55 protein-coding genes and 1 tRNA gene (1 of these 56 running past the window's edge) are annotated in these 56171 nt (G+C 71.0%); 22 read left to right on the top strand and 34 right to left on the bottom strand.

Annotation, left to right across the window (positions count from 1 at the left end; genetic code table 11):
- The 4 genes from IM770_RS10705 to IM770_RS10690 all read right to left on the bottom strand — a co-directional run.
- Nucleotides 1–448: the beginning of an error-prone DNA polymerase gene (locus IM770_RS10705; protein WP_203581131.1), read on the bottom strand. Its footprint begins 3017 nt before the window's first position; the window shows 448 of its 3465 coding nt (coding positions 1–448); it begins with the start codon at nucleotides 446–448; its stop codon lies beyond the left edge, outside the window.
- A gap of 123 nt (nucleotides 449–571) precedes the next feature.
- On the bottom strand, nucleotides 572–2476 hold the full coding sequence (locus tag IM770_RS10700; RefSeq protein WP_239066077.1) for a Y-family DNA polymerase: 1905 nt from the start codon (nucleotides 2474–2476) through the stop codon (nucleotides 572–574).
- A gap of 4 nt (nucleotides 2477–2480) precedes the next feature.
- Complete coding sequence (imuA', locus tag IM770_RS10695; RefSeq protein WP_239066076.1) at nucleotides 2481–3353, bottom strand: DnaE2-dependent mutagenesis accessory factor ImuA'; 873 nt, start codon at nucleotides 3351–3353, stop codon at nucleotides 2481–2483.
- 70 nt (nucleotides 3354–3423) lie between these two features.
- A complete protein-coding gene (locus tag IM770_RS10690; protein ID WP_239066075.1) occupies nucleotides 3424–4329 on the bottom strand; it encodes a DMT family transporter in 906 nt (301 codons plus the stop codon).
- Between the two features lie 40 nt (nucleotides 4330–4369).
- Here IM770_RS10690 and IM770_RS10685 point away from each other — a divergent pair, with 40 nt between their 5' ends.
- Both IM770_RS10685 and IM770_RS10680 read left to right on the top strand, forming a co-directional pair.
- On the top strand, nucleotides 4370–4888 hold the full coding sequence (locus tag IM770_RS10685) for a MarR family winged helix-turn-helix transcriptional regulator (RefSeq protein WP_203581130.1): 519 nt from the start codon (nucleotides 4370–4372) through the stop codon (nucleotides 4886–4888).
- Nucleotides 4889–4985: 97 nt separating this feature from the next.
- Entirely contained in the window at nucleotides 4986–5387 is a 402-nt protein-coding gene (locus IM770_RS10680) for a hypothetical protein (RefSeq protein ID WP_203581129.1), read from the top strand.
- A gap of 141 nt (nucleotides 5388–5528) precedes the next feature.
- Here the strand turns inward: IM770_RS10680 and IM770_RS10675 are convergent, their stop codons facing one another.
- From IM770_RS10675 to IM770_RS10660, 4 genes are all read right to left on the bottom strand, one after another.
- A complete protein-coding gene (locus tag IM770_RS10675) occupies nucleotides 5529–6026 on the bottom strand; it encodes an HNH endonuclease (RefSeq protein WP_203581128.1) in 498 nt (165 codons plus the stop codon).
- A gap of 368 nt (nucleotides 6027–6394) precedes the next feature.
- Complete coding sequence (locus IM770_RS10670; RefSeq protein ID WP_307785435.1) at nucleotides 6395–7240, bottom strand: M23 family metallopeptidase; 846 nt, start codon at nucleotides 7238–7240, stop codon at nucleotides 6395–6397.
- A gap of 338 nt (nucleotides 7241–7578) precedes the next feature.
- Nucleotides 7579–8280 (bottom strand): iron-dependent transcriptional repressor DtxR, encoded by a 702-nt coding sequence (locus IM770_RS10665; RefSeq protein WP_203581126.1) that lies wholly within the window; start codon nucleotides 8278–8280, stop codon nucleotides 7579–7581.
- A gap of 277 nt (nucleotides 8281–8557) precedes the next feature.
- Nucleotides 8558–9223, bottom strand: a complete 666-nt coding sequence (locus IM770_RS10660) for an endonuclease domain-containing protein (protein ID WP_307785434.1) — start codon at nucleotides 9221–9223, stop codon at nucleotides 8558–8560.
- 846 nt (nucleotides 9224–10069) lie between these two features.
- On the opposite strand from IM770_RS10660, the gene serC reads away from it, so the two are divergent.
- Nucleotides 10070–11185, top strand: a complete 1116-nt coding sequence (serC, locus tag IM770_RS10655; RefSeq protein ID WP_203581124.1) for a phosphoserine transaminase — start codon at nucleotides 10070–10072, stop codon at nucleotides 11183–11185.
- Between the two features lie 48 nt (nucleotides 11186–11233).
- Here serC and IM770_RS10650 read toward each other — a convergent pair whose 3' ends face one another.
- On the bottom strand, nucleotides 11234–11890 hold the full coding sequence (locus IM770_RS10650) for a TetR/AcrR family transcriptional regulator (protein ID WP_203581123.1): 657 nt from the start codon (nucleotides 11888–11890) through the stop codon (nucleotides 11234–11236).
- 194 nt (nucleotides 11891–12084) lie between these two features.
- Here IM770_RS10650 and IM770_RS10645 point away from each other — a divergent pair, with 194 nt between their 5' ends.
- From IM770_RS10645 to IM770_RS10620, 6 genes are all read left to right on the top strand, one after another.
- Nucleotides 12085–13737, top strand: coding sequence for an ABC transporter substrate-binding protein (locus tag IM770_RS10645; RefSeq protein ID WP_203581122.1), 1653 nt, complete (start codon nucleotides 12085–12087; stop codon nucleotides 13735–13737).
- 80 nt (nucleotides 13738–13817) lie between these two features.
- On the top strand, nucleotides 13818–14642 hold the full coding sequence (locus IM770_RS10640) for an ABC transporter ATP-binding protein (protein ID WP_203581121.1): 825 nt from the start codon (nucleotides 13818–13820) through the stop codon (nucleotides 14640–14642).
- A complete protein-coding gene (locus IM770_RS10635; protein WP_203581120.1) occupies nucleotides 14639–15448 on the top strand; it encodes an ABC transporter ATP-binding protein in 810 nt (269 codons plus the stop codon). Before IM770_RS10640 ends, IM770_RS10635 begins: the two co-directional genes overlap by 4 nt.
- Nucleotides 15445–16524 carry an ABC transporter permease gene (locus IM770_RS10630; RefSeq protein ID WP_203581119.1) on the top strand — a complete coding sequence of 360 codons (1080 nt, stop codon included), beginning with the start codon at nucleotides 15445–15447 and terminating at the stop codon, nucleotides 16522–16524. The genes IM770_RS10635 and IM770_RS10630 overlap by 4 nt, the downstream gene beginning before the upstream one ends.
- A 2-nt stretch (nucleotides 16525–16526) precedes the next feature.
- Nucleotides 16527–17585: an ABC transporter permease gene (locus IM770_RS10625; RefSeq protein ID WP_239066074.1), complete on the top strand. Its 1059-nt coding sequence runs from the start codon at nucleotides 16527–16529 to the stop codon at nucleotides 17583–17585.
- Complete coding sequence (locus IM770_RS10620; protein WP_307785433.1) at nucleotides 17582–19924, top strand: exo-beta-d-1,3/1,6-glucosidase; 2343 nt, start codon at nucleotides 17582–17584, stop codon at nucleotides 19922–19924. The genes IM770_RS10625 and IM770_RS10620 overlap by 4 nt, the downstream gene beginning before the upstream one ends.
- An 82-nt stretch (nucleotides 19925–20006) precedes the next feature.
- On the opposite strand, the gene IM770_RS10615 is transcribed toward IM770_RS10620, so the two are convergent.
- A complete protein-coding gene (locus IM770_RS10615) occupies nucleotides 20007–21104 on the bottom strand; it encodes a DUF3027 domain-containing protein (RefSeq protein WP_203581118.1) in 1098 nt (365 codons plus the stop codon).
- Entirely contained in the window at nucleotides 21088–21471 is a 384-nt protein-coding gene (locus tag IM770_RS10610) for a cold-shock protein (protein ID WP_203581117.1), read from the bottom strand. The genes IM770_RS10615 and IM770_RS10610 overlap by 17 nt, the downstream gene beginning before the upstream one ends.
- A 166-nt stretch (nucleotides 21472–21637) precedes the next feature.
- On the opposite strand from IM770_RS10610, the gene IM770_RS10605 reads away from it, so the two are divergent.
- The 3 genes from IM770_RS10605 to IM770_RS10595 all read left to right on the top strand — a co-directional run bounded on the left by IM770_RS10605 (nucleotide 21638) and on the right by IM770_RS10595 (nucleotide 25349).
- Complete coding sequence (locus tag IM770_RS10605) at nucleotides 21638–21901, top strand: multidrug ABC transporter ATPase (RefSeq protein ID WP_203581116.1); 264 nt, start codon at nucleotides 21638–21640, stop codon at nucleotides 21899–21901.
- A gap of 5 nt (nucleotides 21902–21906) precedes the next feature.
- A complete protein-coding gene (locus IM770_RS18180; protein ID WP_203581115.1) occupies nucleotides 21907–23628 on the top strand; it encodes a helicase-associated domain-containing protein in 1722 nt (573 codons plus the stop codon).
- A gap of 62 nt (nucleotides 23629–23690) precedes the next feature.
- Nucleotides 23691–25349 (top strand): DNA repair helicase XPB, encoded by a 1659-nt coding sequence (locus tag IM770_RS10595; protein ID WP_203581114.1) that lies wholly within the window; start codon nucleotides 23691–23693, stop codon nucleotides 25347–25349.
- Between the two features lie 57 nt (nucleotides 25350–25406).
- Here the strand turns inward: IM770_RS10595 and IM770_RS10590 are convergent, their stop codons facing one another.
- A complete protein-coding gene (locus IM770_RS10590; RefSeq protein WP_307785432.1) occupies nucleotides 25407–27215 on the bottom strand; it encodes a bifunctional metallophosphatase/5'-nucleotidase in 1809 nt (602 codons plus the stop codon).
- A 198-nt stretch (nucleotides 27216–27413) separates the two neighbouring features.
- Nucleotides 27414–28634 (bottom strand): NAD(P)/FAD-dependent oxidoreductase, encoded by a 1221-nt coding sequence (locus IM770_RS10585; protein ID WP_203581112.1) that lies wholly within the window; start codon nucleotides 28632–28634, stop codon nucleotides 27414–27416.
- Nucleotides 28635–28768: 134 nt separating this feature from the next.
- On the opposite strand from IM770_RS10585, the gene IM770_RS10580 reads away from it, so the two are divergent.
- From IM770_RS10580 to IM770_RS10570, 3 genes are all read left to right on the top strand, one after another.
- Entirely contained in the window at nucleotides 28769–29461 is a 693-nt protein-coding gene (locus tag IM770_RS10580; RefSeq protein WP_109210196.1) for a response regulator transcription factor, read from the top strand.
- A gap of 103 nt (nucleotides 29462–29564) precedes the next feature.
- A complete protein-coding gene (locus IM770_RS10575) occupies nucleotides 29565–31235 on the top strand; it encodes a sensor histidine kinase (protein ID WP_307785431.1) in 1671 nt (556 codons plus the stop codon).
- Between the two features lie 141 nt (nucleotides 31236–31376).
- Nucleotides 31377–31664 carry a WXG100 family type VII secretion target gene (locus tag IM770_RS10570; protein WP_203581111.1) on the top strand — a complete coding sequence of 96 codons (288 nt, stop codon included), beginning with the start codon at nucleotides 31377–31379 and terminating at the stop codon, nucleotides 31662–31664.
- 79 nt (nucleotides 31665–31743) lie between these two features.
- Here the strand turns inward: IM770_RS10570 and groL are convergent, their stop codons facing one another.
- From groL to IM770_RS10545, 5 genes are all read right to left on the bottom strand, one after another.
- Nucleotides 31744–33363 carry a chaperonin GroEL gene (groL, locus tag IM770_RS10565; RefSeq protein ID WP_203581110.1) on the bottom strand — a complete coding sequence of 540 codons (1620 nt, stop codon included), beginning with the start codon at nucleotides 33361–33363 and terminating at the stop codon, nucleotides 31744–31746.
- 190 nt (nucleotides 33364–33553) lie between these two features.
- Nucleotides 33554–33754 carry a cold-shock protein gene (locus IM770_RS10560; RefSeq protein WP_109210192.1) on the bottom strand — a complete coding sequence of 67 codons (201 nt, stop codon included), beginning with the start codon at nucleotides 33752–33754 and terminating at the stop codon, nucleotides 33554–33556.
- Between the two features lie 130 nt (nucleotides 33755–33884).
- Entirely contained in the window at nucleotides 33885–34454 is a 570-nt protein-coding gene (locus IM770_RS10555) for a LytR C-terminal domain-containing protein (RefSeq protein ID WP_203581109.1), read from the bottom strand.
- 67 nt (nucleotides 34455–34521) lie between these two features.
- A complete protein-coding gene (locus tag IM770_RS10550) occupies nucleotides 34522–34770 on the bottom strand; it encodes a DUF3263 domain-containing protein (RefSeq protein ID WP_203581108.1) in 249 nt (82 codons plus the stop codon).
- A 9-nt stretch (nucleotides 34771–34779) separates the two neighbouring features.
- Nucleotides 34780–35799, bottom strand: coding sequence for a DUF2332 domain-containing protein (locus IM770_RS10545; protein ID WP_203581107.1), 1020 nt, complete (start codon nucleotides 35797–35799; stop codon nucleotides 34780–34782).
- Between the two features lie 107 nt (nucleotides 35800–35906).
- Here IM770_RS10545 and msrB point away from each other — a divergent pair, with 107 nt between their 5' ends.
- Nucleotides 35907–36323 carry a peptide-methionine (R)-S-oxide reductase MsrB gene (gene msrB / locus IM770_RS10540; RefSeq protein WP_203581106.1) on the top strand — a complete coding sequence of 139 codons (417 nt, stop codon included), beginning with the start codon at nucleotides 35907–35909 and terminating at the stop codon, nucleotides 36321–36323.
- Nucleotides 36323–36859 carry a nitroreductase family protein gene (locus IM770_RS10535; protein WP_203581105.1) on the top strand — a complete coding sequence of 179 codons (537 nt, stop codon included), beginning with the start codon at nucleotides 36323–36325 and terminating at the stop codon, nucleotides 36857–36859. Before msrB ends, IM770_RS10535 begins: the two co-directional genes overlap by 1 nt.
- A gap of 104 nt (nucleotides 36860–36963) precedes the next feature.
- Here IM770_RS10535 and pucL read toward each other — a convergent pair whose 3' ends face one another.
- The 10 genes from pucL to IM770_RS10485 form a co-directional block, all read right to left on the bottom strand.
- Entirely contained in the window at nucleotides 36964–37869 is a 906-nt protein-coding gene (gene pucL, locus IM770_RS10530; RefSeq protein WP_203581372.1) for a factor-independent urate hydroxylase, read from the bottom strand.
- Nucleotides 37866–38192, bottom strand: coding sequence for a hydroxyisourate hydrolase (gene uraH, locus IM770_RS10525; RefSeq protein ID WP_203581104.1), 327 nt, complete (start codon nucleotides 38190–38192; stop codon nucleotides 37866–37868). The genes pucL and uraH overlap by 4 nt, the downstream gene beginning before the upstream one ends.
- Nucleotides 38189–38692 (bottom strand): 2-oxo-4-hydroxy-4-carboxy-5-ureidoimidazoline decarboxylase, encoded by a 504-nt coding sequence (gene uraD / locus IM770_RS10520; protein WP_203581103.1) that lies wholly within the window; start codon nucleotides 38690–38692, stop codon nucleotides 38189–38191. Before uraD ends, uraH begins: the two co-directional genes overlap by 4 nt.
- Before the next feature lie 23 nt (nucleotides 38693–38715).
- Nucleotides 38716–39207: a peroxiredoxin gene (locus tag IM770_RS10515; RefSeq protein WP_203581102.1), complete on the bottom strand. Its 492-nt coding sequence runs from the start codon at nucleotides 39205–39207 to the stop codon at nucleotides 38716–38718.
- Nucleotides 39208–39389: 182 nt separating this feature from the next.
- Entirely contained in the window at nucleotides 39390–40742 is a 1353-nt protein-coding gene (gene allB, locus IM770_RS10510) for an allantoinase AllB (RefSeq protein WP_203581101.1), read from the bottom strand.
- Between the two features lie 19 nt (nucleotides 40743–40761).
- The gene (locus IM770_RS10505) at nucleotides 40762–41574 is read right to left on the bottom strand and encodes a bifunctional allantoicase/(S)-ureidoglycine aminohydrolase (protein ID WP_203581100.1); all 813 of its coding nucleotides are present in this window, start codon (nucleotides 41572–41574) and stop codon (nucleotides 40762–40764) included.
- The gene (locus tag IM770_RS10500; RefSeq protein WP_203581371.1) at nucleotides 41571–42836 is read right to left on the bottom strand and encodes a DUF6986 family protein; all 1266 of its coding nucleotides are present in this window, start codon (nucleotides 42834–42836) and stop codon (nucleotides 41571–41573) included. The genes IM770_RS10505 and IM770_RS10500 overlap by 4 nt, the downstream gene beginning before the upstream one ends.
- A gap of 130 nt (nucleotides 42837–42966) precedes the next feature.
- Nucleotides 42967–43914: a DMT family transporter gene (locus tag IM770_RS10495; RefSeq protein ID WP_203581099.1), complete on the bottom strand. Its 948-nt coding sequence runs from the start codon at nucleotides 43912–43914 to the stop codon at nucleotides 42967–42969.
- Between the two features lie 72 nt (nucleotides 43915–43986).
- Nucleotides 43987–44059 (bottom strand) — tRNA-Thr (locus IM770_RS10490).
- 38 nt (nucleotides 44060–44097) lie between these two features.
- Entirely contained in the window at nucleotides 44098–45042 is a 945-nt protein-coding gene (locus tag IM770_RS10485) for a DsbA family protein (protein ID WP_203581098.1), read from the bottom strand.
- Nucleotides 45043–45267: 225 nt separating this feature from the next.
- On the opposite strand from IM770_RS10485, the gene IM770_RS10480 reads away from it, so the two are divergent.
- The gene (locus IM770_RS10480) at nucleotides 45268–46371 is read left to right on the top strand and encodes an ABC transporter ATP-binding protein (RefSeq protein ID WP_203581097.1); all 1104 of its coding nucleotides are present in this window, start codon (nucleotides 45268–45270) and stop codon (nucleotides 46369–46371) included.
- Nucleotides 46372–46444: 73 nt separating this feature from the next.
- The gene (locus tag IM770_RS10475; RefSeq protein ID WP_203581096.1) at nucleotides 46445–47752 is read left to right on the top strand and encodes a DUF4032 domain-containing protein; all 1308 of its coding nucleotides are present in this window, start codon (nucleotides 46445–46447) and stop codon (nucleotides 47750–47752) included.
- 80 nt (nucleotides 47753–47832) lie between these two features.
- Here IM770_RS10475 and IM770_RS10470 read toward each other — a convergent pair whose 3' ends face one another.
- The 3 genes from IM770_RS10470 to cysS all read right to left on the bottom strand — a co-directional run bounded on the left by IM770_RS10470 (nucleotide 47833) and on the right by cysS (nucleotide 51008).
- The gene (locus tag IM770_RS10470) at nucleotides 47833–48474 is read right to left on the bottom strand and encodes an NAD(P)-dependent oxidoreductase (RefSeq protein ID WP_203581095.1); all 642 of its coding nucleotides are present in this window, start codon (nucleotides 48472–48474) and stop codon (nucleotides 47833–47835) included.
- A gap of 112 nt (nucleotides 48475–48586) precedes the next feature.
- Nucleotides 48587–49591 (bottom strand): 23S rRNA (guanosine(2251)-2'-O)-methyltransferase RlmB, encoded by a 1005-nt coding sequence (rlmB, locus tag IM770_RS10465; RefSeq protein WP_203581094.1) that lies wholly within the window; start codon nucleotides 49589–49591, stop codon nucleotides 48587–48589.
- Complete coding sequence (gene cysS, locus IM770_RS10460; protein ID WP_203581093.1) at nucleotides 49584–51008, bottom strand: cysteine--tRNA ligase; 1425 nt, start codon at nucleotides 51006–51008, stop codon at nucleotides 49584–49586. The genes rlmB and cysS overlap by 8 nt, the downstream gene beginning before the upstream one ends.
- 107 nt (nucleotides 51009–51115) lie before the next feature.
- Between cysS and IM770_RS10455 the strand changes: the two genes are divergently transcribed.
- Both IM770_RS10455 and IM770_RS10450 read left to right on the top strand, forming a co-directional pair.
- On the top strand, nucleotides 51116–52069 hold the full coding sequence (locus tag IM770_RS10455; protein WP_203581092.1) for a DMT family transporter: 954 nt from the start codon (nucleotides 51116–51118) through the stop codon (nucleotides 52067–52069).
- Nucleotides 52070–52116: 47 nt separating this feature from the next.
- Nucleotides 52117–52584: a GNAT family N-acetyltransferase gene (locus tag IM770_RS10450; protein WP_203581091.1), complete on the top strand. Its 468-nt coding sequence runs from the start codon at nucleotides 52117–52119 to the stop codon at nucleotides 52582–52584.
- A 42-nt stretch (nucleotides 52585–52626) separates the two neighbouring features.
- On the opposite strand, the gene ispD is transcribed toward IM770_RS10450, so the two are convergent.
- Nucleotides 52627–53829 carry a 2-C-methyl-D-erythritol 4-phosphate cytidylyltransferase gene (gene ispD / locus IM770_RS10445; protein WP_203581090.1) on the bottom strand — a complete coding sequence of 401 codons (1203 nt, stop codon included), beginning with the start codon at nucleotides 53827–53829 and terminating at the stop codon, nucleotides 52627–52629.
- Between the two features lie 94 nt (nucleotides 53830–53923).
- The gene (locus IM770_RS10440; protein ID WP_045298114.1) at nucleotides 53924–54406 is read right to left on the bottom strand and encodes a CarD family transcriptional regulator; all 483 of its coding nucleotides are present in this window, start codon (nucleotides 54404–54406) and stop codon (nucleotides 53924–53926) included.
- 309 nt (nucleotides 54407–54715) lie between these two features.
- On the opposite strand from IM770_RS10440, the gene IM770_RS10435 reads away from it, so the two are divergent.
- Nucleotides 54716–55114: a DNA modification methylase gene (locus tag IM770_RS10435; RefSeq protein WP_239066073.1), complete on the top strand. Its 399-nt coding sequence runs from the start codon at nucleotides 54716–54718 to the stop codon at nucleotides 55112–55114.
- 75 nt (nucleotides 55115–55189) lie between these two features.
- On the opposite strand, the gene IM770_RS10430 is transcribed toward IM770_RS10435, so the two are convergent.
- Nucleotides 55190–55873 carry a response regulator gene (locus IM770_RS10430; protein WP_203581089.1) on the bottom strand — a complete coding sequence of 228 codons (684 nt, stop codon included), beginning with the start codon at nucleotides 55871–55873 and terminating at the stop codon, nucleotides 55190–55192.
- Between the last annotated feature and the right edge of the window lie 298 nt (nucleotides 55874–56171).

Below are 56171 nucleotides of genomic sequence, written 5' to 3'. Positions count from 1 at the left end.
CCTCGCCGCGGGCGAGCACGAGCAGGTGTGCACCGACCGGATCGGCTTCGCCGTTCTGCGGCTTCGGAAGCTCGAGCGACAGCTCGGCGCCGAAGACCGTGCGCAGCTGCAGCGCCTCTGCCGCCTCGGCGAATCGGACGATGCCGTAGAAGCCGTCGTGGTCGGTGATCGCCAGGGCGTGCAGTCCCAGGCGCTCGGCCTCTTCGACGAGCTCCTCCGGGGACGAGGCGCCGTCGAGGAACGAGTACGACGAGTGCGCGTGCAGCTCGGCGTACGGGATCGCCTCGGCGGGGCGAGGAATCGAGGGTGCGACGTACGGCCCACGTTTGCGCGACCACGCCGGGCTGTCGCCGCCGTCGGCGCCGACGGGTGCCGACTCGGGACGGCGCCGGCCGCTCAGCACGCGCTCCATCTCGGACCACGGAACGCCCGGGTTGTTGAACCCCATCAGCGACCGCCCTCGGTTCCGGTCGTTGAGCGAGCTTGCGAGACGAAACGCGACACTCCGACGTCGCTCGTCTGTCCGGGGCGTTTCGTCTCGCTCGTTCCTCGCTCGCTCAACGACCGGTGGTCAGTCATAGGTGGCCTCCGCTGTCCAGACGTCGCCGTCGCACACCAGCAGCCACGCGCCGCCGTCGGCGTCGACCACCTGGAACCGGTGCGCACGACGCGCGCGCACGGCATCCCATCCCCGCTCCACCACCGGCCACGGCCCCGCCCACGCCTCGATCGCCCGCCGGCGCCCGCTCTCGGCGAAGAAGGCGGGCACGGCCGAGACGTTGCCCCGCTCGTCGACGTCGACCAGCTCGCCGCCGAGCGCCCGCACATCGACCGGCACCGGATCGGCGAACACCGTCGCCGGCAGCGGATCGGGAAGGCTTCCCGGCCACGGCCGTGCGCGCTGCGCCGCCAGGCCGCCGGCGCCGTTCGCCGTCCGGTCGCGGGCGTCCTTGTCTCCCCAGGGCACGAGTACCTGGCGCTCGGCCAGCCATCTGCCGCCGCCGATGGCGGGCGTGAGCACGCCGCGATGCCCGAGCATCGCCTGCACGCGCGACAGGGCGTGGTGCACCCGCTCCTCCGGGCCGCCGCCGAAGAGCGCCGGCGCGTGATGGGCTGCCTCGTCCACGGCCTCGGGTGAGATCCGCACCAGGGTCACCCCGCTGCGCAGCCCTCCCCCGGTGGCGTCGCCCGCACCGACCTCTTCGGCGAGCTGCCACCGCACGCGGTCGACGACCGCTGCGGCGTCGAACGAACCGGGGTGCAGCCACACCCGCTCACTGCGCTCGCCGCGGTCGCCCACGAGCTCGACCCGCAGCTCGGTGCACACCAGGTCGACCGCCCCCAGTCCCGCGACGAAGTCGTCGGCCGTGACGCGCATCGCGAATGCGACCTGGTCGGCGATCTCGAGCGGCGGCTCGAAGGCGACCTCGCGCTGCAGCTCGGGCGGGGGCGTGCGCGGCTGCACCGGCCGCGAGTCGCGACCTGCCGCGAGGGCATGCAGCCGTAGGCCCCGGTCGCCGAACCGCTCCCGCACACGATCGGGCTCCATCTGAGCGAACCCGCCGAGGGTCTGCACCCCGAGCCGTGCGAGCAGTCCCACGAGGTCGGTCGCCTCTTTCGCGTCGGCGGCCCCGCCACCCAGGGTCGCCGCGGCCTCGAGCACGGCGACCGACAGCGGCGCGAGGAAGCCGGCGGCGCCCCCGGCGGGCACGACGAACACCGGGTCGTCGGCGCTCGTGCCGCCGCGCGCCGCCTGCTCCGCGGTGAACGGACCGTCGGCGATCCCCGCCCTGACCCCCTCGAGGCCCGCCTCGCGCAGGGCGTCGATCAGCATGCGGGCTGCCTCGGTCTCGCCGCCGTAGTACCGCGCCGGTCCGCGGGCGCGGAGCGCGCACAGCCCCGGCCGCACCAGCTGCACCCCCGGAGCCCGCTCCTCGATGAGCGACACGACCGGAGCGAACGCGCGGTGATCGCGTGCGGCATCCGCGTCGACGATCGTCAGCCCGGGGCATCGCGCCTGCGCGTCGCGCCGGCGCTGCCCCCGCCGCACCCCGTCGGCTCGCGCCGAGGCCGAGCACGCGACGACGAGATTGCGCTCCACGACGGCGATCGGATGCCGCCGCCCCGAGCCGGTGACCGGCGCCGAGCCGGCGGTCGGCACCGAGCGGGAACCCTGCCCGAAGGCCGAGCCGGTGGTCGGCGCTGAGCCGGCGGTCGGCGCTGAGCCGGCGGTCGGCACCGAGCCGGCGGTCGGCACCGAGCGGGAACCCTGCCCGAAGGCGGGTGCGGAAGCGGGCTCCGACCCCGGCCTCTCACTCCCGACCGCAACGCCCGGCCGCTCGCCCCCGACCGCTGCGCCCGGCCGCTCCCCGACCGCAGCGCCCGACCGCTCCGGGGCGGCCGCACCGCGCTCGAGCGCCGTGACCGGCCAGTCGGGGAACCACAGCACGAGGCTCCGGACGGGCGTCCCGGGCATCATGTCACCCCACCCGCCTCATCCGATCGGGCAGCGCGATCCGCTCCGGCACCGAAACCCGGTCCGGAGCACGGTCGGAGTACGAGGCATCGGACCGGAAGGTCTCGCCGGACTGAGGCACCGCCTCGACACGGCGCATGCGCTCGGGGGCGACCGAGATGTGGCCCGCGGCATCCGGCAGCATCACGCGCGTCCGCCGCGACCGCGGCCACCGCCGGCTCGACGCCGTGATCGTCACCTCGCGCCCCGAGAGATATCCGTGCCCGCGGCCTACCCCCTCCCACGCCGGCTCGCCCACCTCGAGCACCGCCTCGGCCTGAGGCCACGGCCCCTGCACCAGGAGCACCGCACCGCGATCGCGCAGGCGTGCCGCCAGACGGGCGATCTCGCCGTCGGCGGCCCGCCCCGCCGGCCGCACCGCGACCACCGGCAGCACCTCGGCGACGGTGGAGGTCACCGCCAGCCAGCGCGCCCCGGGGTCGGGGATCAGCACGAGCCGCGACAGATCGACCCCGAGCCGTTCAGCCGCCTCGGCGCCGAGCCGCGGCATGCCGATCACTCCGCACCATGACCCCGACTGCGAGGGCTGGGCGAGCAGTGCCAGCAGCACCGACGTCGATCGCGGCAGGGAGTATGCCGCGCCGGGGCGGAGTCCGCCGCCGGGCAGCAGCGACGCCAGCGCGGGGTGCACGGGCAACACCGGCGCATCGAGCCGGTGGCCCTGCACGCGTTCGAGCTGGGCACGGAGGCGGGCGACGGTGTGGGTGGTTCCGGCCCCCTCACCGACCGCCGTGATGACGGCAGGCTCGGGACCCGTCGGATCCTGCCCGTCGACCTCATGCACGTGCTGTGCCGTGAGCTGCACGCTCGCCCTCATTCCCACATGCTAGAACAGATGTTCTAGTGATTCAATCGCTGGGAATGAGGGTAACCCGGACTTCCGACAGTTATGTTCGAGAATGCGCGACCGCCACCGCCACCCGTGGCTGCCGTTCGCGCTGCCGCGCCGGGGTCACCGCCCCCAGCACGATCCCCGCGAGCACGAGCCCCACACCCACGACCTGCGGCGCCCCGAACGCCTCGCCCGCCACGGCGACGCCCAGCACCACGCCCGTCACCGGATTCAGCAGGCCGACCACACCGACCACCCCCGGGGCCAGGTGCCGCAGCCCCGAGAACCAGGCCACATACGCCAGCGCGGTGGCGATCAGGGTGAGATAGGCGAACCCCGCGGCCGACGAAACGGTGAGTGCCGGTGGCGGGCCTTCCACGATCACCGCGACGGGGAGCAGCACGACCGAGCCGCCGATGAGCTGCCACGCGGTCATGGGCAGCGCCGGCACGTCTGCACCCCACCGCGATGTGAGCACGAAGCCGAGCGACGAGGCGAGCATCGCCCCGAGCGAGGCCGCGACGCCCCAGGGATCCGCGCCTTCGGCCTCGAAGCCGAGCATGACCCCGACCCCCACAAGCCCGACAGTGGCGCCGACCGCCGAGGCCAGTCGCGGACGACGGCGCAGCAGCAGCCACGCGAAGAGCAGCATCATCGCCGCAGAGGCCGACATGAGCGTCGCCGCGAGGCTCGACGGCAGCCGCTGACCGGCGATGTAGACGAGCACGAAGAAGCCGCCGACATTGAGCGTGCCGAGCACGAGCGACCGCCACCACCACGAGCCGTGCGGCAGCCGACGTGCGAGCAGGAGCACGAGGAGACCCGCCGGCAGCGCCCTCAGCACACCGCCCCACAGCGGCGCGTCCGCCGGGAGGAGGCTCCGCGTGACGACGTAGCCGCTCCCCCAGGCGATCGGCGCGATGGCCGTCACGAGGATCCACATCCAGCGCTTATCTTCCATGGAAGATACTTTATCTTACCGGGAAGATAAGATGGAGCCCATGGCCGACGACCGCTCCCCCCACGAACCGCTCGACCGTGTCGCCGAGATCCAGGAGGAGTGGCGTCGTGAGCGGCCCGATCTCGATCCGTCGCCGCAGGGCGTCATCGGCCGCCTGCACCGCGTGGCCCTCGAGCTGACCGAGCGGCTCGTCGCGGTCTACGGTCGGTTCGGCCTGAGCGAGGGCGAGTTCGACGTGCTGGCGACCCTCCGGCGCGCCGGCGCGCCGTTCGAACGGCCCGCGGGCGAGCTCGCCGATCACACCCTCGTCACCACGGGCGGGCTCACCAAGCGCGTCGACCGTCTCGCCGCCCGGGGTCTCGTCGAGCGCCGGGTCGAGGCATCCGACGCCCGCAAGCGCCTCATCCGGCTCACGCCGGAGGGGCGCGATCTCATCGATCGCGCCATCGCCGCGCACCTCGCGAACGAGCACCGCATCCTGGACGAGCTCGGGAAGACGGATGCAGCGACCCTCGAGCCGATCCTCACTCGCTGGCTGCGCATCCTCGACGAGGCCTGAGAGCCGGGGGCGAGCGCGTCTTCCGCTGGCGGCACCCGAACCGCTAGCGTGAGCCCGACCGTGGGCTCGCTCCACGACGCCTGTGAGGAGCCAGCCGATGGACGGTGCCGTTCACCCGACCCTGCTCGAATCACTCTCGGCCTGGGTGCTGATCGTGGCGTTCGCACTCTCGCTGGTCTACGAATTCTGGCGGGCGACCGCCAGGGCCGGCGTGTCGCGCTACGACTCGATGCGGGCTTTCGTGCAGGGGCTGTGGCTCTACGCGCTCGCTGCCGTCGTCGTGGTGCTGCTCTTACTGGGCGTGCCGTTCGCCGCCTGGGTCGGGCTCGTCTTCGCGGCGCTCGTGATCCTCGTGTCGATCTTCTACTACAACCCGACGATGATGCCCGCGCGCGAACCGGGGCTCTTCGATTGGTTCGAGGATCTCGTCTACACCGGGCTGCTCTTCGTGACCGCGGCACTGCTCGCCCTCGAGGTCGCGGGTCTCACGCTGTCCTGAGCGGGCGCACGCAGGTGGGGCACACCGGACGCGCGCCCACGCGGTAGCCCGCACAGGCGGACCCCGCCCGCGCCACCGCACTCAGGTGGACCGCCCGCACTCCGGCAGTCCGCCCGCACATCCCCGGCAAGCAGCGCGGACTCAGGCGGCGAGCGCCAGATACGGCTCCCACCGCGGGTCGGTGCGCTCGGTGCCGCGCACGGTCCATTGCCCCCCGCGCGGCGGACGAGGCAGGAAGCGCAGCTCCCAGTTCATCTCCTGGGGTGTGCGGTCGCCCTTGACGTTGTTGCAGCGCAGGCAGCACGCGACGAGATTCTCCCACGAGTCGGCCCCGCCGCGCGAACGCGGCAGCACGTGGTCGATCGTCGACGCCGCCTTGCCGCAGTAGGCGCAGCGGTGGTTGTCGCGCCGCAGCACGCCGCGTCGGGTGACGGGCACGTGGCGACCGCCCGGCACGCGCACGTAGCGCGTGAGGATGATCACGGCGGGGCGTTCATACGAGCGTCTGGTGCCCCACACCGGATCGGTCTCGGTGTGTTCCACCACGGTGGCCTTCTCGTTCATCACGAGCACGAGCGCCCGCTTGAACGACACGACAGCGAGCGGCTCGTAGCCCGCATTCAGCACCAGAGTGCGCATTGATCATCCTCTCGAATGGCCGGGACGGCTTCTCGGTATTCGACGTGCGACGATCAAGAGCGCAGGGGCACGAAAAAAGGCGCTGTCTACAGACAGCGCCTTGGCGCCACGGCAATGCCGCGGCAGTCAGTCGTGCAATGCCGAAGGACGAGGCGTCCGAGCGCATCCATGGTGCGGATGCGTGGTGTGCAGCCCATCGGCTCCCCTCCGCTCTCTCAGCGTCGGGATCAGGCTAACGCACCCAGCGGACACCGGGGTCGTGGCGCGGTGAACGACACCGGGCGTGTCGAAGAACGGATGCCGCCGCCCGGCGTGGGCGGCGGCATCCGTTCTCTGGTGCGATTGCAGGGGATCCGTGACGTACAGGCTCAGCCCGCGTTGGCCTGCAGCCAGGCCCACGGGTCGACGACGGAGCCGTTGATGTGGACCTCGAAGTGGAGGTGGCACGCCGTCGAGCTGCCGGTGCTGCCGACGAGGCCGATGAGCTGGCCCGCCTCGACCGACTGGCCGACCGACACCTGGCGGCTGCCGTAGGTCATGTGGCCGTACAGCGTGTTGACGCGCTGACCGCCGATGACGTGGTCGATCGAGACGCCGACGCCGTAGCCGCCGTAGCTCTCCTGCGAGACCTTGACCACGCCGGCCGCGGCCGCGTAGAGCGGCGTGCCGCACGACGACAGCAGATCGACGCCCTGGTGGTAGCCCGAGTCCCAGAGGCCGCGACCCTTGGTGAAGTTGAGGATCGGCCAGCGCACTTCGCCGGTGCCCGGCGACGTGAGCGCGATGTTCGTCGGCACCGAGGAGGATCGCGAGGCCGCGGCGGCGGCAGCAGCCGCCGCGATCTGGCGCGCGCGCTCGGCGGCGGCCGCTTCGGCCTTCTTCTTCTCGATCTCTTCGGGCGTGGTGGCCGCATATCCCTCGCGGGAGAGCTCGGACGCAGTCGCATCGGATGCCGCGACGAACGACTGGGCGTCGTCCACGGCCATCTGCTGCAGCGTGAGGGGCTCCTCGGTGGTGCGCCCGGCACCGGCAGCGAAGGCGGGCAGCGCGACGGTGGCCACGAGGCCGCCGACCATGCTCAGGATGACGAGGCTGCGCAGCGGCTTCGTGACGCGGCCCTTCTTCGACGCCGCGGTCGCCGCCGACTTCGCCGGAGCGGTCGTCGCGCTCGCGGCCGAGGGCTTCGCGGGCACGGCGGCGCGAGCGCGTCGCACCGGGGTCTTCCGATTTCGCACACGACGGGTATGGTCCGTCGCCGCGTGCTCGGGCACGTTCGCGTGCGACTCGATCTCTTCAGCCAAACTGGTCCTCCGGCGCCTCTGCGCCGGGGCGCCTGGCTCGTCAGCACTCGATGTCGGGGCACGATGTGCGGGCTATGCCACGTGTGGACGACGAGCCGGTGAGGCAATCCACGCGGGGTCCGGTCGGCGGGCTTCTCGCCTGGTGGACTGTTCGAGGCTACCCGAAGGTCACGATTCTGTCACGCTCCACGCCTGGCAATCTCCGCACAGTGTGGCGAGGGGAGGCCGAAGGCTCGGCATCCGCTTTCCCGTCAGCGCGCCTCGTCGACCAGGAAGATGTGCGAGGCCACCTCGACCGGGAGCTCGAGACCCTCGTCGCTTCCCTGCATCTGCACGAGCACGTAGCCCTCGTTGTAGCGGTACGCGCCGACGGCGCCCGGCACAACGCCGGCACCCTTGAGCTGCTGGAGCAGCTCGGGGTCGACCTGAGCGGGCTCGGCGAGGCGGCGGACCGTGCCGGTGATGGGCTCGCCGGCGTCGTTGAGGCGGCGCACGAGCCCGACCACGCCCTGCTCGAAGCCGCCCGTGGGCGCGTCGCCGAGCTGGTCGAGTCCCGGGATCGGGTTGCCGTACGGCGACTCGGTGGGGTGGCCCAGCAGTTCGACGAGGCGGCGCTCGACCTGCTCGCTCATCACGTGCTCCCACCGGCACGCCTCTTCGTGCACGTACGCCCAGTCCAGGCCGATCACGTCCGACAGCAGGCGCTCGGCGAGCCGGTGCTTGCGCATGACGTCGACGGCCTTCTGGCGTCCGGCGTCGGTGAGCTCGAGGGTGCGGTCCTCGGAGACCACGACGAGCCCGTCGCGCTCCATGCGGCCGATCGTCTGCGACACGGTCGGGCCCGAGTGCCCGAGACGCTCCGAGATGCGAGCCCGCAGGGGCACGATGTTCTCCTCCTCGAGCTCGAGGATCGTGCGCAGGTACATCTCGGTCGTGTCGATCAGGTCGGTCATCGCGGTGTCCTCAGGGGTCTCAAGGGGCTGAGGACAGCCTATCCTCTGCTCCCGACGCCCCGGCCGTGGCCTCCTGCGCGAACCCCCGCGCGACCGGCGGGATGACGGCACCGGTCGTGGTCCCGCACCGAGGTTCGGCTCCCCGCCGTGGGCTCACACAGGGGCTTAGACAGGTCAACGGGGCCTCCACAGGATCCGCAGGCGCTCAGCACTCCTCCAGAACTGCGGTTGACCTGTTGAACCACGCTGCATGCGGCCTCACGCGGGACGGGTCGCTTCAGGCCGCCCGGTGCAATCCCTGCGCCACGGCGCGCATGATCAGGTCCTGAACCTCGTGCCAGCGCTCGATCACCTGGTCGTACGTCACCCGGACGACGTGGTAGCCGAGGAGCATCAGCGCCGCATCGTGCGCCACATCCTCGGCACGCTGCACACCGACGTGATGGCCGCCGTCGATCTGCACCACGAGCCTCTCCCCGATGAGAAAGTCGACGCGATGCCCGTGAATCCAGATCTGCGACCGGATCGGATGCCGCAGCCACCGCAGCCGCGTCCGGAAGATCGTCTCCAGACCCGAGTCAGAGAAGGGGTTCGCGGCCTCCAGCAGTCGACGGGCGGACGCACGCAGGGGCAGGCGGGCCAGTTCGGATCTGTCCGCCAGCCTCTGCCTGAGCGCGGACTCCCATACTGCCAGTGCAGCCTCATGCGGCTGGCAGGCTGCGATCAGGAGGAGGGTGTTCAGGATGCCGTCCTCCAACGATCCCGCGGCGCGCGGCTGCACGGGCCGAGCCCAGTGCACCGTCGCGTCGGGAGTGCGCAGGTCGAGTCGTGAGGCGTGGGGTGCGGCGCCGACGTGCGGGCCGTCCTCCCGCAGCACCCACAGCCCCAGACGCTTCGCGCGAGTGATGCACGTGAGGACGACGCCGGCACGTGCCGCGGCCACGAGGTGCGGGTCGGCGTCAGGGAGGGCGACCCAGCCTCGCCTGGGCCGGACGAGCAGCCTCGCAGAGACCGCCTCTTCGATCCGATACACGCTGACCCCGGCTTCGATGACCGAGGCCTTCATTGCCACGCCGCCGAGCGCGGCGACAACCTCCAGGGGATTCCTCATCCCCGCAGACTCGCGAGTCCGCGTCGGTCCCGGGCGCAGATCCGCCCGGCATCTGCAGAACCCGCGGTCGCGGCATCCGTCCGTGCCACTGTGGAGAAGGCGTCGACAGGAGAACCCGGCTTCCACAGGACCAATACGCACCGGATCTCCTGCAGAACCCCGGATGTCCTGTTCAGCCCTGCCCGAGGCGCTGACCCGCACACCCGGCGCGGTCTCGTACAACTCGGAACCGCGGCCTCCGTCCGCCCGCGCAACCGCCCGAGTTCCACAGGAGAACCGGGCCTCCACAGGACCAACGAACCCCGGATCTCCTGCAGAACCCCCGATCTCCTCCAGAACCCCGGAGCTCCTGCAACACGGATGTCCTGTTCAAGCCCTGCCCGCGGCGCGGACCCGCGCACCCGCGCGGTCTCGCACAACCCGAGGCCGCGGCATCCGTCCGCCCGCGCAGCCGCCCGAGTTCCACAGGAGAACCGGGCCTCCACAGGACCGATAAGCCCCGGATCTCCTGCAGAACCCCGGATCTCCTGCCCCAGCCCTACCCGAGGCGGAACCCGCGCACCCGAGGGCGGCCTCGCACAACGCGTGGCCGCAGCAGAAGCCCGCCCACCTCGGCACGCCCCGTCATGGCTCGTCACGCGGAAGGGACGCGGGCGCGGGCGTCTCTAGAATCGACGCATGGCGCACATCGAGCTTCCCCGAGAGATCCTGCCCGCCGACGGACGCTTCGGGTGCGGCCCGTCGAAGGTCATCCCCGCCCACCTCGAGGCGCTCGCGGGTCGCGGCGCGGCGCTGATCGGCACCTCGCACCGTCAGGCTCCCGTGAAGGACCTGGTCGGCCACGTGCGGGCGGGGCTGCACGAGCTCTTCCGCGCCCCCAACGGCTACGAGGTCATCCTCGGCAACGGCGGGTCGACGGCGTTCTGGGATGCCGCCGCCTTCGGCCTGATCGAGAAGCGCAGCCAGAACCTCGTGTTCGGCGAGTTCGGCGGCAAGTTCGCCAAGGCGGCGGCCGCACCGTGGCTCGAGGCGCCCGATGTGCGCGAGGTCGCGGCCGGCACCCGCACGGCGACTGAGGCCGTGGAAGGCGTCGACGTCTACGCCTGGCCGCACAACGAGACCTCGACCGGCGTGGCGGCCCCGGTGCAGCGCGTCCACGGCGACGAGGGCGCGCTCACCGTCATCGACGCGACGAGCGCGGCGGGCGGCATCGACTTCTCGCTGCACGAGGCCGACGTCTACTACTTCGCCCCGCAGAAGAACCTCGGCTCGGACGGCGGACTGTGGTTCGCGCTCGCCTCGCCCGCCGCGATCGAGCGCATCGAGCGGATCGCGGCCTCGGGCCGCTACATCCCGGAGTTCCTCAGCCTCAAGCAGGCCGTCGACAACTCGCGGCTCAACCAGACCCTCAACACCCCGGCGCTCACCACGCTGTTCCTGCTGAACGAGCAGCTCCGCTGGATCAACAGCAGCGGCGGCCTGCAGTGGGCCGACGCCCGCACGCGCGAGTCGTCGCAGGCGCTCTACGACTGGGCCGAGGCATCCGACTTCGCCACGCCCTTCGTGGCCGACCCCGCCGACCGCTCCCCCGTCGTCGTCACCATCGACTTCGACGAGTCGGTGGATGCCGCGGCGGTGGCGAAGAGCCTCCGCGCCAACGGCATCGTCGACACCGAGCCGTACCGCAAGCTCGGCCGCAACCAGCTGCGCGTCGCGACGTTCGTCTCGATCGACCCGGACGACGTGCGCCAGCTCGTGCGCTGCATCGACTACACCGTCGAGCGGCTGGGCTGACAAGAGTTCGAGGCGAGCGGATGCCGGGCCCCCCGGCATCCGCTCGCCTCATGTCTGGGCGCTCGAGGCCGGCTCGGCCAGCGGTGAGGGCTGCGGTGCCAGCACGGCCGAGACGATCGCCTCGATCGCGAACTCGGACGCGCGCGCCAGGTCGACGTCGTCGGGGTCGAGGAGCCACTGCACCTGGAGGCCGTCCATGACGGCGAGGATGCTGGTGGACGCGAACGCGACCGTGTCGGGGGCGGTGACGCCGCGCTCGGCGCATACCACCGCGAACGCGTGGGCGACCTCCGACCGCAGGGTCTGATAGCGCTTCTGGAAGAAGTCGCGCCCGGGGTGGTCGTCGGTCACCGACTCCGCCGAGAGCACGACGTAGGCCTGGACGATCCCCGCGCGATGGGCGTTGACGAACGCCGTGCGGACGAGGTGCCGGAACAGCGGCATGCCGTCGGGGATGTGCTGCTCCTCGAGGTCCGCCACATCGGTCTCGTCGCGGTGCTGGAGCACCTGCAGGAGGAGCTGGTCCTTCGATCCGAAATGGTGGAGTATCCCGGCGTGCGTCATGCCGACCTGGTCGGCGATCTCCTGCAGCGTCCCTCCGGCGAACCCCTTGCTTCCGAAGATCTCGACGGCGGCATCGAGGATGTCGCGTCGCTTGGCGAGTGTTTCGGGCCGCGAGCGCGGCTGCCGACGCTGTCCTGCCATCGGTCGGCACCCCCTTCGTTGCCGGCTGTCGATGCGTCGCCGGGCGCCTGTGAGTCTACGCACGCCGAGACGGTCGGATTCGTCCAGTTGCAAAGATTACTTACTTGATTGTAAGTTGATCCGGCAATCACCCCTGACGCCGTCGTCACCCTCCGGGGAGCCACGATGACGTGCCCACACATCAAGGAGAAGCAATGAGGCTCAGAACTACGTTCGCCGCCGTCGGTGTCGCCGCGGCGCTCGTGCTCACCGGCTGCGCCGGAGGAGGAAGCGACGACGCCCAGTCCACCGGAGCAGCCCTCACGATCGCGAAGCCGGACGGCGCGATCACCACCGAGTCGAACAACCCCTATCTCGGCGACTCGTCGGCGTCGAAGTACGCCTACGGCAAGGTCATCTTCGAGTCCCTCGCCCTGGTCAACCCGACCGGCGACCTCGGCACCACGCCCTGGCTGGCCGAGTCCGTGGAGTGGAACGAGGATTACACACAGCTCATCGCGACCGCGCGCAGCGGCGTGAAGTGGAGCGACGGCGAGGACTTCACCGCCGACGACATCGCCTTCTCGTTCAACCAGGTGCTCGAGGGCAAGCTCAACGACACCAACGCCCTCGACATCAAGAGCGTGAGCGTCGACGGCGACACGGTCACGATCGACTTCAACAGCTCGAAGTTCACGCAGCAGGCCCGCGTGCTTCACTTTCAGATCGTGCCGGAGCACGTCTGGAAGGACATCGACGACCCCAACACCGACCCGCTCACCGGCGAGGGCCAGGTCGTGGGCACCGGCCCGTACGTGCTCGACTCGTGGACGACCGAGGCCGTGACCCTCACCGCGAACCCCGACTACTGGGGCGGCGAGCTCTCGGTGCCCGAGCTGCACTACGTCTCGTACGGCGACAACGCGGCGCTCACGACGGCGCTCGCCACCGGTGAGGCGGACTGGGCTCAGGCGTTCATCCCGCAGATCGAGGACAGCTACCTGTCGGCCGACCCCGACAACAAGTTCCTCGTCTCCCCCACCGCGGGTGCGGGCACGCTGTTCATGAACCTGCAGACGAAGCCCTTCAACGACCCCGCGCTGCGCCAGGCCCTGGCATGGACGATCGACCGCCAGGCCTACGTCGACATCGCCCGTGAAGGCGCGAGCGAGCCTGTCTGGAGCGTCACCGGTCTCGGCGATCTCCTGGAGAGCGAGATCCTTCCCGAGTACGCCGGCCAGGAGTACTCCGTCGACGTCGAGAAGGCCCGCCAGATCCTCACCGAGGCCGGCTACACCTGGGAGGGCGAGGCGCTCACCGACCCGGACGGCGAGGCGGTCACGTTCTCGATCTCGGTGCCCGCGGGCTGGAGCGACTGGAACACGGAGCAGGCGCTCATCGCCGAGGAGCTCAAGGAGGGCCTCGGCATCGAGGTGAAGGTCGACCAGCCCGACTGGGGCGGCTGGGATGCCGCACGCCAGGAGGGCACCTTCCAGGCGATCATCCACTGGCTCGAGGACACCGGCAACGCGTACGGCCTGTACACGTCGACGATGGACCCGAAGTGGATCGTCGACGGCAAGGCGGCGTTCAACTTCGGCCGCTTCGACGACCCCGCTGTCACCGACGCGCTGAACACCTACGCGAACGCGGCGTCGGAGGCCGACCGTGAAGCCGCGCTCCAGGTCATGCAGACCGCGTTCGTCGAGAACGTGCCGGCGATCCCTCTGGGGGCGCACCCGCTGCTGGGCGAGTTCAACACGCGCAACTACGTCGGCTGGCCGTCCGAGGACGACCAGTACGCCTCGGGCGACCCGACGCAGCCCGCGATCGTGCAGATCCTCACCAAGCTGCAGCCCGCCGAATGACGCACGGCGGACGGGGCGGGTGCACCGCGCCCGCCCCGTCCGCACGCACGTTCCCCCACACGAAAGCGAACCAGCCCACGATGAGAGATCCGCTGCTCTCCGTCCACGATTTCTCGATCGTCTACGACGTCGACCCGCCGGTGCGGGCGGTCAAGAACGTCACCCTCGAGCTCCAGCGCGGCGAGATCCTCGGACTCGCCGGCGAGAGCGGATGCGGCAAGACGACGCTCGCCTACGGCGTCCAGCGCCTGCTCAAGCCACCGGCGGTGATCACGAGCGGCTCCGTCGTCTTCCACGACGCGACAGGCGTCGACATCGACGTCAACAGCCTCGAACCGGAGGAGATGCGCCGCTTCCGCTGGGACAAGATCTCGATGGTGTTCCAGGGCGCGATGAACTCGCTCAACCCGGTCGCCACCGTCGGCTCCCAGCTGGAGGACGTCTTCGAGGTGCACCGCCCCGACCTCTCGCGCTCCGAGCGACGCGCCGCCGTCGTCGAGCTGCTGGAGATCGTCAAGGTCGGCGCACAGCGCTGCCGCTCGTACCCGCACGAGCTGTCGGGCGGCATGCGTCAGCGCGTCATGATCGCGATGGCTCTCGCGCTGCGTCCGCAGCTCATGGTCATGGACGAGCCGACCACCGCTCTCGACGTGCTCGTGCAACGCGAGATCCTTCGGCAGATCTCCCACCTGCGCCACGAGTTCGGGTTCTCGGTGATCTTCATCACCCACGACCTGCCATTGCTGCTGGAGATCAGCGACCGCATCGCGATCATGCGCGACGGAGAGATCATCGAGCTCGACGCCGCGGAGCGCATCTGGACCGACCCGCAGAACGACTACACGCGGACGCTCCTCGCCTCGTTCCCCAGACTCACCGGAGAGAGGGGGGTGGTCCACCGATGACCGTCCTCGAGTTCGACGCCGTCACCAAGATCTATGCGGTGCGCGGCGCCGGCCAGATGAAGGCCCTCGACGACGTGAGCTTCACGCTCCGTTCGGGCCAGACGATCGGCCTCGTCGGCCAGTCCGGCAGCGGCAAGTCGACCATCGCGAAGATCCTCACCCAGCTCGAAACGCCCACGAGCGGCGAGGTGCGCCTCGACGGCGCACCGATCCCTCGCCGCGGCAAGGGATTGCGGGCCTACCGCCAGCAGCTGCGCATGGTCTTCCAGGATCCGTTCGCGTCGCTCAACCCGTACCACTCGATCCGCTACGCGATCCAGCGGCCGCTCGAGCTCGACGACGTCGTGCCGAAGGACCAGCTCGACGACGAGGTGCGCCGACTCCTCGGCCGCGTGCGCCTCGACGCCGACGCCGTCATCGATCGCCGTCCCCACGAGCTCTCGGGCGGTCAGCGCCAGCGCGTCGCGATCGCGAGGGCTCTGGCATCTCGCCCGAAGCTGCTCGTCGCGGACGAGCCGGTCTCGATGCTGGACGTGTCGATCCGACTCGGCGTGCTCAACCTGCTCGCGGACCTGCAGCGCGAGCACGGTCTGGGCGTGCTGTACATCACGCACGACCTCGCGACCGCTCGGCACTTCAGCGACGAGATCCTCGTCCTCAATCAGGGACGCGTGGTCGAACGCGGTCCGGCCGACGACGTGATCCTGAATCCCCAGAACCCGTACACCCGACAGCTGCGCGCGGCATCCCCCGATCCCGACTCCTACTTCGCGAACGCAGCCGGCATCCTCGGAGGTGAGAAGTGAGCGCCGTGGCACCCCAGCTTCCGGCCCCGGACTTCGACGCGATCGAGGCGGGCACGACCGCGACCGGCGCCGTCAAGGGCCGCGTGCGCATACCGTGGCGCTTCCTCGGCAACCGCGCGCTGTTCTATCTCTTCACGCTGTGGGCCGCGATCACCATCAACTTCTTCCTGCCGCGTCTGATGAAGGGCGACGCGGTGACCGCCTACCTCGCGCGGAACCGCAACGTGACGCCCGAGGCAGCCGAGGCGCTGCGGGCGCTGCTCGGCCTGGACACCGACACGTCGCTGTGGCAGCAGTACCTCGACTACTGGGCGCTGCTGCTGCGCGGCGACCTCGGCATCTCGCTGCTGCACGGCATGCGGCCGGTGACCGAGGTGGTCGGACAGTCGCTGATCTGGACCGTCGGCCTCGTCGGCTTCGCGACCCTCGTCGCGTTCGCGATCGGCACCATCGGCGGCGCGATCGTCGGATGGCGGCGAGGCAGCCGGCTCGATGCGCTCATCCCGATCACGACCTTCCTGAGCACGATCCCGTACTTCTGGCTGGGCCTCGTGGCCATCTCGGTCTTCTCCGTGGCGCTGGGCTGGTTCCCCATCGGCAAGGCATACGGCGTCGGCGTGGCTCCGGAGTGGTCGTGGGAGTTCATCGGCGACGTGCTCCACCACGGCTTCCTGCCCGCGGCGACCATCATCATCGCGTCGCTCGGCGGATGGATGCTCGGCATGCGCAACATGATGCTCACGGTTCTGGACGAGGACTACGTCACGGTCGCGCAGGCCAAAGGCATGCCGAACGATCGGGTGCTGTGGCGCTATGCCGCCCGCAACGCAGTGCTGCCCCAGATCCAGAGCTTCGCGCTCGCGCTGGGCTTCATCGTCGGCGGCACGATCGTGATGGAGGTGGTGTTCAGCTACCCCGGCGTGGGCAAGCTGCTGCTCGATGCCACGAACGCGAAGGACTACGCCCTCATGCAGGGGGTGTTCCTCGTGCTCACCATCTCGGTGCTGCTCGCGAACCTCCTCGCCGACGTCGCCTACGCATTCCTCGACCCGCGCACGCGCCAGACGGAGGCCTGAGCATGGACACGATCACCAACGACACCGCGGCACAGCGACCGGCCCACACGCCGGCGACCGCCACCGTCCGCAGCACCGCACTCTCAGCGGCATCCGGCGCACCGAAGAAGCCCACGGTGTGGTCGAAGCTGGGCTCGGCGTTCGCGATGTTCCGGAACAAGAAGTCGATCGCGGGCCTGTCGATCCTCGGGTTCTTCGTGCTGGTCGCGATCTTCGCCGACGTGCTCGCTCCGTATTCGCCGACGAAAGTCGACAACACGGCGCGGTTCCAGCCGCCGTCGGCCGCGCACTGGCTCGGGACCACCCACATCGGCGAGGACGTGCTGAGCCAGGTCATCCACGGCACCCGCGGCGTCATCGTCGTCGGCTTCCTCGCGGCGATCATCGCCACGGTCATCGCAATCGTCGTCGGCGTGATGTCGGGCTACCTGCGCGGCTGGAAGAGCGAGGGCCTGTCGGCGCTCACGAACGTGTTCCTCGTGATCCCCGGCATCCCGCTGATCATCATCGTCGCCTCGATGTTCGAAGACCCGCCGCTCATCCTCATCGCCGGCGTGCTCGGCCTCATCGGCTGGGCGTGGGGCGCACGCGTCCTGCGGGCGCAGACGATGTCGCTGCGCAGCCGCGACTTCGTGCAGGCCGCCCGAGCCAACGGCGAGCCGCTGCGCCGCATCATCACCGTCGAGATGCTCCCGAATCTCATGGCGCTGATCGCCGCCAGCTTCGTGGGCACGGTGACGGCGGCGATCATCGGCCTGACCACGCTGTCCTACATCGGCATCATCCCGGTGACGACGTACAACTGGGGCACGATCCTCAACTGGGCGAGCGCGCAGGGCGCGTTCCGCCAGGGCCAGTGGTGGTGGTTCATGCCGCCCGGTCTGTGTATCGCCGCGATCGGCGTCGCGCTGTCGCTGATCAACTTCGGCATCGATGAGTACGTCAATCCCCGCCTGCGGTCCGCAGGTGAGCGCGCCCGCGCCATGAAGAAGAAGGGCATGAACGTGAACGAGACTGTGACCGTCGTGCGCACCGACATCCAGCCCCAGGAGAATGCGTGACCAGCGCGACCGATCCGGCCTATCTCGACGTCTCGCTCCCCGTCGCCGACCGCATCGCCGACCTCCTCGGTCGCATGACGGTCGAGGAGAAGATCGGGCAGATGCTGCAGCTCGACGCCCGCGACGATCTCGAGGACCAGGTGCTGCACAAGCACGCGGGGTCGATCCTGCACGCCTCGCCCGAGAAGGTGCTGCGGGCGCGCGAGCTGACGCTGCGGACGCGCCTGCAGATCCCGCTCCTCGTCGGCGAGGACTGCATCCACGGGCACTCGTTCTGGGAGGGCGCGACGATCTACCCGACCCAGCTCGGCATGGCGGCGTCGTGGGATGCCGGGCTCGCCGAGCGGGTCGCGAGGGCGACCGCCGTCGAGGTGTCGGCCACCGGCATCCACTGGACGTTCTCGCCCGTGCTCTGCATCACCCGCGACCTGCGCTGGGGCCGCGTGGACGAGACGTTCGGCGAGGATCCGTTCCTCATCGGCGAGCTCGCCTCGGCGATGGTCCGCGGCTACCAGGGCGGCGGGCTGGACGATCCGACCGCGATCCTCGCGACGGCGAAGCACTTCGCGGGGTACTCCGAGACGCAGGGCGGCCGCGACGCGAGCGAGGCCGACCTCTCGCGACGCAAGCTGCGGTCGTGGTTCCTGCCGCCGTTCGAGCGGGTGGCGAAGGAGGGATGCCGCACCTTCATGCTCGGCTACCAGACGACCGACGGCGTGCCGATCACGGTGAACGAGTGGCTCCTGAACGACGTGCTGCGCGGCGAGTGGGGCTATACCGGCACCCTGATCACCGACTGGGACAACGTCGGCCGCATGGTGTGGGAGCAGAAGGTGCAGCCCGACTACGCCCACGCGGCCGCGGCGGCGGTGCTCGCCGGCAACGACATGATCATGACGACGCCCGGCTTCTACCAGGGCGCGCTCGACGCCCTGGAGCAGGGTCTCATGTCCGAGGACGCCCTCGACCGCGCCGTGACGCGCATCCTGCTGCTGAAGTTCGAGTTCGGGCTGTTCGAGAACCCGCGCCTTCCCGACCGCGAGCGCATCGCCACCGCGGTCGGCTCGTCCGAGCACGCCGCGCTGAACCTCGAGGTCGCGCGCCGGTCCCTCGTGCTGCTGCGCAACGACGGCACGCTGCCGCTGGCCGGCGGGCTGGTGGCCGACGATTCCGGACGCGCGCGGGCCGCGGCATCCGGCCGCCGCCGGATCGCGGTCGTCGGCCCGCTCGCGGACGACGCGCAGACGCAACTCGGCGACTGGGCCGGCTCGTCGGGCCAGGTCGACTGGATCCCCGACGGCCACCCCCGCGAGATGATCACGACCGTGCTCGACGGGCTGCGCGCGCACGCCCCCGCCGACTGGGAGATCACCCACGCCCGCGGCGCCGACATCCTGCGCCTCGAGGAGGACCCGGCGGGTGCGTTCTTCCCCGACGGGCAGCCGCGGCCGCAGGTGGTGGTGCCGAGCGCCCCCGACGCCGCCCTCATCGCCGAAGCCGTCGCCGCCGCCGAGGGCGCGGACTACGTCGTCGCGGTGGTCGGCGACCGCATCGAGCTGGTCGGCGAGGGACGGTCCACGGCCACGCTCGAGCTCGTGGGCGGCCAGATCGCGATGCTCGAGGCGCTCGCCGCGACCGGCACGCCGCTCGTGGTCGTGCTGCTGGCGTCCAAGCCGCACGTGCTGCCGGCGGCGGTGACGGATGCCGCGGCCCTGGTGTGGGCGGCCAACCCGGGCATGCGCGGGGGCCGGGCGATCGCCGAACTGCTCCTCGGCCTCATCGAGCCGAGCGGCCGCCTGCCGCTGTCGTTCGCACGCCACGCCGGCCAGCTGCCGATCTACTACAACCAGATCCGCGGGCAGCACGGCGATCGGTACGCCGACCTCACGCAGAGCCCCGCCTTCGCCTTCGGTGAAGGGCTGTCGTACACCTCGGTGGAGTACTCGGGGCTGCGGATCGTCGACACCGAGCTCGGCGCCGACGACACGGTCCGCGCCGTCGTGGAGCTCCGCAACACCGGCGGACGCGCCGCCCACGAGGTCGTCCAGGTCTATGTGCGCGACAGCGTGACGTCGGTGAGCTGGGCCGACAAGGAGCTCAAGGCGTACCGCCATGTCGACCTCGAACCCGGGCAGACGGCGAGCGTGGAGCTGTCGCTGCCTGTGGCTGACTGCACGATCGTGGATGCCGCGGGCCGGCGTCTTGTCGAGGCCGGCGAGTTCGAGCTGCTGGTCGGCCCGTCCTCTCGTGACGAGGCGCTGCTGAGCGCCCGCTTCCAGGTCTCCGCCGCCGGCGTGAGCAGCAGCACCCCCGACAGGCAGGCGGTCGAGCGCCGCTGATGCCGACGCGAAAGGGTGGATTCCGCCGCGCTGCGGGCGGCGGAATCCACCCTTTCGTCGTGTCAGGGGTGCGGAACGAGGGTCAGTACTCTCTCAGGTCCTCGTCCTCGTCCTCGTCGGAGTCGTCCTCGTCGGAGTCGTCCTCGTCCTCGTCCTCGTCGGAGTCGTCCTCGTCCTCGTCGGAGTCGTCGTCATCATCGTCGTCGTCGTCGGACTCGTCGTCATCGTCGGACTCGTCGACATCGTCGAAGTCGTCGTGATCGTCGAACTCGTCGTCCTCATCGTCGTGGTCGGACCCGTCATCCGCGGCACCGGCGTCTGCCAGCTCGTCGATGTCGACGCCGTCGACGTCGCCGGCGTGGAGGATGGGCGAGCCGTCCTCGTCGAAGTCCGACGCATCCAGGTCGTCGACGTCGTCCAGTTCCTCGTCGTCTTCGTCGGACTCGTCCGCGTGCGCCGCCTCGGCCAGCGCGGCCTGGGCAGCGTGGTAGTCGGCGAGGCGCACGGCCCACGGCACCCATTCGGGCGCCAGCAGCGCGCCGTCGCCCGGAAGCAGCTCGACCTCGAGCACGGTCGGCTCGGCGTCCTGCACGCGTGCGAGGCTCACCGTCCAGTACCACCCCGGATAGCCGGCGAGGCGATTCGCGAACCGCAGCGAGACGACACCATCGGCCTCGACGCGGTAGTCCGCGGCCTCGCCGATGGTCGACTCGGGCGTGATCTCGCGCAGCGCGGCGAGCGCCAGGTCGTGAGCGGCCAGCAGCTGCGGATCCGGCTCGGCCGGCACCGCCGGCTCGTCCTGCGCGGGTTCCTCACCGCCGGCCTCTGCATCGGCGTCCGCCTCCGCTTCGGCCGCGACCTCCGCTTCGGCCGCGACATCCGCTCCGGCCGCGACAGCCGCTCCCGTCTCAGCCTCAGCCTCAGCATCGCCTTCGGATTCGGATTCGGCGGCAGCAGACTCCGCGTCGCTGCCGACGGACTCAGCCGCAGCCTCGGCGAGCGGCTCGGCGTCCGTGCCTTCCTCGTCGCCGCTCACGGCCGCGTCGACCGGGGCGGCGTCGTCGGCAGCGGACGCGGCATCCGTCACCCTCGACTTCTCGGCGGCAGGCACGCCGGCGGGACCGTCGAGCTCCAGGAGGAAGTCGGCGGAGGGGTCGATCGGATCAGGCGTCGAGCTCATCGGCCACCTTGCGCAGAACCGCGGCGACCTTCTTGCCGTGCGCGCCGCTGGGGTACCGGCCGTGGCGCAGGTCGCCGCCGATGCCGTCGAGCAGCTTCACGAGGTCCTCGATGATGATCGCCATGTCGTCGGCGGGCTTGCGGGAGCGCTTGGCGAGGCTCACCGGAGCCTCGAGCACGCGCACCGAGAGCGCCTGCGGGCCGCGCTTGCCGTCGGCGATGCCGAACTCGAGGCGCGTGCCCGCCTTCGGCGCGGGCGTGCCGGCGGGCAGGGCCGTGGCGTGCAGGAAGACGTCCTGGCCGTCTTCGGAGGTGATGAAGCCGAACCCCTTCTCCTCGTCGTAGAACCTGACCTTGCCGGTGGGCATCGAAAACCTCGCTGGATCGGGCGCCGCGCGAACTCTCGCGGGCGAGCATGACGAACGCGGGGCCTCGCAACCCCACGCCCCCAGCCTAGTCGAGCGCGTGCCCGGCGGACCCACGTGCGCGGCGCACCGCGCCGCGCGCGCGGCGCCAGCGAGTAGGCTGGAGCGGATGAGCACGAACCCCTCCGGCGACGTCCCGGTCCGCCGCATCGACCGCGTCCTGGCCTTCATGTCGCTGGGGCTGCTGCTGCTCTCGATCGTGAGCTTCTTCGCGATCATGATCGGGTCGGCCTCCGGTGCCGACATGCGGACGGGCGTCTGGCCTCTCGTGGGCGTGCTGGTGTACGTCGCCCCGATCGTCGCGTTCGCGCTGCTGCTCACGGTGCTGATCATGAGCTTCGTGCGGAGGTCCCGAGCGAACCGAGGAGGCTGACCCGGGTGGTCTCCGACGCGCGCGCCCTCGCGACGCGGCTCGCCGATCTCGGTGACGCCGCGCTCGCCCGGACGCTCGCGGCCCGCGGCGTCTCGCCGCAGGCGCCCTGGCACGACTTCTTCGATGCCGCCGAGGCACTGCTCGACCCGGCCTCGATCGACCGGGCGCTCACCCGCCTCGACCGACGCGACCTGCTCTCACTCCACGCCGGCTCCGGGTCGGCCGACGGAGCGGTCGCGCGGCTCGCCCTCGTCGACCAGGACGGCGTCGCATACGCGCCGGTCGCCGACCGGGTGGCCGCCGCGGTCGTGGCCGCGCCCGAAGCCTTCACCGCTCCGCCCACCGCCCCCGAGCCCGCGTCCGCCGATCCCCGCTCGGCCGCCGCGGCGGCCGAGCGGGCGTTCACGACGGCCGGCTCGCTCGCCGACGTGCTGCTCGCGTGCCTGCACACGCCGCTCGCGCGCACGGGAGCGGGCCCGGTCAGCGCGGCCGACCGGCGGCGGCTGACGGATGCCGGCGCCATCGAGTTCGCCGACGATCTCGAGGATCTGCTCGCCTCGGCCGCGGCGGCGGGGCTCGCGACGCCGCATGAGCGCGAGTGGGCGGTGACCGAGGCCGGCGAGCGGTGGCTGGAGGCACCCACCTCGCAGCGGTGGGCCACGATCGCCGAGGGATTCCGCGCGCGCCTGCCCGACGGGCTGCGCACATCGGGCGGGGGCTTCCTCCCGCCCGACGCCTGGCCCGAGGTATACCCGCTCGACCCCGAATGGCCTGCCCATGCGGAGCGCCTGCGTCGCATCGGCGCGCGCTGGGGGCTGTTCGCCGACGCGCCCGGCGAGTTCCCGTGGACCGCGGCGCTCCGCGCCGGCGACGAGGCGGATGCCGCAACCATGGCGCCGTACCTCCCGGCCGAGATCGACCGCGTGTACCTCCAGGCCGACCTCACCGCGATCGCGCCGGGTCCGCTCGCGCCGGCGCTCGACCTGCGGCTGCGGTCCATCGCGGTGCGCGAGTCCCGTGCGCAGGCATCCACATATCGGTTCACCGCCGAGTCGCTCGGTGCCGGCATGACCGAGGGCGAGACGGCCGGATCGATGCGCGAGTTCCTGTCCGAGCTCTCGCTCACCGGCATCCCGCAGCCGCTGGACTATCTCATCGACAGCACGGCGTCGCGCCACGGCCTGGTGCGCGTGCGCGCGGACGAGGCCACCGGCCGGACCCGGGTCGAGAGCACGGACGACGGGCTCCTCGAGGCGATCACCGTCGACCAGGCGCTCCGGCCGCTGGGCCTGCTCGTCCTCGAGGGCGACGACGCGCTCTCGTCACGTGTCGCACGCGATGCCGTGTACTGGACGCTCGCCGACGCGCGCTACCCGGTGGTCGCCGTCGACGCGAACGGCCGGACCGAGTCCATCCACCGCCGCACCGCGACAACTCCGTCGGCACCGGCCGCTCCTCCGGAGCAGACGTACGCGCGTCTCATCGGCACGCTGCGCGGCGGGCACGGCACGGAGGGCGAAGACGGGTGGCTCGAGCGCGAACTCGAGCAGGCGGTGCGCGCCCGTGCCGAGATCGTCGTGGTCGTGCGCATGCCCGACGGCTCGGAGCGCGCCTTCACGCTCGAGGCCGCCGGTCTCGGCGGCGGGCGGCTGCGGGGCCGCGACCGTGCCGCCGACATCGAGCGCACCCTTCCCGTCTCGAGCATCGTGAGCGTCAGCGCCGCCTGACCCGACGCCCCGACCAGCCCGCGCGCACCCGCTGCACGTCACCGCCGGTAGACTGGCTCGTTATGGCTGACGGCCCCCTCATCGTCCAGAGTGACCGCACGGTGCTCCTCGAAGTCGCGCATCCCGACGCCGAGAGCGCTCGGCACGAGCTCGCGATCTTCGCGGAGCTCGAGCGGGCGCCCGAGCACATCCACACCTACCGCATCACGCGCCTGGGGCTGTGGAACGCGCGCGCCGCCGGCCACGACGCCGACGACATGCTCGCCACCCTCGACCGCTGGTCGCGCTTCCCGGTGCCGCCCTCGGTGTCGATCGACATCGCCGAGACGGTCGGCCGGTACGGCCGCCTCGTCATCGAGCGCGCGCCGGTCGCCGAGGACGGCTCGGGCGGCGAGCTGATCCTGCGGTCGACGGATGCCGCGGTCCTGGCCGAGGTGTCGAAGAACAAGCGCATCCAGCCGCTGCTGATCGGCCGCCCCTCCCCCGACGCGTTCGTCATCGACGCGTGGGCGCGCGGCCACATCAAGCAGGAGCTCCTGAAGATCGGCTGGCCCGCTGAGGATCTCGCGGGCTACACGCCGGGAACGCCCCACCCCATCGATCTCGCGGAGGACGGCTGGCAGCTGCGGCCGTACCAGCGCCAGGCCGTCGACATCTTCACCGACGGCGGCTCCGGCGTCGTGGTGCTCCCCTGCGGTGCGGGCAAGACCCTCGTCGGCGCGGGCGCGATGGCCGAGACGAAGACGACGACCCTCATCCTCGTCACGAACACCGTCAGCGCCCGGCAGTGGCGCGACGAGCTCCTCAAGCGCACATCGCTGACGCCCGAGGAGATCGGCGAGTACTCCGGTCAGACCAAGGAGATCAAGCCGGTCACGATCGCGACCTACCAGATCCTGACGGCGAAGCGTAAGGGCCAGTACGCCCACCTGGCGCTCCTGGACGCCCTGGACTGGGGCCTCATCGTCTACGACGAGGTGCACCTGCTCCCCGCCCCGGTCTTCAAGCTCACCGCCGACCTGCAGGCGCGACGCCGCCTCGGACTCACCGCCACGCTGGTGCGCGAGGACGGCCGCGAGGGCGACGTGTTCAGCCTCATCGGACCCAAGCGGTTCGACGCGCCCTGGAAGGAGATCGAGGCGCAGGGCTTCATCTCGCCGGCCGTCTGCTACGAGGTCCGCGTCGACCTCCCCGCGGGCGACCGCCTCGAGTACGCGGCGGCCGCCGACGACGAGCGGTACCGGCTCGCGGCGACGGCGCCGGCGAAGATCGGCGTCGTGCGCCGGCTCGTCGAGCGCCACGAAGGTGAGCGCATCCTCATCATCGGCCAGTACCTCGACCAGATCGACGTGCTCGCCGAGGCGCTCGATGCGCCCAAGATCACCGGCCAGACGCCGGTCGACGAGCGCGAAGAGCTGTACCAGGCGTTCCGCGTGGGCGAGATCTCGGTGCTGGTGGTGTCGAAGGTCGCGAACTTCTCGATCGACCTGCCCGAGGCATCCGTCGCCATCCAGGTCTCTGGCTCGTTCGGCTCGCGCCAGGAGGAGGCCCAGCGACTCGGGCGCCTGCTGCGCCCGAAGCAGTCGAACCACACCGCGAGCTTCTACACCCTGATCGCCCGCGACACCGTCGATCAGGACTTCGCCCAGAACCGTCAGCGGTTCCTCGCCGAGCAGGGCTACGCCTACACGATCCTGGACGCGCACTCGCTCGCGGCCTGACGCACGACGAGATGCCCGGCGCTGCGAGGCAGCGCCGGGCATCTCGCGTCCACAGGACTAGTTCTTGATGATGCGGTCCAGCGGCGTCGGCGCGTACGGGCTGTTCGCCGTCAGGTACGCGGCGAACGCATCGATGTCGAGCCCGCCGTAGTAGACGTTCTCTCCACCCTGCGCGAAGGTTGAGAACCCGTCCCCGCCGCCGGCGAGGAAGTTGTTCGTCACGATCCGGTAGGTGGCGTTGTCGTCCAGGGGTACGCCGTTCAGGCTGACCGACGTGACCGTGGTGCCCGTGTAGGTGTACGTGAACCCCTCGCTGACCTGCAGGACCTTGTTCTGCGAGGCGTTGGCACCTGTCCACTGCTGCACGAGCAGCGTCTTGATCTCGGCTCCGGTCAGATCGAGCGAGACCAGGTAGTTGTTGAACGGTTGGACGTTGAACGCCTCCTCGTAGGTGATCTGGCCCGGAAGCTCACCCCAGGACGATGCGGAGTACGTCAGAGAGGTGCGGATGCCGCCCGGATTCATGAAGGCGATCTGCGGCGTCGCGTACGCGCCGACGACGCTCGGATCCGCCAGCTGCGCATCGGCGATCAGGTCGCCGAGAGGCGATTCACCGGCTGCGTTACCGACGTTCGAGAGGTCGGCGGTGATGCTGCCGATCACCTCGCTCGCGATCGGCTCCACCAGCACCTTGTACTTCGCGATCAGATCGGTCTGCACCGGGTCGCGGTCGACATTGCGCGTCACGAGCATGTTCGCGCTCGTGACCGAGGTGCGCACGATATCGGACGTGCGGCGGTCGTACGTGAGGTTCGTGTCCGTGTACAGGCGACCGAACGACGAGGCCGACGTGACCAGGCGGTCCTGGCCCGCCGGGTCCTTGATGTTGCAGATGTACGGCGCGTGCGTGTGTCCCGAGACGATCAGGTCGATCGCGGGATCGAGGTTCTTCGCGATCGGGATGATGGGGCTGTTCGCCGCGATCTCCGCGCCGTTGCCGCACGCCGCGTTGTACGCCGCGGACGAGGGCGGCGTGCCGCCCTGGTGGATCAGCACCACGATCGCGTTCACACCCTGCGCCTTGAGCACGGGCACCAGGGCGTTGGCCGTCTCGACCTCGTCCTTGAAGTCGAGACCCGCGACGCCCGCCGCCGTCACGATGTCGGGCGTCTCCTCGAGCGTCATGCCGATGAAGCCGATCTTCGCGCCCTTGATGTTCTCGATCGAGTACGCGGGGAGGATCGTCTCGTTCGTGCCCTCGTACACGACGTTGGCAGCGAGGAAGTCGAAGTCGGCGCCCGCGAACGACCCGTCCGGGCAGGAGTTCTGGTTGTTCGCGCCGTCGCCGTCGTCGAGGCATCCGCCGTTCGCCATACGCTGCAGCTCGACGTAGCCCTCGTCGAACTCGTGGTTGCCGACCGCCGAGACGTCGAGGTGGAGAGCGTTGAGCGCCTCGATCGACGGCTCGTCGTGGAAGGCGCCCGAGAGCAGCGGGGAAGCGCCGATCAGGTCGCCGGCCGCCACGGTGAGCGAGTAGCGGTGACCCACGCGTGCCTGATCGAGGTGGGTCGCAAGATACTCGACACCGCCCACCCCCGGAGGCTTGAGGGTATCCGTGTTCGTGCCGTCGGGCAGGTTGAGGCGGCCGCTGGATCCGCTGGGCGGCTCGAGGTTGCCGTGGAAGTCGTTGAACGACAGCAGCTGGATGTCGATCGTCGGACCGTTCGGGATGTTCCCGCCGTTGTTCGGGCCGTTCGGCGGCGCCGCGGTGGCGGCCCCCGATCCGGCCAAAGCGATCGCGAGCGTGGTGGCGGCGATGACCGCTCCTCCCGCCAGTCGTGCGATCGATGTCTTGCGCGTGTGCACAGGGCCCTCCCCTTCTGGCGGGCATCGTCGCCCGCGGCATGCACGCGTCCTCGTGGGCGCGATCACGAGAAACCTAATACACGGCGTCCCGGATCGACAGGGGAAGAAATGAGGTCGTGACCGCCGCGTGGTGCACCGACCGCGGACGGCGGCCGAGGCAGCCGTCATCGAGGGTCGGCGCCGAGCGCCGGCCAGCCGTCACGACAGCAGAGACTCGAGAGGCGTGCCGGGGTCGCGGAGCCGATCACGGTCGATGCGCTCCCCCGAGCGGATCAGCGCCTGCACCTTCTTGTTGACGTTGCCCGCGTTGACATTCATGCCCGCGACCACGCGTCCGTCATCCGTCCAGAACGCGATGAACTCGCGGGTGGCGACGTCGCCCCGCACGACGATCTCGGCATCCGCCATGAGCGGGGCGTACCCCGACAGCTCCATGCTGAGGTCGTACTGATCCGTGTAGAAGTACGGGATCTCGTCGAAGGATGCCGGCTGCCCGAGCATCGACCGGGCCACCACCTTGCCCGACTTCAGCGCGTTGGCCCAGTGCTCGCTGCGGAGGTGCCGCTGGATGACGGGATGATACGGGTTCGCGACGTCACCGGCCGCGAACACGTCCGGAGCGCTGGTGCGCAGCGCGGAGTCGGTGAGGACGCCGTTCAGGATGTCGAGACCGGCCGCCTCGGCGAGAGCGGTGTTCGGGGCGGCTCCGACGCCGACGAGCACCAGGTCGGCCGGCAGGAGCTCGCCGTCGACGAGGACGCCTTCCGCCGCGTGGTCCCCCACGATGCGCTCGATGCCGGCCGAGGTCCGCAGGTCGACACCGTGCTCGCGGTGCAGCGCGCCGAAGACCTCGCCCATCTCGGGTCCGAGCGCCGCCGCGAGCGGCACGGCGTCGCGTTCGATGATCGCCACCTCGTTGCCGAACCCGCGTGCGGTCGCCGCGACCTCCATGCCGATCCATCCGCCGCCGATCACCACGAGTCGACGACCCCCGTCCCGGAGCCGGTCGGCGAGATCGTCGGAGTCCTCGAGCCGCCGAAGCGTCACCACCCCCGGCAGGTCGTGCCCCTCGAGCGGGATCATGCGGGGCGTCGCTCCGGTCGCGAGGAGCACCGCGTCGTAGTCCAGACGGGTGCCGTCCTCCAGCTCGATCGCGTGCGCCGACGGATCGATCGAGGTCGCGGAGAGCCCGGTGAGCAGGCGGATGCCGCGATCGGCATACCAGTCCGCGGGGCGGAGGTAGACGGCATCCGTCCCCTCGCTCCCGGCCAGATACCCCTTCGACAGCGGCGGACGCTGGTACGGGGGATGCGGCTCTCCCGCGACGAGGGTGATGCGGTCGTCGAACCCCTCGTCGCGCAGCGCCTTCGCGGCGGTTCCCCCGGCCACGCCTCCGCCGACGATCACCATGTGGGCCATGACGACTCCTCTCGGCTCGCCTGGCCCCGACGCTAGACCTCGCGCCCGCTTTCCGCGAGGCCCCGCCGCGACGAATTCGCGCGCTCGTCGCCGATATCCAGACTTGGCATGGGTTACGCCGACATAATGAGGGCATGACCGCACCGCGCATCCTCGTCGTGGACGACGAACCGAACATCCGCGACCTGCTGATCACGAGCCTGCGATTCGCCGGATTCCAGGTTCGCGCCGTCTCCAACGGTGCCCAGACGATCTCGGCCGTGCTCGAAGAGGAGCCCGATCTCATCGTGCTCGACGTGATGCTGCCCGACATGAACGGCTTCAGCGTCACCAAGCGTCTCCGCGGCGCCGGCTACACCGCGCCGATCCTCTTCCTCACCGCGAAGGACGAGACCGAAGACAAGATCACCGGCCTCAACGCCGGGGGCGACGACTACGTCACGAAGCCCTTCAGCCTCGACGAGATCGTCGCACGCATCCAGGCCATCCTCCGCCGCACCATGCAGGCCGACGAGGAGTCCGTGATCCGCGCCGGCGAGATCACGATGGACCAGGACACCCACGACGTCCAGGTGGGCGAGGCCTCCATCGACCTCAGCCCCACCGAGTTCAAGCTCCTGCGCTACCTCATGCTCAACCCCAACCGCGTGCTCTCGAAGGCGCAGATCCTCGATCACGTGTGGGAGTACGACTTCAACGGCGATGCCGGCATCGTCGAGAGCTACATCTCGTATCTCCGCCGCAAGATCGACCCGCACTCGACCGAGCCGCTCATCCAGACCAAGCGCGGCTTCGGCTACATGCTGAAGGCCGGCAAGACCGCGTAACGCGGATCCGAGCGGAGGGGGCGACCTGGCGCACAAGCCCGATGCGGTCACCCGGTGGTGGCGCGGCACGAGTCTGCGCGCGAAGGTCACCGGGGTCACCGTCGTGCTCCTGGCTGTGGGCCTCCTCGCCGCCGGTGTCGGCACCGCCCTGTTCCTGCGCAACTCGCTGATCGACGGGGTCGACACGCAGGTCGACTCCCTCGCCCGGACGGATGCCGCGAGCCCGCTGCTCAATCTCAGCTCGGACGAGGGCCGGCTCGAGGCGGAGCCCATCGACAACGCCCCCTCGGTCGACTACTTCGTCGCGGTGTACGAGCCCGACGAGGGTCAGCTGCTCGAGACGGCCGGCGGCCGCGGCGGACCGGCGCCCGCGTTCCCCGAGATCTATCCGCTCGATCACGCTCTTCCACAGGAGCTTCAGATCAAGACGATCCCGTCCGAGGACGGCACGACGGAGTTCCGTGCCACCGTGACGGTGCAGGAGCTCGGCAACACCGGCGTCTTCTACACGCAGATGGTCGCCGTGCCGCTGGCGACCGTGAACCGCACGATCGCGTCGTACATCGGCATCTACAGCATCCTCGCCATCCTCATCCTGGTCGGCGGGGCGGTCGCCACGAGGTATCTGGTGACCCTCACCTTCCGCAGCCTCGGGCAGGTCGAGTCGACCGCCGACGCGATCGCCGCCGGCGATTTCAGCCTGCGCATGACCGACATCGAGCCGACGACCACCGAGGTCGGCCGCCTGAAGACGGCGATCAACGCGATGCTGGACCGTGTCGACGCCGCCCTCTCGCAGCGCGACGCGACGGTCCGTCAGATGCGGCGGTTCATCGGCGATGCCAGCCACGAGCTGCGCACCCCGCTGGTGACCGTCCGCGGCTACGCCGAGCTCTACCGCATGGGGGCCGTCCGCGGCGAGGAGGACATCTCGCAGTCGATGGACCGCATCGAGAAGGAGGCGATCCGCATGGGCCTCCTCGTCGAGGACCTGCTCGCCCTCGCACGCCTCGACGAGCGCCGCGACGTGGTCATCGGACCCGTCGACCTGCGGCCGGTGGCCCGGGATGCGGCGCTCGACGTGCGCGCGGCCGCGCCGCTGCGCCCGGTCGCCGTGCTCGACTCCACGCTGGACGAGCCGCCGTTGCCGCCCGAGGGCGAGGCATCCGTCTCCCCCGACGCCAAGCGCCGCACGACCGGAGCCTCCACCATCTCGCGCGCGGGCGCCACGCTGTCACTGCTGCGGCGCCGGCCCAAGCCGCTGCCCGCGGCCGGGTCCGCCCGCGATGTGCCGTCTCCGCTCCTCCCCGAGCCGGAAGAGCCGCCGACGCGCGAGGTGCTGGCGCCGGTGGTGCTCGGCGACGAGAACCGCATCCGCCAGGTCGTGACGAACCTCCTCGGCAACGCCCGGCGCTACTCGTCGGAGGACTCCCCCATCGAGCTGCGCGTGGGCGTCGACGCCCGCGATCGCATGGGCTGGATCGAGGTGATCGACCACGGCGAAGGCGTGCCCGATCAGATCAAGGACAAGATCTTCCAGCGTTTCTGGCGCGCCGACACGTCGCGCACGCGCGAGACCGGCGGATCGGGGCTGGGCCTCTCGATCGTCGCGTCGATCGTCGAGGCGCTGCACGGCTCGGTCGGCGTGGTCGACACCCCCGGTGGCGGCGCGACGTTCCGCGTCGCGTTCCCCCTGGCCGACGTCCGCGATGCGGCCGAGCACCTCGAGATCCCGACGCAGCCGCTGCCGCGCCTGGCGGACGCCACCGAGTGACGCGGTTCCTCCCCAGCCGGGGCGGTCCGCGCCCGCTCCACAGATGACCACGGATGCCGCGACCCGCTTCCGTGCGGACCCTTAGCGTTGCGGGCACCGCGGGTTCGGCATCCGGCCACCGCACATCGATCAGGAGCCCTCATGGCCGTCTTCACCGTCGACAGCGACAGCATCCTCACCTCCACCGCCTCGGTGCGCGGCACGATCGACCGGCTCCAGGCCGAGTCGAACGCCATGCTCGCGCAGCTCACGCAGCTGCAGTCCTCGTGGACCGGCACCGCGTCGGCCGCGTTCGCGGGCGTCGTCGAGCAGTGGCGGGCGACACAGCGTCAGGTCGAGGAGTCGCTGGCGAACATCAACACCGCACTGGCGGCGGCCGGGCGTCAGTACGCCGACACGGAACTGGCGACCACCAGCCTGTTCCGCTGACCCACTCGGCAGAACGCAGAACGGCCCCTCCGAAGAGGGGCCGTCCTGTGAACGCGCTACGCGGTCGTGGAGTTCTGGATCAGAAGTCCATGCCACCGGTCGGGTCGCCGACGGGGGCGGCGGCCTTCTCGGGCTTGTCGGCGACGACGGCCTCGGTCGTGAGGAAGAGGCCGGCGATCGACGCGGCGTTCTGCAGCGCCGAACGGGTCACCTTGGCGGGGTCGATGATGCCCTGCTGGAACAGGTCACCGTACTCGCCCGAGGCGGCGTTGAGGCCGTGGCCCGCGGGGAGCTCCGAGACCTTGTTCGCGACGACACCCGGCTCGAGACCGGCGTTGAGGGCGATCTGCTTCAGCGGAGCCTCGATCGCGACACGCACGATGTTGGCACCGGTCGCCTCGTCACCCGAGAGCTCGAGCGCGTCGAGAGCCTTGCGGCCCGACTGGATGAGCGCGACGCCACCGCCGGGGACGATGCCCTCCTCGACGGCCGCCTTCGCGTTGCGGACGGCGTCCTCGATGCGGTGCTTGCGCTCCTTGAGCTCGACCTCGGTGGCCGCGCCCGCCTTGATGACGGCCACGCCGCCGGCGAGCTTGGCGAGGCGCTCCTGCAGCTTCTCGCGGTCGTAGTCGCTGTCGGTGTTGTCGATCTCGCGGCGGATCTGGGTCACGCGACCCTCGATCTGGTCCGCCTCGCCGGCACCCTCGACGATCGTGGTCTCGTCCTTGGTGACGATGACCTTGCGCGCACGGCCGAGCAGGTCGAGGGTGGCGTTCTCGAGCTTGAGACCGACCTCCTCGGTGATGACCTGGCCGCCGGTGAGGATCGCGATGTCCTGCAGCTGCGCCTTGCGACGGTCGCCGAAGCCGGGGGCCTTGACGGCGACCGACTTGAAGATGCCGCGGATCTTGTTGAGCACGAGGGTCGCGAGAGCCTCACCCTCGACGTCCTCGGCGATGATGACGAGCTCCTTGCCGTCCTGGATCACCTTGTCGACGACAGGCAGAAGGTCCTTGATGTTCGAGATCTTCTGGTTCGCGATCAGGATGTACGGGTCCTCGAAGACCGCCTCCTGGCGCTCCGGGTCGGTGACGAAGTAGGGGTTGATGTAGCCCTTGTCGAAGCGCATGCCCTCGGTGAGCTCGAGCTCGGTGCCGAAGGTCTGCGACTCCTCGACGGTGACGACGCCTTCCTTGCCGACCTTGTCGATGGCCTCGGCGATGAGCTGGCCGATCTCCGGGTCAGCGGCCGAGATCGATGCGGTCGCCGCGATCTGGTCCTTCGACTCGACCTCCTTGGCCGACTCGAGCAGCTCGGCGGTGATGGCCGCGACGGCCTTCTCGATGCCCTTCTTGAGCGAGATGGGGTCGGCGCCGGCCGCCACGTTGCGCAGGCCCTCGCGCACGAGCGCCTGGGCGAGAACCGTGGCGGTGGTGGTGCCGTCACCGGCGACGTCGTCGGTCTTCTTGGCGACCTCCTTGACGAGCTCCGCGCCGATCTTCTCGTACGGGTCGTCCAGCTCGATCTCCTTGGCGATGGAGACACCGTCGTTCGTGATCGTGGGGGCGCCCCACTTCTTCTCGAGCACGACGTTGCGACCGCGCGGGCCGAGCGTCACCTTGACGGCGTCGGCCAGGGTGTTCAGGCCGCGCTCGAGGCCGCGACGGGCCTCCTCGTCGAAAGCGATGATCTTTGCCATGTGTGTGTCGTCCCTCCGGAACGTTGGCTTTTGGGTATTAGCACTCAACAAACGCGAGTGCTAATACATTCTGGCACTCGCCCCTATCGAGTGCAAGCCGCGATGACGGATGCCGAAACGCAGCGAGACGGGATGCCCTGAGGCATCCCGTCTCGGCGTCGGACCGGCGTCGCACGCCGGTTCCCGCGGTTCAGACCACGCGCACGGCCTCGGCCTGCGGCCCCTTCTGGCCGGAGCCGACCGTGAACTCCACGGTCTGACCCTCTTCCAGCACGCGGAAGCCCGTCATGTCGATGTTCGAGTAGTGGACGAAGACGTCCTGGCCGTCGGCGACGGTGATGAAGCCGAATCCCTTCTCGGCGTTGAACCATTTCACGGTGCCCTGGGTCATGCGTATCTCCTGTAGCCGGCGGTGCAGGGCTTCATCGTATGCAGGCGCCGATGCGGCTCCCGCGCGTTTCGTCACTTGTTGACACGCAGGCACACAAGTGTTTACCCCCGCGAAACACGCCGTGCCGCGATCAGGGCGTAGGGGCCGGCGTCTGACCCGCCGCCGTGCGATCCAGCCCGATCACGACGGTCAGTTGCGGAACACCCTCCGTCGTGGGCGGGTAGGCGTCGCTCTGCTCGATCGCGGCGCCGCCGATGACGTCCGCGAGGCCCGCGGCGGCGGCCTCGTGCGCCGGATCGACGTAGAAGACCGTCGTTGTCGGGAAGTCCTGTGATCCGGCCTCACCCGCACTGACCTTGTCGTCGGCCCAGCCGGCCGTGACCACGACCTCCTTCAGCTGGGTCGCGAGACCCGACTCCGGCGTCGCGTTGAGGATCATCACGTCGAAGGTCGGGTCGACGACCGGTGCGACTTCCGTCACCGGTTCGGCGGTGGGTGCGGGGCTCGGGGCGAGTTCGATCCGGCCGGAGGCCAGCAGCGTGCCGAAGATGCCGACGGCGATGAGCACGATGGTGGCCAGCGCCGCCCACAGCAGCACGACCCACCCCCGCATGCGCGGGTTCTCGGCCCGGTGGGCGCCGACGCGGTCCGTCTCGGGCACTTCATCGAAGCGATCCCGGGGGTACGTCGTGGTCGGCACCCGTCGATGTTACCCGCCGAATCCTGAGCGACCCGGCGGCGACAGACGTCTCGTGCGGACTGCCCGGTCAGTGCGCGTCGGCGGCGCGCACCGCGCGCTCGTGCCGTCGCGCGTCGCGCAGGCGGCGGAGCCGCTTCACCAGCATCGGGTCGTGCTGCTGCGCCTCGGTCGTGTCGATGAGGCGCCCGAGCAGCTGATAGTAGCGAGCGGGTGACAGACCGAGGTCGGCGCGGATCGCCTCCTCCTTGGCCCCCGCGTGCCGGCGCCACTCGGCCTCGAAGTCGAGGATGGCGCGGTCGCGATCGGTCAGAGGCACGCGTCCACGCTAGCCCGCGGCATCCGTCTCCTCCGTGTGCGACGCGCGCCAGCGCACGAACGCACCGAGCGGATCGACCGCCGCCAGCGGCGCGCCGTCGCGGGCGAGCACGAAGCCGCCCCAGGTCACGGGATCGACCACGTGCCGCCGCCACTCGTGGAGGCCCGGCGGGTCGATCGTGATCCACACCGCGTCCAGGGCGCGGACGGCCTCGACGAGGCGCTCTCGCCCGGCGTGCGGGATGTGCGGAAGCACCCCGGGCGTGGTGACGACGAGCGTCGCGCCGTCCGGTGCCATCGCCGCGGCCTCGCCCAGCACCCGGGGGTCGGACGCGTCGCCGGCGAGCAGCAGCGGCGGATCGGCCGCGACGATGTCGAGCGCGGCGGCGATGCGCTCGACCCTGCCGGTCTCACCGGGCCACACCAGGCTCGTGAGGAAGCGGCGGTCGCGCGGGTCGCCGGCATCGAGCGGCTCGAGATCGATCCCGGCGCGCCACACCACCTCGGGCATCCGCAGCGGCGGGTCGCCCGTGACGTCGCACGCCAGCGCGACGGACGACGGTCCCGACCCGGGATCCAGCGCGGTGACCCCCTCGGGCCCGCGATAGTCGTACGAGTAGCGGTCGGGATACAGGCACAGCCCCGCGCTCGCGCCGAGCTCGAGCAGCGCGATCGGGCCGCTGATCGTAGCCAGCGCGGGAAGGAGCGCAGCACTGCGCTGCGGCTCGTTCGTCTGGAGCCGGCGGACGGATGCCTCGGCCACGAGCTCATCGGCATGCCCGGTGAGCCAGGCCGCCCACGCCGGGAACGGCTGCTCGGGTGCGCCGAGCAGGCGTGAGACGGCGAAGACGAGCGGCGGCTGGCGGCGCGCGGAGGGGATGCGCGCGAGGATGCCGGCGATGTCGCGGTCGGCGGCCACCCCCGCCGCCCACTCGGCGTACAGCGCCGAGCGGCCCGGCGCCTCGTCGCGGGCGAACCGGCCGTAGCGGTCCACGACGGCGTCGATCTCGCCGCCGAAGTCGTCGCCCATCCCGCCATCCTCCCCCACCGGTGCGGTCACGATCACTCGCGACGACCCGACGCCCGGGCGGCTGAGGTTGAATGGAGGGTGCCCGGAAACCCGGCCGAGGAGGAACCATGACCTACGCCGTCGACAAGAGCGACGCACAGTGGCGCGAAGAGCTGTCCGCCGACCAGTACGCGGTGCTGCGTCAAGCCGGCACCGAGCGACCGTGGACCGGCGAGCTGCTCGACGAGAGCCGTGCCGGCCTGTACACGTGCGCGGCGTGCGGCGCCGAGCTGTTCCGCAGCGGCACGAAGTTCGACTCGCACTGCGGGTGGCCGAGCTTCTACGAGTCGATCCGTCCCGAGGCCGTCGAGCTCATCGAAGACAACAGCCACGGCATGGTGCGCACCGAGGTGCGCTGCGCGAACTGCGGCTCGCACCTCGGGCACGTCTTCCCCGACGGGTTCGGCACGCCCACCGGCGACCGCTACTGCATGAACTCGATCTCCCTCCAGTTCACCCCCGGCACCGACGGGCAGGACGCCTGATGACCGGCGCACGCGATGCGGCCCTCTCCCGCCGGTCGTGGTCGAAGGTCACCGACGAGGCGCCGAGCCACCAGGAGCTGCTCGACCTCGTCGCGGCCGCCGGCCGCGTCGCCGATCACTCGTCGCTGAAGCCGTGGCGGCTCATCGAGCTGCGCGGCGCGGACCGTGAACGGCTCGGCCGGGCGATCAGCAAGGCCGAGGGTGAGAAGGGTTCGTCGTCGAAGCCGCTGCGCGCGCCGCTGCTCGTCGCCGTCGTGTTCACGCACCGCAAGAGCCACAAGGTGCCCGCGTGGGAGCAGGAGGCCGTCGCCTCGGGTGTGGCCCACGTGCTGAGTCTGCTGCTCGACGAGGCGGGCTGGGGCGTCATCTGGCGCACCGGCCACTACACGCGCGCCAAGGCCGTGGCGAAGGCGCACGGGCTGAAGAAGAACGAAGAGCTCCTGGGGTGGCTGTACGTGGGCGGAAAGCCGAAGAGCTCCCGCACCTCGCGGCGCAAGGGCATCGACGCGCACAGGTTCGTCAGCCGGATGCCCTGACCGGGCGGCTCCGCAGCGAGCCGATGCGCTGATCCGGCAGACCTCGCGAGGGACGGATGCCGCGACCCGCAGCATCCGTCAGAATCATCGGGGCACCGGAGCGGTCAGCAGAACCCGCCGATGCTCTCCCACACGGGGTGCCGCGCGTCGGCGCCCTCGCGGAGCACCGACGCTTCGATCAGCCCGTACGGCCGGTCCGCCGCGAAGAACACCTCCCCCGGGTTGTCGAGGCCGAACGGCGTCAGGTCGACCGCGAAGTGGTGGAGGTTCGGCATCGAGAACCTGATCTCGTCCACGTCGGCACGCTCCGCCAGCACGTGCCGGCCCATCTCGTAGAGGGTCTGCTGGAGCGCGAGCGAGTGCGTCTGCGCGAACGACTCCAGCATCGCGCGGCGCACCTGGGCGAAGGCGTCGTCGTAGTCGACGTCGTCGCGGTTGTAGCGCCAGCGCGCCGTGACCGACGTCGCGAGGATGCGATCGTCGGTCTCGGGGAGCGTCGTGTACCTGTCGCGCACGAACCCGCGGAACTCCGAGCCGGTCGACTTCAGCACGGCCAGATCCCGCAGGCCCGCGAGGACGGTCGGCTCGCCGCCGGCGAACACCACCGCTGCGGTGCGGGTCTCGGTGCCGCCGCGCACGAAGGCGTGGTCGTGCGCGTCGCCGGCGACCGCGATGCGACTCCAGCTGTACTGCTCGGCCTCCCACCGCCCGCCGGTCACCCAGGCGAACTCGCTGGTGAAGTGGCGTCCCAGCCGCAGCAGGAAGTCCTCCGGGGCGCCGACGCCCTCGCGGGCGAAGGCGTACACGATGTTCTTCTGCGTGTCGGTGGCGATGATCGCGGCGTTGTCACCGACGGTGTGTGCGGCGTCGAAGGCGCCGCGCAGCTGCGACGTGACGTTGAGGTCGGTGATCCGGTGGCGTGAAGTGCGGCGGTCGATCCGGACGAGGCGCACCTCGGCCTTGCCGTACTGGTTCGCACCGAGCACGACGTCCGGCCCGGACACCGTCAGTTCCCCCGGTACGTCGAGTAGGAGTACGGGCTGAGGAGCAGCGGCACGTGATAGTGCTGGCCGACGTCCGCGACCGTGAAGTCGATCGACACAGCCGGATAGAAGGTCGCGCGTCCCGTGCCCGCGAAGTACTCGCCGGTGTCGAACGACAGCCGGTACGTCCCGGCATCGAGGCGGTCGGGACCGAGGTCGCCGATGCGTCCGGCGCCGTCGGTGACGCCCGCCGCCACCTGTGTGCCGTCGCCGCGGCTGAGCACCACCCTCACTCCGCGGGCGGGGCTGCCGAGCGCGGCGTCCAGCACGTGCGTGGTGACCTGACTCATGGCTCGATGATCCCTTCCAGCCGGAGGAGGGCGATCTGACGAAGCTCGTCGGCCACGACCGCGATCTCCTCGTCCTCAGTGTGCGCCAGCCGCGCCTCGAGCGCAGCGAGGATCTCCGGCGCGCTGCGACCCGCGGCGCGGATGAGGAACACGCGTGAGAACCGCTCCTCGTACGCGCGGTTGCCGGCTGCGAGCGCGGCGGCGGTGTCGGTGTCGCCCGGCGTCGTGCCGAGGCCGGCCTGCTCGGAGCGCGACCACGATGCTTCGGCGCTCGTGCCTCGCACCCGATCCCCCAGGCGGGGGTGCCGGGCGAGCGCGCGGTCGATCTCGTCTGCGGTCCAGGGCGCGGCGGCGGTGCGGGCGGTCTCCCGCAGCGCGCGGCGGTCGGCGTACGGCCGCCCTGCGACGAGCGCCTCGACCCAGCGGTCGATGTCGACGCAGGGGCGCACGACGTCTCGCGCGGCGCCGGCATCGAGCCGGTTGAACGCCTCGAGCTTCATCGCTGCGGCGGTCCGGTGCGGGCTCAGGCGGCGAGCTGGGCCCGCAGCCGATCGACGTGGCCGCGGGGGTCGACCCGGTACTCGGCGGACTCGACCGTGCCGTCGGGCGCGAGCACGAAGGTCGAGCGGATCAGTCCGACGCGCTCCTCGCCGCCGATCACCTTGGTCCCCCAGGCGCCCCAGGCCTCAGCCACGGCGTGGTCCTCGTCCGAGAGGAGCGGGAACTGCAGCTGCTCGGCCTCGGCCCACTCCGCGAGCCGCCCGACCGAGTCGGGAGAGATGCCGACCACGGCGACGCCGGCGGCCTGGAGCGACGCGAGATTGTCGCGGAAGTCGCAGGCCTCGGTGGTGCAGCCCGGGGTGAAGGCGGCCGGGTAGAAGAAGACGACCAGACGACGGCCCGCGAAATCCTCCGGCCGCACCACGGTGCCGGTGGAGTCCGGCAGGGCAAAGCCCGGGTTCGCGTCCCCGCTGCCGAGCGCGGGGTCCTGCGGGCGGATGTCGTCGTCGGCCATGGATGCGTCCCTTTCCATCGTCTGTCGCGGCGCTGCCCGCGACCGGGACCACCCGGCTCGCGGACGCCGCCCCTCGATCTTGGGCTCCCGGCGGCGCCTCGGCAAGTCGTCGAGTGCGCCGACGCGCCGTCACGCGCTCCCAGGTGCTGGCGCGTGCCTGGTGCGCACACCGCCTCCGACCCTCAGGGGCGCGCGCGGCGCAGCAGTCGTCCTCGCGGTTCTGCGAAGTCGACGCGCTCACCGCGCACGAATGTCTCGCGCACGACGCCGGTGAGCGCACGGCCGTCGTACGGCGACACGGGGTTCTTGTGGAGCAGTCGCCCGGCCTCGACCACGAAGCCTTCGTCGGGGGCGAACACCGAGAGGTCGGCATCCGCCCCCACCGCGATCGTGCCCTTGCGGGTGAGACCGGCGAGCGCGGCCGGTCGCGCCGACATCCATTCGACGACCTTCTCGAGCGGGATGCCGCGGGCGCGCGCCTCCGTCCACACCAGCGGCAGGCCCAGCTGCAGCGACGCGATCCCACCCCACGCCCTCGCGAAGTCGCCGTTCCGCAGGTCCTTGAGGTCTGCGGTGGACGGCGAGTGGTCGCTGACGACCGCGTCGATCGTTCCTTCGACCAGCCCCTGCCACAACAGCTCGCGGTTCGTGCCCTCGCGGACAGGCGGGCAGCATTTGCACGCGGTGGCGCCGTCGGCGATGTCCTCCGCCCGCAGAGTCAGGTAGTGCGGACACGTCTCCACCGTCAGCCGCACACCCGAGCGCTTCGCCGCGGCGATCGCAGGAAGCGCGCCGGAGGACGACAGATGCACGATGTGGGCGCGGGCGCCGGTGCGGCGCGCACTCTCGATGACCTGCGCGATGGCGACGTCCTCCGCCCGGCGCGGGCGCGACGCGAGGAACGCCCCGTACGCCCTGCCGCCGCCGGCAGGCGCGGCGGCGATCGTCGCCGCGTCCTCGGCGTGCACCAGGAGCACGCCGTCGAACCCCGCGAGCTCTTTCAGGGCGCGCTCCAGCTCGTCGGCCCCGAGCGGCGGAAACTCGTCGACCCCCGACGGCAGCAGGAAGCACTTGAAGCCGAACACGTCGTCGTCGTGAAGCGCGCGGAGCGTGCCGAGGTTGGCGGGGACGGCGCCGCCCCAGAACCCGACGTCGACGAACGCCTGATCGCGAGCGGCGCGCCGCTTGCGCGCCAGCGCATCGAGCGAGATCGTCGGCGGGATGCTGTTCAGCGGCATGTCGATGATCGTCGTGACGCCGCCCGCCGCCGCGGCCCTGGTCGCCGAGGCGAACCCTTCCCAGTCGGTCCGCCCTGGCTCGTTGACGTGCACGTGCGTGTCGACGAGGCCCGGAAGGAGCGTCTCGTCGTCGCGCAGCTCGACCGCATCCGCTGCCCTCAGCCCGCTGCCGAGGGGCTCGATCGCGGCGATCGTCCCGTTGACGACGCCGATCTCGCACGGCTGGAAACCGTCCGGCAGCAGCGCGCGCCGGGCGCGGAAGACGACGTCGTGCTGCGGCATCCGCTCGTCCGTCATCCGCCCGCGACCCGTCTCGTCAGGTCAGCCGGATCTGGCGGTTGACGTCTTTGTAGAGCAGATAGCGGAAGGGCTCGGGTCCGCCGGCGTAGCAGGCCTGCGGGCAGAACGCCCGCAGCAGCATGTAGTCGCCGGCCTCGCACTCGACCCAGTCGTCGTTGAGGCGATAGACCGCCTTGCCCTGCAGGACGAAGAGTCCGTGCTCCATCACGTGCGTCTCGGCGAACGGGATCACCCCACCGGGCGCGAACGTCACGATGTTGACGTGCATGTCGTGCGCAAGATCGTCGGGATCGACGAACCGGGTGGTCGCCCAGGCGCCCGCGGTATCCGGCATCGACTGCGGCTCGACATCCTGATCGCGGGTCACGAAAGACGTCGGTGCCGGCACACCCTCTGCGGACTCGTAGGCCTTGCGGATCCAGTGGAAGCTCACGGGCCCGTCGCCCCGGTTCGCGACAGACCACTCTGCGCCCGGCGCGAGGAACGCGTAGCCGCCGGCCTCGAGCACGTGCGGCTCACCGGCGAGCGTCAGCGTGAGGGCGCCGTCGGTGACGAACACCACGCCCTCGACGCCGGCCTCAGGCTCCGGGGACTCGGCGCCTCCGCCGGGTGCGATCTCGACGATCAGCTGCGCGAACGTCGTCGCCGACCCGGCGATGGGCCGCGCGAGGATCCAGGCTCGCGCGCCGGTGAATCCCGGCAGCCTGCTCGTGACGATGTCGCGCAGCACGCCGCGGGGGATGAACGTGTACGCCGGCTTCACGACGGCGCGATCGGTCAGGAGGTCGGTCTGCGGCGGCAGGCCGCCGCGCGGCGTGTAGTAGCTCATCGGGTCCTCTCGGTGGCGGCGGGGCGCGCGAGGGCTTCGAGGCCCGCGCGGTCGATGCCGGTCGCCCGTTGCGCCTCGGGTTCGCTGACCGCTCCGCAGGCGATGCCGCGCGCGAGGAAGGCGGCGAGCGCACGTGCGGTCGCGGGTTCGTCGAGCACGCCGCTGTCAGCGCGGCTCACGTAGGCACGCAGGCGTGCGGCCGCCGACGCGAACCCCTGCCGGTAGAACTGCACGTTGGCGACGAACCGCGGCACGAGCTGCGCCGGATGCAGATCCCAGCCCTGGAAGAACCCGCGCTCGAGCGAGCGGCGCGTCAGCCGTGCGCTCAGGCGCCACGCCGCCCGTACCGCCTCGGGGTCGCCGACGGGCAGGATGTTCGTCGATCCGTCCGAGAGCCGCACGCCGGTCTGGGCGGCGGCGACCTGCATGACGCTCTTGGCGTGGTCGGCGGCCGGATGATCGAGCGACTGGTACGCGGGCGCGATGCCCAGCGCGGCGCTGTAGTCGTAGGTTCCGTAGTGGAGCGAGCTCACCCGGCCCTCGCCCGAATGGATCGCGGCCGCGAGCGGCGACGTGCCGTCAGCACCCAGGATGATCTGCGGCGTCTCGACCTGCACCTCGAAGCCGAGGCTCCCCGGAGTCAGCCCGAGGCGCTCCTCGAGCCGCGCGCACAGCGCCGCCATCGCGCCGACCTGCGCGGCGGTGGTCACCTTCGGGAGGGTCAGCCGCAGCCCCTCGGGGACCCCACCGGCTTCGTGCAGCGTCGTCAGGAAGAGATCGAGGGAACGGATGCCGCGACCCCGCGTCCGCGCCTCGAGCCCCTTGAAGCGGATCCCACAGAACGGCGGGGTGCGCCCGTGGTCGCGGGCATCGGCGAGCAGCTGCGCCGCGCGGACGACATCCGCATCCTCCCGGGCATCGCCGCGGTCGCCGTAGCCGTCCTCGAAGTCCAGGCGGAGATCCTCGATCGGCTCGGTGGCGAGTTTCGCGGTGACGAGGGCGGCGACTTCCGCCGCGTGGTCCTCCGTCACCCCCAGGTCGCGGACCACCGCCGCCATGCCGCCCTGCGCCGCGACGGCGGCCAACGCCTGATCGCCCCACTCGCGCGGGAGCGCGGGGGTGTAGCGATCCCCCGCGACGTAGACGGTGTGCACGGGCTGTCGCGTGCCGTCGTCGCCCGGGTAGTCGTCGGCGAACAGCCGGTCGGTGGCGGCGAGCAGCCTGTCGATATGGTCGAGGTCCGGTGCGCCGAGCGCACGCACGCCCACGCGGTCCACCGGTCGCACGCCCCCGTCGGCGTGCGACGGACGGTCGTGGCTGGGCAGCGGCGCCTTCGGCACGATCTCAGCTTGCCACCGCCGGCAGCCGTACGGTGAGCGGGCGGTGCCCGTGTCAGCGGCCGGGTCGCGGCATCCGTCGCCACGGTACCGCCGCCACGACCACCGACAGGATCGCGAGCGCCGACATCAGCAGCGACGGGCCGAGCGCCGGGGCCGCGCTCGTAGGCCAGATGGCGTCGATGACGACGGACGTGACCACCTGCCCCACGACGGTGCCGAGGCCGAGCAGCAGCACGCCGGTGTAGGGCACCAGCGCCGCCGCCAGGAAGATGTAGCTGACGCCGATGACGCCGCCGAGGTACAGCCAGGGCTCGGACGGGTACGCGGACGGGGCTCCGGCGACCGCGGTGTGGATCAGCTCGGCGATCCCGAGCACGGCCGTGCCGCCGATGAAGTTCACGAGGGTCGCCGTCAGCGGCGTTCCCACGCGCTGGCGGAGCCTGCCGTTGACGGCCGACTGCCACGCGATGCCGGCGCCGACGAGGAAGGGCAGCACGATCAGCACGAGCGGCGCGTCGACGCCCCCGGCCAGCGACACCGCCGCGGCGAGCATCGCGAGCGCGCCGCCGACGAGGCGTGCCGGGGTGACGGCGACGACGCCCGCGGGCCCGACGCCGGCGCGGTCCAGCAGGAGCCCGCTCACCGTCTGACCCGCCACCACCCCGACGGTGAACAGCGCGACGCCGATGATGCCGACGGCCAGGGACTGGGTGGCGACCGAGAGCGCGCCTGCGACGCCGCCGCACAGCATCCAGATCGGGATGTTCCCGCCACGGAGGCCCGTCAGGAGGGCACTGAACCCGCGGCGGCCCTGCGGCAGCACGACCGAGAGCACGATCAGCACGACCAGGCCCGAGCCGAATGAGACCACGGCGGCCGCGAATCCGTCGTCGAGGCGGACGCCCAGCTGCCCGTTGATGCGCGCCTGCACGGCGGTCAGGACGCCGATGAGGGCCGCGCCGCCGAGCCCGATCCAGGCGGGCAGGCGGCGATCGGTCACCGATCCATCTTGCCCTGCGCCGGTGCCCGTCGACGCCACCGTGCGGCGGCGGCCGGAAGGGGGCGAAACCAGAGCCGACTACGGGACTCGAACCCGTAACCCCCTAATTACAAGTTAGGTGCGCTACCAATTGCGCCAAGTCGGCAGAGCGCCAAGTCTAGCGGCGCCCGCGTGCGCGCCCGATCAGGGGGCGGTGGTCGGCGTGGGGGTGGGGGTCGCCTTGTAGTACGAGTCGCTCGCCACGGTGAGCACGAACTGGGCGAACTCCTTGGGGTCGTCGAGCTTGCCGACGTACTGCGTGCCGTTGACCAGCACCATCGGCGTTCCTGTCAGCGATGCGCCGTCGGTGTCGGGCAGCTCCTTGAGCGCCTGCTCGGTCGCCGACTTCGCCCACGACGTGTAGGACTGCGTCTCGATGCAGGCGCGCACGACCTTGGGCCCGTCGACACCCGTCGCGAGCGCGAGCGACGCGAGCTCGTCGTCGCTGAGGCCGTCCGAGTCGACGTCGGGCTGCTGGCGCAGCAGTGCGTCGTTGAAGGCGAAGAAGTACTCCGGCGAGTTCTGGGCCACGCACGCGGCCGCGCCGGCGGCGCGCAGCGAGTACTTGGTGCCGTTCGACTTCGCCGTCAGCATCGCGACCGGGTAGTACGTGAGCGTGGCGGCGCCGTTCTCGATCCACTCCGACAGCTGCTGCATGTTCGCGAGCTGGAAGTCGCGCGAGCCGGTGGAGAGGTAGTCGACGTACACGCGGATGTCGACGGCGGGGGCCTCGGTCGGCGTCGGGGTGGGGATGGGCTCCGACTCTTCCGGCGCGGGGGTGGGCTCACCCTGCGGGGCGCCGTTGGGGTCGACGACTTCGGGCACCATGCCGCTGCCGGTGACGTCGGTGACGACGAAGCCGCCGTTCACGCCCTTGGCGGGGCTCATCGTGGGCTTCGATGCGCTCGACGAGACCGTCCACGTCACCACGACGGCGATGACCGCCACGAACGCGACCGCGACCGCGGCCAGCGACGTCCGGCGGATCAGGCGGGCGCGCGACTGGCGCGCCTTCACCTGCTGCGCCTTCTCGCGCACCGCGTCGCGGCGCTCGCTGGACGCGGCGTTCGGTGACTCGTCGCTCGACATGGAACCTCTCGGGGCGTGAAGATGGCCGGTGTTCCGGCGGGGCCAGGCGGGGAAAGCGGCCGTCCACGATGCTAGTCAGCCACCCTGGGAAATGCCCAGACGCAACCTCCGCGCGAGCCGTGTCATACTGTTCGTGCGCCCGATGGCGGGCGTGCGGGTAAGCCCCCGCTCATTCCATCACTACGGATCGTCCGGCACGTACCTGCCGGTGAAGGAGAAGAGAACATGGCGTCCGTCACGTTTGACAACGCAACCCGTCTGTACCCCGGGGGCACTCGCCCCGCTGTGGACAAGCTCAACCTCGAGGTCGCCGATGGCGAGTTCCTGGTCCTCGTCGGCCCGTCGGGCTGTGGCAAGTCCACGTCGCTGCGCATGCTGGCCGGCCTCGAAGAGGTCAACTCCGGCCGCATCCTGATCGGCGACCGCGACGTCACCGACGTCCCGCCGAAGGACCGCGACATCGCGATGGTCTTCCAGAACTACGCGCTGTACCCGCACATGACGGTCGCCGAGAACATGGGCTTCGCGCTCAAGATCGCCGGCGTCGGCAAGGAGGAGCGCGCCGCTCGCGTGCTCGAGGCCGCGAAGCTCCTCGACCTCGAGGAGTACCTCACCCGCAAGCCGAAGGCCCTCTCGGGTGGTCAGCGTCAGCGTGTCGCCATGGGCCGCGCGATCGTCCGCCAGCCGCAGGTGTTCCTCATGGACGAGCCGCTGTCGAACCTCGACGCCAAGCTCCGCGTCCAGACCCGTACGCAGATCGCGTCGCTGCAGCGCCGCCTCGGCGTCACCACGGTCTACGTGACCCACGACCAGACCGAGGCCCTCACCATGGGTGACCGCATCGCGGTCCTCAAGGACGGCCTCCTGCAGCAGGTCGGCACCCCGCGCGACCTCTACGAGAAGCCGAACAACGTGTTCGTCGCCGGCTTCATCGGCTCGCCGGCCATGAACCTGTTCCCGGCGCACATCGCCGAGGGCGGCGTGCAGTTCGGCGACACCGTCGTGGGCGTCGAGGCCGACACGCTCGGCAAGGCGCACGGCTCGGAGGTCACCATCGGCGTCCGTCCGGAGGACATCCAGGTCGCGCCCGCCGACGGCAAGGGCCTCTCGGTCGTCGTAGACCTCGTCGAGGAGCTCGGCGCGGACGGCTACCTCTACGGTCACGCCGACGTCGCCGGCAAGCGCACCGACATCGTCGCGCGCGTCGACGGCCGCCGTCACCCGATCGCGGGCGACAAGGTCATCCTGGCGCCGGTGCCCGGACACGTCCACGTGTTCGACATCGAGTCGGGCGAGCGCCTGACCGACAAGGCCATCGCCGCGGCGTAACGCTGATCGAATTCGCGACGGCGCGGGTGGGAGACATTCCCCCCGCGCCGTCGCTCGCTTTTCTGGAGGGGACGTGCCTGACGCCCTGAGCATCACCGCCTCGAGCGTCGACCCGGGACTGCTGACGCTCCCCTGGTCGACACCGCTCGGCGAGTGGCCGTCGAGCCACATCGTCTTCCTCCCCAAGGGCATCTCGCGCCACCTGGTGCGCTTCGCGAACCTCTCGGGCCGCGTCGTCGCCATCAAGGAGACCACCCAGGTGATGGCCCAGCGGGAGTACGACATGCTGGGCAATCTCGCCCGGCTGGACGTCCCGTGCGTCGAGCGCGTGGCCGTGATCGCGGGGAGGACGGATGCCGCGGGCGAGCCGCTTCCCGCCGCGCTGGTGACCGCGCACCTGAAGTTCTCGCTCCCCTACCGCGCCCTGTTCACGCAGGTGCTCCGGCCCGACACCGCGACGCGTCTCGTGGACGCCCTCGCGCTGCTGCTGGTGCGCCTGCACAACGTCGGCTTCTTCTGGGGCGACGTGTCGCTGTCGAACACGCTGTTCCGCCGCGACGCGGGCGCGTTCGCCGCCTATCTCGTCGACGCCGAGACCGGCGAGCTGCACGAGACCGGCCTGACGCCCGGCCAGCGCGCGCACGACCTCGACGTCGCCCGCACCAACATCGCCGGCGAGATCATGGACCTCGAGGCCGGCGGCCGCCTGGAGGGCGGCGTCGACGCGATCGCGATCGCGGACGGCATCGTCTCGTCGTACCACTCACTGTGGGCGGCGCTCACCGACGAGGAGACGTTCCGCGCCGACGAGGCGTGGCGCATCACCGAGCGCGTGCAGCGGCTCAACGACCTGGGCTTCGACATCGGCGAGATGTCGATCCAGGCGACGTCCGACGGCGCCAAGGTGTCGATCCAGCCGAAGGTCGTCGACTCCGGTCACCACCAGCGGCGCCTGCTGCGTCTGACCGGTCTCGATGTCGAGGAGAACCAGGCCCGCCGCCTGCTCAACGACCTCGACGAGTTCCGCGCGCGCATCTCGCGCCTCGGCGACGACGAGGAGATGGTCGCGCACGAGTGGCTGACGCGCGTGTTCGAGCCGGTCGTCAAAGCGGTCCCGTGGGACCTCCGCTCGAAGCTGGAGCCCGCCGAGGTGTTCCACCAGCTGCTCGAGCACCGCTGGTACCTGTCGCAGGCGAAGGGCAAGTCCGTGCCGCTCGCCGAGGCGCTCACCAGCTACATCGACAACGTGCTGCGCCACCGCCGCGACGAGGCGACGCTGATGGGCCCGCCGACCGAGACGGTGTCGCTGTCGGTCATCACGTCGCCGAACCCCGTCGTGGACGACGACGAGGACGAGATCGACTGGCGCGACCTGGTCTGAACCACCCTCGGGAATCGCGAAAGGGCATGTCTCCGCCGGCGGAGACATGCCCTTTCGCGATTGCGCAGAAGAGTGGGGGGTCAGTAGCCGACGGTGAACCGCTTGCGCGGGTGCTGCGGGCTCTCGATCTCGTCGACGATCGCCACGGCGAGATCCTCGCCCGAGATGTACGACTCGCCCTCGGCGTCGGTCACGATGACATCGCCGCCCGTGCGGTACTCGCCGGTGCGCTCGCCCGGCGCGAATGCGCCGAAGCCGCCGGCCGGGTGGACGTAGAACCAGTCCAGCGACTCCGGGCCGTTCTGCAGGTCCTCCAGCACGCCGACCGCCTCGAGGGCCTCGGCCTTGTAGTCCTCGGCGAACGACGGCAGGTCGACGACCCGCTCGCCGCCCTCGGTCACGAGGCTGCCGCCCGCACCGCCGATGACGCCCAGACGGACGCCCTCCGGCAGCAGCGACGCGAGCGCCGCCAGGTTCGGGCGCACGAGTCCCTCCATGTCGCCGCGCGGAGCCACCGCCGAGACCACGACGTCGACGCCCTGGAGCTGCGCGAGAAGGTCGGGCACGTCGGTGAGCGACCCCTCGACGTAGAGGGCGCCCTCGTGCCGCTCCGCAGGGATCCGCCGTGCGATCGACAGGACCGAGTGGCCGCGGCTCACCGCCTCGGCGACGATGTGACGGCCGGCGTACCCCGAGCCTCCGATGACGGCGATGCGTGCCATGTTCTGCCTTTCGACGTAGTGCTGCTGCTGTGCTGGTGACCGGCTGCGCCGGCTCTCCGAGGGTGAACGCGCGGCGCCCGGGTTCATTCCCCTGAATGCGTCATGCGGCGACTCACTCCGCGGGGGACGCCCGCAGAGTGGAGACCTGGTAGAGGGCGACGGATGCCGCGATCCCGGCGTTCAGCGACTCCGCCGCGGTCGAGATCGGGATGGAGACGATCTGGTCGCACGTCTCGGTCACCAGGCGCGAGAGGCCCTTGCCCTCCGAACCCACGACGATCACGACGGGCCGGTCGGCGAGCTGCAGGGCCGGCAGCGACACGTCTCCCCCGCCGTCGAGTCCCAGCACGAACACGCCCTGCTTCTTGAACTCCTTGAGCATCGTCGTGAGGTTCGCCGCCACCGCGACCGGGATCCGCGCGGCGGCGCCGGCGCTGGTCTTCCATGCCGCCGAGTTCACCCCCGCCGAGCGGCGCTGCGGCACGATGACCCCCTGTCCGCCGAAGGCTGCCGTCGAGCGGATGATGGCGCCCAGGTTGCGGGGGTCCGTGACGCCGTCGAGCGCCACCAGCAGGGGCAGCTCGTCACGGTCGATGATCTGCTCGAGCAGGTCCTGCGGGTGCGCGTACTCGTACGGCGGCACCTTGAGGGCGACGCCCTGGTGCACGCCGTCGAACCCGGCCATGCGGTCGAGCTCGGGGCGCATGACCTCGAGCACCGGGATCTCGCGGTGGGTGGCGATCGACAGCATCTCCTTGACGCGATCGTCCATCTCGACGCGCTGCGCGATGTAGAGCGCCGTCGCGGGGATCTTCGCCCGCAGCGCCTCGAGCACGGAGTTGCGTCCCGTGACCGTCTCTGTGTCGTCGCCCGCCTTGGACTTGCCGCGGTTGGGGTTCGGGCCCTGCGGCGCCCGCTGCCCGGGCGCGCCCTTGCCGCCCGCGGCGGCGTAGCGCTCGGCCGCAGCCTTGCGCTTGCCCGCGGGGTGCCACGCGCGGTCCTCCGCCTTGGGGGTGGGCCCGCGCCCCTCGAGGGAGCGCTTGTTCTTGCCGCCCGTCCCCTTGGTGGCGCCCTTCTTCTTGCTGTTGCCCGCTCCCGGGCGCGTCGGCTTAGCCATCGATCAAGCTCCAGTGTGTTCCGTCTGCGGTGTCTTCGAGGGCGATGCCCGCCGCCGCGATCGCGTCGCGGATGCGGTCGGCGGCCGCCCAGTCCTTGGCGGCGCGCGCGTCCGCGCGCTGCGTGATCATCGTCTGCACGAGGGCGTCGAGAGCGGATGCCTCGCCCGAGGCATCCGTCGACCGCCACTGCGGGTCGAGGGGGTCGATGCCGAGCACGCCGGTCATGACGGCGACGTCGGCGAACGCGCGGAGCGCGGCGTCGCCGTCCCCCGCGTCCAGTGCGCTGTTGCCCTGGCGCACCGTCTCGTGCAGCACGGCAAGGGCCTGCGGCACTCCGAGGTCGTCGTCCAGCGCCGCGGCGAACGCGGCCGGCACCGCGGCCGCCACACGCACGTCCTCGTCGGCGCGCAGCGTGCGCAGCGCGCGTTCGAGGAACGTGCGGATGCGATCGAGCGCCGCCTCGGCCTCGTCGAAGGTCGACGTCGTGATGTCGAGGCTCGACCGGTAGTGTGCGGCGGCGAGCGCGTAGCGCACCACGAGCGGATCGCGTTCGCGCAGCACGTCCTCGGCGAGGATGAAGTTGAACAGCGACTTCGACATCTTCTGGGCGCCGACCGTCACGAGCCCGTTGTGCACCCAGTAGCGGGCGAATCCGTCACCGGCGGCGGTGGACTGCGCGAGCTCGTTCTCGTGGTGCGGGAAGCGCAGGTCGAGCCCGCCCCCGTGGATGTCGAACTCGCTGCCGAGGTAGCGGCGCGCCATGGCGGAGCACTCGATGTGCCAGCCGGGTCGGCCGGGCCCCCACGGCGAGTCCCAGGTCGCAGAGCTCGGCTCGTCGGCCTTCGCGCCCTTCCAGAGTGCGAAGTCGCGGGGGTCGCGTTTGCCGCGCGGGTCGGCGTCGGCGGCCGGCTCCATCGCGTCGATGCTCTGGCGCGTCAGCGAACCGTAGTCGGCCCACGACCGGACGTCGAAGTAGACGTCGCCCGCGGCATCCGTCCCCTCCGCAGCCGCGTACGCGTGCCCGGCCTCGATCAGGCGCCGGATGATCTCCTGCATCTGCGGGATCGACGCCGTGGCGCGCGGCTCGTAGGTCGGCGGGAGGATGCCGATCGCCGTGTAGGCGCGCGTGAACTCGAGCTCCATGCGATACGCGAGCGCCCACCAGGGCTCGCCGTCGGTGGCGTTGGCGAGCACCTTGTCGTCGATGTCGGTGACGTTGCGCACGAAGGTGACGCGCCCGTACCGGTGGGCCAGCCAGCGCCGCAGGATGTCGAACGTCAGTGCGCCGCGCAGGTGGCCGATGTGAGGTCCCGACTGCACCGTCGGACCGCAGACGTAGATCGTGACGTGACCGGGGTCGAGGGGCGCGAAGTCGCGCAGCGCCTGGGCCTTGGTGTCGTACAGCTGAACCGTCACCGCACCAGCCTACCGGCGGGTCTCGTCGCGACCGCGGGAACGACGGCGGTTGCCGCGCCGCCGCGGCCCCGACTTCGGGATGAACGGTCCGACTTCGGTATAAACGGATGGTGCACGTGCTCGCCGTCCTCGCCGCCGCCGTGCTCTTCGGCACCACCGGCACCTCGCAGGCGCTCGGCCCCGACGGCACGACGCCCCTCTCGATCGGCGTCATGCGCATGGTCCTCGGCGGCACCGGTCTGGCGGTCATCGCGTTCGCTCTGGCCGCCCGTCACGCCCGCAGGCATCCGCGAGTCGATGCGCCGACCCTGCGATCGGTCACCCGGTCGCGGAGCGGCATCCGTCCCCTCGCACTGATGGTGCTGACGGGCGTGTGCATCTCGGTGTACCAGCCGCTCTTCTTCCTCGGCACGGGCCGCAACGGCGTCGCGGTCGGGACGGTCGTCGCGCTCGGCTCCGCGCCGATCCTGGCCGGCCTCCTGGAATGGGCGCTGACGCGACGGATGCCGAGCCCCACGTGGATGGCCGCGACGGCGCTCGCGACGATCGGCGTGGTGCTGCTCGGCTTCGGCGGCGAGGCGGGCGCGGACGGGGGAACCGATCCGCTGGGCCTGCTGGGCTCGGTCGGCGCGGGCGCCTCGTTCGCCGTGATCGCCAACGCGCAGCGTCGGCTGCTCGACGACGGCTGGGATCCTTTCACCGTCGTCGGGGCCATGGGTGCGAGCTCGGCGCTGATCTGCGCCCTCGCGCTGCCGTTCGTCGATCTCTCGTGGCTGGGCACCACGCCCGGGCTCGTCATGGCGCTGTGGCTCGGGCTGGCGACGATCTCGATCGCGTACGTCCTCTTCACGTGGGGTCTCAGCGGGCTCACCGCCGCCACCGCGGCGACGCTCACGCTCGGCGAGCCGCTCACCGCGAGCGTGCTCGGCATCGTCGTCCTCGGCGAGCGGCTGTCCGCGCTGGCGATCGTCGGGCTGGCCGTGCTCGCGGCGGGTCTTGCTCTGCTCGCGTGGGGCTCACGCGCTCCGCGGGATCCGGCACCGTTCGCCGTCGAGGCGTGAACGGCGAAACACGGCCGCAATCCGCGCGTGGCACACTGGGCGGCGACATGCAGCGCACCATCGAGATCCGCACCGACGACCTGAGCGGCGAGGCCACTCGCACCCTCATCGCCTTCCACCTGTCCGGGATGCACGACACCTCTCCCCCGGAGAGCGTGCACGCGCTGGATCTCGAGGCGCTGAGACATCCGTCGCTGTCGGTGTGGTCGGCGTGGGTCGACGGCGAGCTGGCGGGTGTCGGCGCGCTGAAGGCGCTCGACGCGGATCGGGGCGAGATCAAGTCGATGCGCGTGGACGACCGGTTCCGGGGCACCGGCGTGGGTCGCGCCCTGCTGCGCCACATCGTCGACGACGCGCGGCGGCGCGGCATGTCGAGCCTCTGGCTCGAGACGGGCACCACCGCGGACTTCGCCCCGGCGCAGCGGCTCTACGAGAGCGAGGGCTTCGCGCTCTGCGGGCCGTTCGAGGACTACGTGCTCGACCCGGTCTCGGTCTTCATGACGCGCTCGATCTGACCCCGGTCGCCGCGGCGGCTCTCCGCGGGGACGACACGACGGTCACGCGGGGACGACCACCGCGACTGCGAACGCCGCGACGCCCTCGCCGTGTCCGGTGAAGCCCAGGCCGTCGGTCGTGGTCGCCGACACCGAGACCGCGGCACCGCCGAGCGCCGCCGACAGCGCGCGTTCCGCCTCGAGGCGGCGCGCCGCGAACCGCGGACGGTTCGCCTGCACCTGCACCGACACGTTGCCGACGCGCCAGCCGGCTTCGCCGAGCAGGGCGAGGGTGCGCGTGAGGAAGGCGTCGGCGTGCGCGCCCGCGTACTCGGGGTGGTCCGTGCCGAAATGCGTGCCGATGTCGCCGAGTCCGGCCGCCGCCAGCAGCGCGTCGACGATGGCGTGCGCGACGGCGTCGCCGTCGGAGTGCCCCGACAGCGGCGTCTCACCCGGCCATTCGAGTCCGGCAAGCCAGAGCGTTCCCTCGCCGCCGAACGCGTGGACGTCCGTGCCGAGCCCGACCCGCGGGATCGTGGGCACGTGCTCGAGGTGCACCGGCGTGTGCGCGGCGGGCGCGGCGACCAGATGGCGGGCGCGCTCGAGATCGGCTGCGGTCGTGATCTTGAACGCGAGCGGATGCCCCGCCACCGCGGCCACCGCATGTCCGGCCTCGGCGACGAGGGCGGCGTCGTCGGTGAAGTCGTCGAGCGCCGCGGCATATGCCTCGTCGAGCACGTCTCGCCGGAACCCCTGCGGCGTCTGCGCCGCCGCCAGCTCCGACCGGTCCACGGCGGCGAGGATCTCGGTCCCCGCCACGCGCTTGATCGTGTCGACGACCGGCAGCACCGGAACGGCACCCGCCGCGCCGCCGTCGATGGCGCCGATCACGCGCTCGAACACGTCGGGCGGGGTGAGGGCGCGCGCGGCGTCGTGGACCAGCACGACCTCGACGTCGGCCCAGAGGGCATCCAGGCCGGCGGACACCGAGTCCTGCCGCGTGTCACCGCCGACGACGACCGACACGAGATCGCGGCGATCCCCCGCCGTCGCGAGCGCCTCGCTCAGCGCGTCGCCTTCGCGACCCGACGGGGCGACGATGACGACCTGCGCGACGGGCGCCGCGAAGACGCCTTCCAGCGCGTGGCGCAGGATGCTGTGCCCGTCGATGCCGACGAAGGCCTTGGGGCCTCCGGCGCCCAGGCGGGTGCCGGAACCGGCCGCCACGACGACGATGCCGACACGGGGCACGGGAGTGATGCTCACCGCATCACGCTATCGCGACCGGCGCCGCATCCCGGCGCGCATGCCCTCGGGCGCACAGCAGAACGGCGCCCCGAGGGGCGCCGTTCTGAGAGTCTCAGCTCGCGAGGACCTCGTCGAGGAGGACGCTCGCCTTCTCTTCGTCGGTCTTCTCGGCGAGGGCGAGCTCGGAGATCAGGATCTGCTTCGCCTTCGCGAGCATCCGCTTCTCTCCGGCCGAGAGGCCGCGGTCCTGATCGCGACGCCACAGGTCGCGCACGACCTCGCTGACCTTGATGACATCACCGGAGGCGAGCTTCTCGAGGTTCGCCTTGTAGCGACGCGACCAGTTGGTCGGCTCCTCGGTGAAGGGAGCACGCAGCACCTCGAACACCTTGTCGAGGCCCTCCTTGCCGATGACATCGCGTACGCCGACCAGGTCGACGTTCTCTGCGGGGACTTCGATGATGAGATCACCCTGCGTGACGTTGAGCTTCAGGTACTTCTTCGTCTCGCCCTTGATGATCCGGTCTTTGACCTCGATGATCGTTGCCGCCCCGTGGTGGGGGTAGACGACCGTCTCGCCAACCTCAAAAAGCATGGAGTTATGTCCTTTCGGCAACCTACAGGATACCACAGGAGAAATACGCTAAGGTTCTCCGCCCTCCGACCCGCCGCCCTTGCATCGCGCGCGGGACATCGCCGATCGCCCTGCTCCGCGGGCCCCAGGACGAGCCCCTAGAATGCTGGAGAACCGTCATCCGTTTTGGGAGGATCCGTGATCTCGATACACCGCCGCAGCGATTCCTCGCACGGACGTTCCGCGGCGGCAGGCGCTCCCAAGAGCCGTCGGCTGTTCGCATCGCTGGCCCTGGGCGGAGCCCTCGCGCTCACCGCGACGGGCTGCAGCATGATCTCCCCGCAGGCCACGACCATCGAATACTCGGCCGCCGAGGGCGCCAACGTCTACGAGTCCGGTCCGATCCAGGTGCGCAACGCGCAGATCGTCGCCAACGAGGACGGCTCGGAGGGCAACTTCGTCGCGGCGCTGATCAACGACACCGACGACTCGCACACCCTGAACATCGAGTTCGGCGAGGGCGGCCCGACGCTGGAGGTGCGGGTTCCCGCCCGCACGACCGTGAGCCCCGGTTCGGACGAGGATGAGCCGATCCTCGTCGAGGATCTCGACGCGCTGCCCGGCACCGACATCGAGACCTTCTTCCAGTCCGGCGACTCCCAGGGGGAGCTGGCGTACATCCCGGTCCTCGACGGCACGCTCGACTACCTGGCGCCGCTCGCTCCCTGAGCCCGCCCGCACGACCACGGAAGAGGGCGCCCCGCGGGGCGCCCTCTTCCGTGTCTGCGGCGGTCGGACCGGCGGTCAGCCCTCGAACCGGTACCCCAGGCCGCGCACGGTGACGAGCATCTCGGGAGATCCGGGGTTCTTCTCGATGCGCGAGCGGATGCGCTTGATGTGCACGTCGAGCGTCTTCGTGTCGCCGAAGTAGTCGCTCCCCCACACGCGGTCGATGAGCTGCCCGCGGGTCAGCACGCGACCGGCGTTGCGCATCAGCACCTCGAGCAGCTCGAATTCCTTGAGCGGCATGTTGATCTCGCCGCCCTCGACGGCCACCGTGTGCCGGTCGATGTCGAGCACGACGCGGCCGCCCTCGAGAACCCGGTCCTCCAGGTCGGCGTCGATCTGCGAGAACCGGCGCAGCACCGCCCGCATCCGGGCCAGCAGCTCGCGGGCGGAGTAAGGCTTGGTGACGTAGTCGTCGGCTCCGAGCTCCAGCCCCACGACGATGTCGACCTCGGAGTCCTTCGCCGTCAGCATGATGATCGGGACCGCGGAGGTCGCACGGATCTGCCGGCACACCTCTGTTCCCGGCATCCCCGGGAGCATGAGGTCGAGGAGGACGATGTCGGCTCCGCGCTCGCGGAACGCGGTGAGGGCGGTCGGACCGTCCTCCGCGATCTCGACGTCGTAGCCCTCGCGACGAAGGAGGTAGGCGAGCGGGTCGGCGAGGTCGGGCTCGTCCTCGACGATCAGGACGCGGGTCATGCGGTGTCTCCATTCCGGACGGGAGCGGGCTTCTTCGCCGCCGGTTCGCCGGGCGCACCGGCCGCGGGCCGGGGCGCGCGGGTCTTCCGCGCAGCAGGGACTTGAGGAGACGCTGTCGAGGCACGCGACGGCTTCTGCGTGGACGGAACCGTCTCGGACGGGGCCGGGACCGGCTCCGCGACCGGGGTCGCCCCCGGGACCGTCTCGGGTGCGACCGGGGTCGCCGTCGCGCCGGGAGTGGCCGGGGCCAGCGGCGCGGCGGGAGTGGCCGGGACGGGCGGCCCGGCGGGGGTGGCCG

The organism is Microbacterium hibisci, from assembly GCF_015278255.1.
Taxonomy (GTDB): Bacteria; Actinomycetota; Actinomycetes; order Actinomycetales; family Microbacteriaceae; genus Microbacterium; species Microbacterium hibisci.
Note: the sequence above shows the minus strand (reverse complement) of the source record. Positions and strands in the feature narration are given on the sequence as shown.

Coding starts and splice junctions, on each gene's coding strand:
- IM770_RS10605 (WP_203581116.1), top strand. CDS start 21,638: ATGAGCACGAACCCCTCCGGCGACGTCCCGGTCCGCCGCATCGACCGC.
- IM770_RS10650 (WP_203581123.1), bottom strand. CDS start 11,890: ATGGCAGGACAGCGTCGGCAGCCGCGCTCGCGGCCCGAAACACTCGCC.
- IM770_RS10665 (WP_203581126.1), bottom strand. CDS start 8,280: ATGACCGACCTGATCGACACGACCGAGATGTACCTGCGCACGATCCTC.
- serC (WP_203581124.1), top strand. CDS start 10,070: ATGGCGCACATCGAGCTTCCCCGAGAGATCCTGCCCGCCGACGGACGC.
- IM770_RS10595 (WP_203581114.1), top strand. CDS start 23,691: ATGGCTGACGGCCCCCTCATCGTCCAGAGTGACCGCACGGTGCTCCTC.
- IM770_RS10545 (WP_203581107.1), bottom strand. CDS start 35,799: ATGGGCGACGACTTCGGCGGCGAGATCGACGCCGTCGTGGACCGCTAC.
- IM770_RS10675 (WP_203581128.1), bottom strand. CDS start 6,026: ATGCGCACTCTGGTGCTGAATGCGGGCTACGAGCCGCTCGCTGTCGTG.
- IM770_RS10435 (WP_239066073.1), top strand. CDS start 54,716: ATGATCTCCCCGCAGGCCACGACCATCGAATACTCGGCCGCCGAGGGC.
- IM770_RS10690 (WP_239066075.1), bottom strand. CDS start 4,329: ATGGAAGATAAGCGCTGGATGTGGATCCTCGTGACGGCCATCGCGCCG.
- IM770_RS10700 (WP_239066077.1), bottom strand. CDS start 2,476: ATGCCCGGGACGCCCGTCCGGAGCCTCGTGCTGTGGTTCCCCGACTGG.
- IM770_RS10440 (WP_045298114.1), bottom strand. CDS start 54,406: ATGCTTTTTGAGGTTGGCGAGACGGTCGTCTACCCCCACCACGGGGCG.
- IM770_RS10505 (WP_203581100.1), bottom strand. CDS start 41,574: ATGAGCTACTACACGCCGCGCGGCGGCCTGCCGCCGCAGACCGACCTC.
- IM770_RS10455 (WP_203581092.1), top strand. CDS start 51,116: ATGGTGCACGTGCTCGCCGTCCTCGCCGCCGCCGTGCTCTTCGGCACC.
- IM770_RS10570 (WP_203581111.1), top strand. CDS start 31,377: ATGGCCGTCTTCACCGTCGACAGCGACAGCATCCTCACCTCCACCGCC.
- IM770_RS10560 (WP_109210192.1), bottom strand. CDS start 33,754: ATGACCCAGGGCACCGTGAAATGGTTCAACGCCGAGAAGGGATTCGGC.
- IM770_RS10515 (WP_203581102.1), bottom strand. CDS start 39,207: ATGGCCGACGACGACATCCGCCCGCAGGACCCCGCGCTCGGCAGCGGG.
- IM770_RS10450 (WP_203581091.1), top strand. CDS start 52,117: ATGCAGCGCACCATCGAGATCCGCACCGACGACCTGAGCGGCGAGGCC.
- imuA' (WP_239066076.1), bottom strand. CDS start 3,353: ATGAGGGCGAGCGTGCAGCTCACGGCACAGCACGTGCATGAGGTCGAC.
- IM770_RS10430 (WP_203581089.1), bottom strand. CDS start 55,873: ATGACCCGCGTCCTGATCGTCGAGGACGAGCCCGACCTCGCCGACCCG.
- msrB (WP_203581106.1), top strand. CDS start 35,907: ATGACCTACGCCGTCGACAAGAGCGACGCACAGTGGCGCGAAGAGCTG.
- rlmB (WP_203581094.1), bottom strand. CDS start 49,591: ATGGCTAAGCCGACGCGCCCGGGAGCGGGCAACAGCAAGAAGAAGGGC.
- uraD (WP_203581103.1), bottom strand. CDS start 38,692: ATGAAGCTCGAGGCGTTCAACCGGCTCGATGCCGGCGCCGCGCGAGAC.
- IM770_RS10635 (WP_203581120.1), top strand. CDS start 14,639: ATGACCGTCCTCGAGTTCGACGCCGTCACCAAGATCTATGCGGTGCGC.
- IM770_RS10585 (WP_203581112.1), bottom strand. CDS start 28,634: ATGGCCCACATGGTGATCGTCGGCGGAGGCGTGGCCGGGGGAACCGCC.
- uraH (WP_203581104.1), bottom strand. CDS start 38,192: ATGAGTCAGGTCACCACGCACGTGCTGGACGCCGCGCTCGGCAGCCCC.
- IM770_RS10470 (WP_203581095.1), bottom strand. CDS start 48,474: ATGGCACGCATCGCCGTCATCGGAGGCTCGGGGTACGCCGGCCGTCAC.
- IM770_RS10485 (WP_203581098.1), bottom strand. CDS start 45,042: ATGTCGAGCGACGAGTCACCGAACGCCGCGTCCAGCGAGCGCCGCGAC.
- IM770_RS10645 (WP_203581122.1), top strand. CDS start 12,085: ATGAGGCTCAGAACTACGTTCGCCGCCGTCGGTGTCGCCGCGGCGCTC.
- allB (WP_203581101.1), bottom strand. CDS start 40,742: ATGACGGACGAGCGGATGCCGCAGCACGACGTCGTCTTCCGCGCCCGG.
- IM770_RS10680 (WP_203581129.1), top strand. CDS start 4,986: ATGGACGGTGCCGTTCACCCGACCCTGCTCGAATCACTCTCGGCCTGG.
- IM770_RS10480 (WP_203581097.1), top strand. CDS start 45,268: ATGGCGTCCGTCACGTTTGACAACGCAACCCGTCTGTACCCCGGGGGC.
- IM770_RS10610 (WP_203581117.1), bottom strand. CDS start 21,471: ATGCCCACCGGCAAGGTCAGGTTCTACGACGAGGAGAAGGGGTTCGGC.
- IM770_RS10685 (WP_203581130.1), top strand. CDS start 4,370: ATGGCCGACGACCGCTCCCCCCACGAACCGCTCGACCGTGTCGCCGAG.
- IM770_RS10535 (WP_203581105.1), top strand. CDS start 36,323: ATGACCGGCGCACGCGATGCGGCCCTCTCCCGCCGGTCGTGGTCGAAG.
- IM770_RS10615 (WP_203581118.1), bottom strand. CDS start 21,104: ATGAGCTCGACGCCTGATCCGATCGACCCCTCCGCCGACTTCCTCCTG.
- IM770_RS10625 (WP_239066074.1), top strand. CDS start 16,527: ATGGACACGATCACCAACGACACCGCGGCACAGCGACCGGCCCACACG.
- IM770_RS10640 (WP_203581121.1), top strand. CDS start 13,818: ATGAGAGATCCGCTGCTCTCCGTCCACGATTTCTCGATCGTCTACGAC.
- IM770_RS10580 (WP_109210196.1), top strand. CDS start 28,769: ATGACCGCACCGCGCATCCTCGTCGTGGACGACGAACCGAACATCCGC.
- groL (WP_203581110.1), bottom strand. CDS start 33,363: ATGGCAAAGATCATCGCTTTCGACGAGGAGGCCCGTCGCGGCCTCGAG.